50 protein-coding genes (2 of these 50 only partly in view) are annotated in these 57,671 nt (G+C 29.0%); 15 read left to right on the top strand and 35 right to left on the bottom strand.

Annotated elements, in window-relative coordinates; translation table 11 throughout:
* The 8 genes in view from rplM to QIA46_RS01695 are tightly spaced (at most 51 nt apart) and all read right to left on the bottom strand, a layout consistent with a single transcriptional unit that may run on beyond the window.
* Positions 1 to 177, bottom strand: the 5' end (the start) of a protein-coding gene (gene rplM, locus QIA46_RS01660) for a 50S ribosomal protein L13 (RefSeq protein ID WP_301341495.1). Its footprint begins 282 nt before the window's first position; 177 of the gene's 459 nt are visible here — the first part of the coding sequence; it begins with the start codon at positions 175 to 177; its stop codon lies off the left edge, out of view.
* Between the two features lie 51 nt (positions 178 to 228).
* The gene (locus QIA46_RS01665) at positions 229 to 1,038 is read right to left on the bottom strand and encodes a hypothetical protein (RefSeq protein WP_317268208.1); all 810 of its coding nucleotides are present in this window, start codon (positions 1,036 to 1,038) and stop codon (positions 229 to 231) included.
* Positions 1,031 to 2,488, bottom strand: coding sequence for an Asp-tRNA(Asn)/Glu-tRNA(Gln) amidotransferase subunit GatB (gene gatB, locus QIA46_RS01670; protein WP_317268209.1), 1,458 nt, complete (start codon positions 2,486 to 2,488; stop codon positions 1,031 to 1,033). The genes QIA46_RS01665 and gatB overlap by 8 nt, the downstream gene beginning before the upstream one ends.
* Positions 2,478 to 3,923 carry an Asp-tRNA(Asn)/Glu-tRNA(Gln) amidotransferase subunit GatA gene (gatA, locus tag QIA46_RS01675; protein ID WP_317268210.1) on the bottom strand — a complete coding sequence of 482 codons (1,446 nt, stop codon included), beginning with the start codon at positions 3,921 to 3,923 and terminating at the stop codon, positions 2,478 to 2,480. The genes gatB and gatA overlap by 11 nt, the downstream gene beginning before the upstream one ends.
* Positions 3,924 to 3,933: 10 nt before the next feature.
* Positions 3,934 to 4,209: an Asp-tRNA(Asn)/Glu-tRNA(Gln) amidotransferase subunit GatC gene (gene gatC / locus QIA46_RS01680; protein WP_317268211.1), complete on the bottom strand. Its 276-nt coding sequence runs from the start codon at positions 4,207 to 4,209 to the stop codon at positions 3,934 to 3,936.
* Positions 4,210 to 4,218: 9 nt separating this feature from the next.
* Positions 4,219 to 6,315 carry an ATP-dependent helicase gene (locus tag QIA46_RS01685; protein WP_317260175.1) on the bottom strand — a complete coding sequence of 699 codons (2,097 nt, stop codon included), beginning with the start codon at positions 6,313 to 6,315 and terminating at the stop codon, positions 4,219 to 4,221.
* Between the two features lie 2 nt (positions 6,316 to 6,317).
* Positions 6,318 to 7,517 carry a BB_0345 family helix-turn-helix protein gene (locus QIA46_RS01690; RefSeq protein WP_317268212.1) on the bottom strand — a complete coding sequence of 400 codons (1,200 nt, stop codon included), beginning with the start codon at positions 7,515 to 7,517 and terminating at the stop codon, positions 6,318 to 6,320.
* 11 nt (positions 7,518 to 7,528) lie between these two features.
* Complete coding sequence (locus tag QIA46_RS01695) at positions 7,529 to 8,179, bottom strand: LolA family protein (protein WP_317268213.1); 651 nt, start codon at positions 8,177 to 8,179, stop codon at positions 7,529 to 7,531.
* Positions 8,180 to 8,374: 195 nt separating this feature from the next.
* Between QIA46_RS01695 and QIA46_RS01700 the strand changes: the two genes are divergently transcribed.
* The 3 genes from QIA46_RS01700 to amrB all read left to right on the top strand — a co-directional run bounded on the left by QIA46_RS01700 (position 8,375) and on the right by amrB (position 12,082).
* Positions 8,375 to 9,793 carry an NFACT family protein gene (locus QIA46_RS01700; protein WP_317268214.1) on the top strand — a complete coding sequence of 473 codons (1,419 nt, stop codon included), beginning with the start codon at positions 8,375 to 8,377 and terminating at the stop codon, positions 9,791 to 9,793.
* Positions 9,794 to 9,890: 97 nt separating this feature from the next.
* The gene (pyk, locus tag QIA46_RS01705) at positions 9,891 to 11,324 is read left to right on the top strand and encodes a pyruvate kinase (protein WP_316256125.1); all 1,434 of its coding nucleotides are present in this window, start codon (positions 9,891 to 9,893) and stop codon (positions 11,322 to 11,324) included.
* Between the two features lie 17 nt (positions 11,325 to 11,341).
* The gene (gene amrB / locus QIA46_RS01710) at positions 11,342 to 12,082 is read left to right on the top strand and encodes an AmmeMemoRadiSam system protein B (RefSeq protein ID WP_317268562.1); all 741 of its coding nucleotides are present in this window, start codon (positions 11,342 to 11,344) and stop codon (positions 12,080 to 12,082) included.
* Between the two features lie 18 nt (positions 12,083 to 12,100).
* On the opposite strand, the gene rpmB is transcribed toward amrB, so the two are convergent.
* Together rpmB and QIA46_RS01720 are read right to left on the bottom strand one after the other, a co-directional pair.
* Positions 12,101 to 12,379 carry a 50S ribosomal protein L28 gene (rpmB, locus tag QIA46_RS01715; protein WP_317268215.1) on the bottom strand — a complete coding sequence of 93 codons (279 nt, stop codon included), beginning with the start codon at positions 12,377 to 12,379 and terminating at the stop codon, positions 12,101 to 12,103.
* Between the two features lie 16 nt (positions 12,380 to 12,395).
* On the bottom strand, positions 12,396 to 13,961 hold the full coding sequence (locus tag QIA46_RS01720; protein WP_317268216.1) for a hypothetical protein: 1,566 nt from the start codon (positions 13,959 to 13,961) through the stop codon (positions 12,396 to 12,398).
* Between the two features lie 109 nt (positions 13,962 to 14,070).
* Between QIA46_RS01720 and QIA46_RS01725 the strand changes: the two genes are divergently transcribed.
* A complete protein-coding gene (locus QIA46_RS01725) occupies positions 14,071 to 15,204 on the top strand; it encodes a hypothetical protein (protein WP_317268217.1) in 1,134 nt (377 codons plus the stop codon).
* Here QIA46_RS01725 and QIA46_RS01730 read toward each other — a convergent pair.
* The 6 genes from QIA46_RS01730 to QIA46_RS01755 are packed head-to-tail and all read right to left on the bottom strand — an operon-like array spanning position 15,201 to position 21,275.
* Complete coding sequence (locus tag QIA46_RS01730; protein ID WP_317268218.1) at positions 15,201 to 17,000, bottom strand: hypothetical protein; 1,800 nt, start codon at positions 16,998 to 17,000, stop codon at positions 15,201 to 15,203. The genes QIA46_RS01725 and QIA46_RS01730 overlap by 4 nt on opposite strands.
* 12 nt (positions 17,001 to 17,012) lie before the next feature.
* Entirely contained in the window at positions 17,013 to 17,966 is a 954-nt protein-coding gene (locus tag QIA46_RS01735) for a hypothetical protein (protein WP_317268219.1), read from the bottom strand.
* A gap of 35 nt (positions 17,967 to 18,001) precedes the next feature.
* Complete coding sequence (locus tag QIA46_RS01740; RefSeq protein WP_301341509.1) at positions 18,002 to 18,490, bottom strand: CarD family transcriptional regulator; 489 nt, start codon at positions 18,488 to 18,490, stop codon at positions 18,002 to 18,004.
* Between the two features lie 39 nt (positions 18,491 to 18,529).
* A complete protein-coding gene (locus tag QIA46_RS01745; RefSeq protein ID WP_317260183.1) occupies positions 18,530 to 19,123 on the bottom strand; it encodes a hypothetical protein in 594 nt (197 codons plus the stop codon).
* Positions 19,116 to 19,847, bottom strand: coding sequence for a 16S rRNA (uracil(1498)-N(3))-methyltransferase (locus QIA46_RS01750; RefSeq protein ID WP_317268220.1), 732 nt, complete (start codon positions 19,845 to 19,847; stop codon positions 19,116 to 19,118). Before QIA46_RS01750 ends, QIA46_RS01745 begins: the two co-directional genes overlap by 8 nt.
* 3 nt (positions 19,848 to 19,850) lie before the next feature.
* Positions 19,851 to 21,275 carry a S41 family peptidase gene (locus QIA46_RS01755; protein ID WP_317268221.1) on the bottom strand — a complete coding sequence of 475 codons (1,425 nt, stop codon included), beginning with the start codon at positions 21,273 to 21,275 and terminating at the stop codon, positions 19,851 to 19,853.
* Positions 21,276 to 21,339: 64 nt separating this feature from the next.
* Between QIA46_RS01755 and QIA46_RS01760 the strand changes: the two genes are divergently transcribed.
* The 5 genes from QIA46_RS01760 to mgsA all read left to right on the top strand — a co-directional run bounded on the left by QIA46_RS01760 (position 21,340) and on the right by mgsA (position 26,407).
* Positions 21,340 to 21,765 (top strand): hypothetical protein, encoded by a 426-nt coding sequence (locus QIA46_RS01760; protein WP_317268222.1) that lies wholly within the window; start codon positions 21,340 to 21,342, stop codon positions 21,763 to 21,765.
* Between the two features lie 3 nt (positions 21,766 to 21,768).
* A complete protein-coding gene (locus QIA46_RS01765; RefSeq protein WP_317260186.1) occupies positions 21,769 to 22,911 on the top strand; it encodes a MinD/ParA family protein in 1,143 nt (380 codons plus the stop codon).
* A complete protein-coding gene (gene lgt / locus QIA46_RS01770) occupies positions 22,911 to 23,897 on the top strand; it encodes a prolipoprotein diacylglyceryl transferase (protein ID WP_317268223.1) in 987 nt (328 codons plus the stop codon). The genes QIA46_RS01765 and lgt overlap by 1 nt, the downstream gene beginning before the upstream one ends.
* Positions 23,898 to 23,917: 20 nt before the next feature.
* Entirely contained in the window at positions 23,918 to 25,930 is a 2,013-nt protein-coding gene (gene pdeA / locus QIA46_RS01775; RefSeq protein ID WP_317268224.1) for a cyclic di-GMP phosphodiesterase PdeA, read from the top strand.
* Between the two features lie 93 nt (positions 25,931 to 26,023).
* Positions 26,024 to 26,407 (top strand): methylglyoxal synthase, encoded by a 384-nt coding sequence (gene mgsA, locus QIA46_RS01780; RefSeq protein ID WP_317268563.1) that lies wholly within the window; start codon positions 26,024 to 26,026, stop codon positions 26,405 to 26,407.
* Positions 26,408 to 26,455: 48 nt separating this feature from the next.
* Here mgsA and p22 read toward each other — a convergent pair whose 3' ends face one another.
* A complete protein-coding gene (p22, locus tag QIA46_RS01785) occupies positions 26,456 to 27,040 on the bottom strand; it encodes a lipoprotein P22 (RefSeq protein WP_317268225.1) in 585 nt (194 codons plus the stop codon).
* A gap of 125 nt (positions 27,041 to 27,165) precedes the next feature.
* On the opposite strand from p22, the gene QIA46_RS01790 reads away from it, so the two are divergent.
* Positions 27,166 to 28,542, top strand: coding sequence for an aminopeptidase (locus QIA46_RS01790; RefSeq protein ID WP_317268226.1), 1,377 nt, complete (start codon positions 27,166 to 27,168; stop codon positions 28,540 to 28,542).
* 7 nt (positions 28,543 to 28,549) lie between these two features.
* On the top strand, positions 28,550 to 28,828 hold the full coding sequence (locus tag QIA46_RS01795; RefSeq protein WP_317268227.1) for a PTS sugar transporter subunit IIB: 279 nt from the start codon (positions 28,550 to 28,552) through the stop codon (positions 28,826 to 28,828).
* Positions 28,829 to 28,861: 33 nt separating this feature from the next.
* On the opposite strand, the gene QIA46_RS01800 is transcribed toward QIA46_RS01795, so the two are convergent.
* From QIA46_RS01800 to QIA46_RS01825, 6 genes are read right to left on the bottom strand one after another with little or no spacing between them, the layout of a single operon-like run.
* Positions 28,862 to 29,920, bottom strand: a complete 1,059-nt coding sequence (locus QIA46_RS01800; RefSeq protein ID WP_317268228.1) for an NAD(P)H-dependent glycerol-3-phosphate dehydrogenase — start codon at positions 29,918 to 29,920, stop codon at positions 28,862 to 28,864.
* Positions 29,921 to 29,937: 17 nt separating this feature from the next.
* Complete coding sequence (locus QIA46_RS01805) at positions 29,938 to 32,229, bottom strand: AAA family ATPase (RefSeq protein WP_317268229.1); 2,292 nt, start codon at positions 32,227 to 32,229, stop codon at positions 29,938 to 29,940.
* Between the two features lie 10 nt (positions 32,230 to 32,239).
* Positions 32,240 to 33,457 carry a tyrosine--tRNA ligase gene (tyrS, locus tag QIA46_RS01810; RefSeq protein WP_317268230.1) on the bottom strand — a complete coding sequence of 406 codons (1,218 nt, stop codon included), beginning with the start codon at positions 33,455 to 33,457 and terminating at the stop codon, positions 32,240 to 32,242.
* Positions 33,454 to 34,791 (bottom strand): glycine--tRNA ligase, encoded by a 1,338-nt coding sequence (locus tag QIA46_RS01815; RefSeq protein ID WP_317268231.1) that lies wholly within the window; start codon positions 34,789 to 34,791, stop codon positions 33,454 to 33,456. Before QIA46_RS01815 ends, tyrS begins: the two co-directional genes overlap by 4 nt.
* Positions 34,792 to 34,808: 17 nt before the next feature.
* Positions 34,809 to 36,281 carry a glutamate--tRNA ligase gene (gene gltX / locus QIA46_RS01820; protein WP_317268232.1) on the bottom strand — a complete coding sequence of 491 codons (1,473 nt, stop codon included), beginning with the start codon at positions 36,279 to 36,281 and terminating at the stop codon, positions 34,809 to 34,811.
* Positions 36,282 to 36,293: 12 nt separating this feature from the next.
* Complete coding sequence (locus QIA46_RS01825; protein WP_317268233.1) at positions 36,294 to 37,061, bottom strand: hypothetical protein; 768 nt, start codon at positions 37,059 to 37,061, stop codon at positions 36,294 to 36,296.
* Positions 37,062 to 37,185: 124 nt separating this feature from the next.
* Here QIA46_RS01825 and pdeB point away from each other — a divergent pair, with 124 nt between their 5' ends.
* Genes pdeB through QIA46_RS01845 form a run of 4 tightly spaced genes read left to right on the top strand, consistent with a single transcriptional unit; the run spans position 37,186 to position 40,705 of the window.
* Positions 37,186 to 38,325: a cyclic di-GMP phosphodiesterase PdeB gene (gene pdeB / locus QIA46_RS01830; RefSeq protein ID WP_316256144.1), complete on the top strand. Its 1,140-nt coding sequence runs from the start codon at positions 37,186 to 37,188 to the stop codon at positions 38,323 to 38,325.
* A gap of 21 nt (positions 38,326 to 38,346) precedes the next feature.
* Positions 38,347 to 39,060 carry a 5'-methylthioadenosine/adenosylhomocysteine nucleosidase gene (locus QIA46_RS01835; protein ID WP_317268234.1) on the top strand — a complete coding sequence of 238 codons (714 nt, stop codon included), beginning with the start codon at positions 38,347 to 38,349 and terminating at the stop codon, positions 39,058 to 39,060.
* Positions 39,057 to 40,235 (top strand): methionine adenosyltransferase, encoded by a 1,179-nt coding sequence (gene metK, locus QIA46_RS01840; RefSeq protein ID WP_317268235.1) that lies wholly within the window; start codon positions 39,057 to 39,059, stop codon positions 40,233 to 40,235. Before QIA46_RS01835 ends, metK begins: the two co-directional genes overlap by 4 nt.
* On the top strand, positions 40,232 to 40,705 hold the full coding sequence (locus QIA46_RS01845; RefSeq protein WP_301341529.1) for an S-ribosylhomocysteine lyase: 474 nt from the start codon (positions 40,232 to 40,234) through the stop codon (positions 40,703 to 40,705). Before metK ends, QIA46_RS01845 begins: the two co-directional genes overlap by 4 nt.
* Positions 40,706 to 40,716: 11 nt before the next feature.
* Here QIA46_RS01845 and QIA46_RS01850 read toward each other — a convergent pair whose 3' ends face one another.
* From QIA46_RS01850 to rpoB, 12 genes are all read right to left on the bottom strand, one after another.
* Positions 40,717 to 41,379 carry a hypothetical protein gene (locus QIA46_RS01850; protein ID WP_317268236.1) on the bottom strand — a complete coding sequence of 221 codons (663 nt, stop codon included), beginning with the start codon at positions 41,377 to 41,379 and terminating at the stop codon, positions 40,717 to 40,719.
* Between the two features lie 26 nt (positions 41,380 to 41,405).
* Positions 41,406 to 41,825, bottom strand: coding sequence for an HIT family protein (locus QIA46_RS01855; protein WP_231011277.1), 420 nt, complete (start codon positions 41,823 to 41,825; stop codon positions 41,406 to 41,408).
* A 50-nt stretch (positions 41,826 to 41,875) separates the two neighbouring features.
* A complete protein-coding gene (gene mgtE, locus QIA46_RS01860; protein ID WP_301341531.1) occupies positions 41,876 to 43,240 on the bottom strand; it encodes a magnesium transporter in 1,365 nt (454 codons plus the stop codon).
* Positions 43,241 to 43,293: 53 nt separating this feature from the next.
* A complete protein-coding gene (locus tag QIA46_RS01865; protein WP_317260203.1) occupies positions 43,294 to 44,718 on the bottom strand; it encodes an MGH1-like glycoside hydrolase domain-containing protein in 1,425 nt (474 codons plus the stop codon).
* Positions 44,719 to 44,826: 108 nt separating this feature from the next.
* Positions 44,827 to 45,852, bottom strand: coding sequence for a nucleoside ABC transporter substrate-binding protein BmpB (gene bmpB, locus QIA46_RS01870; protein WP_317268237.1), 1,026 nt, complete (start codon positions 45,850 to 45,852; stop codon positions 44,827 to 44,829).
* An 86-nt stretch (positions 45,853 to 45,938) separates the two neighbouring features.
* Positions 45,939 to 46,961, bottom strand: coding sequence for a nucleoside ABC transporter substrate-binding protein BmpA (gene bmpA, locus QIA46_RS01875; RefSeq protein ID WP_317268238.1), 1,023 nt, complete (start codon positions 46,959 to 46,961; stop codon positions 45,939 to 45,941).
* 41 nt (positions 46,962 to 47,002) lie between these two features.
* On the bottom strand, positions 47,003 to 48,064 hold the full coding sequence (gene bmpC / locus QIA46_RS01880) for a nucleoside ABC transporter substrate-binding protein BmpC (RefSeq protein ID WP_317268239.1): 1,062 nt from the start codon (positions 48,062 to 48,064) through the stop codon (positions 47,003 to 47,005).
* A gap of 286 nt (positions 48,065 to 48,350) precedes the next feature.
* Positions 48,351 to 49,376 (bottom strand): nucleoside ABC transporter substrate-binding protein BmpD, encoded by a 1,026-nt coding sequence (bmpD, locus tag QIA46_RS01885; RefSeq protein ID WP_317268240.1) that lies wholly within the window; start codon positions 49,374 to 49,376, stop codon positions 48,351 to 48,353.
* Between the two features lie 97 nt (positions 49,377 to 49,473).
* On the bottom strand, positions 49,474 to 49,947 hold the full coding sequence (gene rpsG, locus QIA46_RS01890; protein ID WP_317268241.1) for a 30S ribosomal protein S7: 474 nt from the start codon (positions 49,945 to 49,947) through the stop codon (positions 49,474 to 49,476).
* A gap of 24 nt (positions 49,948 to 49,971) precedes the next feature.
* Positions 49,972 to 50,346 carry a 30S ribosomal protein S12 gene (rpsL, locus tag QIA46_RS01895; protein WP_002656492.1) on the bottom strand — a complete coding sequence of 125 codons (375 nt, stop codon included), beginning with the start codon at positions 50,344 to 50,346 and terminating at the stop codon, positions 49,972 to 49,974.
* Between the two features lie 67 nt (positions 50,347 to 50,413).
* Entirely contained in the window at positions 50,414 to 54,547 is a 4,134-nt protein-coding gene (gene rpoC / locus QIA46_RS01900) for a DNA-directed RNA polymerase subunit beta' (protein WP_317268242.1), read from the bottom strand.
* A gap of 15 nt (positions 54,548 to 54,562) precedes the next feature.
* Positions 54,563 to 57,671, bottom strand: the 3' portion of a protein-coding gene (gene rpoB, locus QIA46_RS01905) for a DNA-directed RNA polymerase subunit beta (protein ID WP_317268243.1). Its footprint extends 359 nt past the window's final position; 3,109 of the gene's 3,468 nt are visible here — the last part of the coding sequence; the start codon falls outside the window, past its right edge; the stop codon is at positions 54,563 to 54,565.

Here is a 57,671-nt window from a genome sequence, read left to right on the forward strand (position 1 = left end):
ATTGTCACCTAAGTCTTGATGGGGAGTATAATAAGCTTTATGTTTACCTCTTAAAATTTTAACAACATCCACAGCAACTTTACCTAAAATTCTATCTGCTGCATCAATTAAATACCATTTTTTTTCAACAGTCTTTGGCTTAATCCAAATCGTAACATTATTGGTTATTTTATTCATAATAGCGCATTACCCTTACTATAATTTTATGCATAAATCTCATTCATTGTATTATTTGCAAGGCTCACTGTCAAGCCCATCAATAAACTTATTTTTAAGAGCAAAACAAATTTTTTTAAAATTATCCAGATCTCCTTTAGAAAATTTCAAAGGAATAATAGATGGAATGCTAAAATTTGGACTAATTAAATACCCAAATTTGAGAAATTCATTAAAAATTTCAGTATGATAACAAGCATCATAAAGCGGAAACATATACCTATCAGTTACTCTAAACAAAGATGTAGCAAAAGAATTAAAATCAACATCGATATTTTTCCTATAAAATAAAAGCTTGCTTAATGTATGTCTAGCTAAAGATAAAGTCACAGCATCAAAATTATCTTTAAATTCTATTTTTCTAGAAAGGTTATCCATAACAACAATGCTAACAGACATAAAATCAGGCAAAGGAATATTGAAAATCATAGGATACTTAATATTCCTAAATCCTACTCTAAACTCATATATTCCATCTTCTTTTTCCCAAGGCATAAAAAATTTATTTTTACCAGTTAAAGATAATAAAAATTCTTTTGCATCTTCTTCTAGCCTAAAAATATAAACAGACCCAGCCTCTTTAAAAAAGGTAAATACCAAATTGACAAATTGATTTTTAAAAACAGAAGGATAAGGAGATATCAAGCCTCTTGACATAGTTTGTTTAAAAAGTCGATTTAAGCCTTGAACTCTATAACCTAAAAAATTTTTCCCACCATTTAAATATAAATCCAAATATCTCTTACCATGAATATCATAAAGATAAAAAAATCTTGCCCTTTTAATCACTGGCAAATTGTCTATTAAAGGTAAATCATACATTTGACAAACTTTCTAAAAGAATTTCATTTGCAAGTATAGGATTAATCTTTCCTGAAGATTTTTTCATTATTTGCCCCATCATAAATTTGATAGCATGATCTTTACCCTTTTTGTAAAGTTCAATTGATTTAGGATTTTCATCTAAAACTTCAAGCACAATCTGTTTAATAACAAATTTATCATTTACTTGCTCTAATTGATTTTCACTTATAACAACAGAAGCAGAAACTCCCCTAGTAATCATCTCTGAAAACACCCTTTTTGCCATTTTGCCACTTATTTTGCCAGCAATAATAAATTCAACAAGCTCTGTAATATAGTTTGGAAGTAAATTAAATTCAAGAACACTAATTCCTTTATCATTAAGAACACTTAAAACTTCAGACAATATCCAATTGGCTACTTTTTTAGGATCATTTGCATTAATAACAGCCTCTTCAAAGTATTTAAGCAGGTGCTTATCTGCTGTTAAAGTGATAACATCAAAATCACTTAGCCCATATTGGTCTTTAAGCCTGACTCTTGCAGCAAATGGAAGTTCAATTAACTTTAAATTTTTAATATTATCAATATAAGTATCATCAATCTCTATTAAAGGTAGATCGGGTTCTTGGAAATAGCGATAATCAGATACTGTCTCTTTATTTCTTTGAATAACTGTTGCCCCACTCTTATCATCAAATCCTCTAGTGTGCTTACCACAACTATCAAGGGTTTTCCTAAATTGAACCCACTCCTGTTGCTGCCTTAATTCTTCATATTCAATGGCAGCTTTAATGGACTTAAAAGAATTTAAATTCTTTATTTCAGCTATAGGAGTTTTATATTCAAAATCATCCTCTTTAACAATTAAATTAACATTTACATCACATCTAAAAGAGCCATTCTCCATATTACATTCGGACAAATCAAGATACCTAAAAATTTCTCTTAAAGAACTTAGAAAAGCAACTGCCTCGTCCCCACTGCTAATATCTGGAGCAGAAACAATCTCAAGCAAAGGAGCACCCGAACGATTAAAATCAACATAACTTTGATTCTCACTATCCAACAAATGCAGACTCTTGCCAGAATCTTCTTCCATATGAATTCTAATAATATTAATCTTTTTAGGTCCAGAAGAAGTTTCAATTAATAAGCTTCCCCCCTCACAAATTGGCTTATCATTTTGCGAGATTTGATATCCTTTTGGCAAATCTGGATAATAATAATGCTTTCTATCAAATTTAACAATATTTCTAATTTTTGAATTTGTGGCATGCCCTGCTAAAATTGCACTATTAATAAGCTCTACATTCACACTTGGCAATGAACCAGGAAGCCCAAGGCAAATTGGACAAACACGAGAATTGGGAACTCCTCCAAACTCATTCTTACATCCACAAAAAGCCTTGGTTTTCAAACCTAACTGAATATGAATTTCTAATCCAATAACTAATTTATATTTCATTCAATCCTAATTCCCTAATCACATTTTTTGAAAAACTTAAAAGTTCAAAATCTTTCTTGCTGCGCCCAATAATTTGCATTCCGATCGACAATCCTTCCTCATCCTTAGAATACGGAAGCGAAATAGCTGGAGCTCCAATAAGATTTGCAATCACAGTACAAATGTCTGAATAATACATTTTAACAGGATCATCAAAATCCAAGCCGACCTTAAAAGGTTTAACAAAGCTTGTTGGAGTAATAATAAAATCACAACTTTCAAAAAGCTTGTTAAATTTAGGAATAATCAAATTTTGAAGAATTTCACAAGCCTTTGAATAATATTTAACATCATACCCTTCTGATAATAAATAATTTCCAAGAACAATCCGCCTTTTAACTTCTTCTGATAAAAAATTGCTCCTATGTTTAAAATAAAAATCATTAAGACTCAAGCTTTCAGAGATTCTATTTCCGTAACAAAGCGCAGTATAACGAGCAAGATTGGAGGACGCCTCAACAGGAGAAATTGTATAATAAATCGATAAAATAAAATTAATCTCTTCTATTGAAACTTCTTTTATATTAACACCTTTTGATAAAAGGTCTAATTTAAATTTGGCAAAACTACTTGCAACATTTTTATCCATTAGATCCTCGCCAAGTTCTTTGATTATAACTAAATTTTTACCTTGCAACGACTCAATTTTTAAAGGATAAAAATCATCAAAGATATCTACGCTAGTAGAATCCATTTTATCAAATCCACAAGTATGCTTTAAAATTAAAGCAATATCTTCAATAGAATGAGAAAAAAATCCTATTTGGTCAAAAGAAGAAGCATAAGATGCAAGCCCATAACGAGAAAGACCTCCATAAGAAGGCTTGAAGCCCAGAATTCCTGAAAAAGATGCAGGAAGCCTGACAGAACCTCCAGTATCACTACCAAGCGAAAAAGGCGCTTGAAAAGCTGCAACTACAGCTGCAGAACCCCCGGAACTACCACCTATGACATATTCTCTATTTAAAGGGTTTAAGGTTGCACCATAACAAGAAAATTCACCGGTAGAACCCATGGCAAATTCATCCATATTGGTTCTACCAATTAAAATTGCTCCTTTCTTCTTAAGCCTTTTAATTACAGTCGCATCATAAGGAGAAATATAGCCTTTTAAAATCTCAGAAGCGCAAGTTAAAGATTTATCTTGAATTGAAATATTATCTTTAACCGCAATAAGCATGCCAATTAAAGGCAAATCTTCTAATTCACAATTTTTTAAACAATCGTCATACTTTTTTGCAATCTCTAAAGAATCATCAAAAAATTCAATATATCCATTGATATCTTTATTTAATTCATAATTATTTTTATAAGCAAGCAAAATATCATAAATTTTACATTTTCTAGTTAAAACTAATTCTTGAATTTTGGTTAAAGTTAAATTGCTTAAGTCCAATACCTTATCCTTATTCTAATATTTTAGGAGATGAAAAATATCCATCTAAAAACGAATTACTAAGCTTTTTAATTGATTCAATAGAAAGAGAAAATCTTACTTTATCCTCTCGCAACGTAGAAATCTTTTTCTTATCTGTATCAAAATTAATTTTGACCTCAAAATTTGAAATTTCATTAACTAATTTAATAACTTTCTCAAATTTTGAAATAAATTTATCTTCACTCTCCCTACTAAGTGTCACTAAGCTTAATTTCAAACTATTTTCTAAATGTATATCTTTCAAAATAAACCCCTAAACTTTGATAATTTTTTTAATATACTCAGGACTCAAAATAGCTTTCTTACCATTTCTCAAACTAATCTTAACAAACTGCAAGTTGCTTTGGTACCAGCTATCAACAACTATTCCCTTTTCTCCATTATAAATTATATAGTCTCCAATATTAAATCTAATATCTCTTTTGTTGTCAATAAAAAAATTATTAAAATTCTCTTTTAAATACTCAGGAATAAAAGTAATGTCATAAGAGTTTTTATCAATATCTTGGAAAAAAACGGAGGGCAAAGTGCCTTTATAAGAACCCCTAAAAGCTCGCCTTAAATTTAAGGTAACAATAAGATCTGATTTAGCTCTTGTGATTGCAACATAAAAAAGCCTTCTCTCCTCTTCAAGCCTATCTTCTGTTAATTCTTCAATTTCAGCAGGCAAAAGACCTTTCTCAAGCCCAGAAATCACAACTCTGTCAAATTCAAGCCCCTTAACACCATGAATTGAAGACAAAAGTATATTGGACTTAAAATCTCCAGAAATCAAAGGAGAAAGTGAAGAATTTTCTAAAAAAATAGCAAGACCTTCAAATGTGCCTGAATATTCAATTCCACTATTAACAAGTTCATCAATATTTCTTAATTTTTCGTCCTTATCAAATTTTTTATAATAATCTAAAAGGCCAAACTTAATTACAACATCCTCAATAAAAGCAGATAAATTAATATAATTATCTTCAAAAAGTTTTTTGCCCAGTTCATCATAAACATTTAAAAACAATAAAAGAGACTCTTTGGCTCTATTTTTAAGCAAACTTAAAGTCTTTTTACTTGCAGAAAACAAATTAAAATTAACATCTTCATCATTTAAAGCACTAATTATTTTGTCTAGAGTAGTTTTTCCAATTCCTCTAGAAGGTTTGTTTATCATTCTCAAAAAAGATATTTTATCCCTCTTATTTATAAAAAGCCTAAGCAAACAAATAATATCTTTTATTTCTTCTCTATCATAAAATTTAATTGATCCTAAAACCTTGTATGGGATATTTTTCTTTAAAAAAGATGTTTCAAAATGAAAAGATTGAGAATTAAATCTATAAAGTATTGCTGTCTGAATATCATTGGAAATAAGCAAATTAGAAAAATATTCAGCTTCATCTGAGGTGCTTTGAAAAACTAAAAATTTCATTCTTTTATAAGAACTATTTTGAGTTGTTATTTCTTTCTCGTACCTATTTTTATTTTTTGAAATAACCTGATTTGCAATGCTCACTATATTTGAATTTGAGCGATAATTTTGCACTAAATAAAATTTAATAACATTGCAAAAAGTTTTTTCAAATTCAAGAATATTTTCAATTCTAGCCCCCCTAAAAGAATATATAGACTGATCTTCATCTCCTACGACCATAAAATACATACCATCCAAATAAAGTTCTTTCAAAAATAAAAATTGTGAATAATTTGTATCTTGATATTCATCTACAAAAATAACTTTAAATCTGGATTGAATAGATTCTTTTAGGGATTTAGACTGCCTCAACATTAAAATAGGCTTAATAATAAGGTCTGAGAAATCAAAAGCATTATTTTTGGCTTTCTCTTCCTCATAAATTTTAATATATTCATGTTCGTTCTTTGTAAATTTAGTAAATTTTTCTAAGAAAAAATTTTCTTTATCTTTTAAAATCAAAGCTGCAATATGTTTTGCCATTTCAAGATTTGGAGCAAGATCAATTTGTTTAATAAATTTAACAACATCATTGGTATCCCAAATTGTAAAATTTGAATCGTAATTTTTGTCAAAATCCTTATAGTAAGCTCTCAAAAGCCAAGACCCAAAAGAATGAAAAGTTTGAATATGAAGTTTTTTGTCAAATTTTAAAAGATCATTTATCCTATCATTCATTTCGTTTGCAGCTTTATTGGTAAAAGTTAAAGCCAAAATTTCATTAGGATCTATATTCATATGTTTGATTAAATACACAATTTTTGCAGTTATAACTCTTGTTTTACCACTTCCGGGTCCTGCCAAAACAAGCATTGGATTTTTACTTTTACTAAAAACAATTTTTTCCTGAGAAGTATTTAAGCTAGAAAAAAATTTTTTTATTTTATCCATTATTAATAAACTTCAGAAACCTTAAGATCAAACCCTGAGGGTGTCTTTACCCAAAAAAATTGAACAGCAAAAATTTCTTTTCCCTGCTCTTTTAAAAAAGAAGTAATATCTCTGTCATTAAGAATAATATTAACATCAGAAAGTCTTGAAAAGAATAGTATCAAAGATTTCTCAAAAGCTAAATTAATAGGAATACCTTTGGATGCAAAAAGAGATTTGCCATAAAGATTGTTTTCATCGGCATATCTAAAAAACGTATCATTTAAAAAATCGATTTTTAAATCAACATTTGAAAGTTTTTGAGAAGAATACAGAGTAAGATAATCGCTACTTGGTAATTTTTCAGTTCCCTTAACATCAAACTGCCAATTTAAAATATTAAACCTACTGTCAATATTAGTTTCAGAAACATATTTAACATTTAAAGCAAAAGACTCTAAACTTATATGAGCTATTTTCAGTTTATCATAATAATAATTTTCATAAATAATTTTGACTCTAATATTATCATCAAGATTTATCTCTTTAAATTCTCCTAAATTTAAAATGTTTTTACTTTTTTTAGATTCATCAACAATAACTAAATCATCGCTAATAAACGATGCTCTATATTTCACAATATCATCACCATATGTTAAAGATAAAAAATCTCCCTCTTTAAGAGAAACATTCCAAAAATTCTTTTTATCAAAAGACACTTCATGAATATTTGAAATTATCTTTTCATCCTGACTAAGCTTGAAAAATTTTTTAAAATAAACTTTCACTTCTCTAAAATAAAAAAACACAAATAATAATAAAAGAACACCAACAATGCCCAAAAAGATTTTCAAAATACTTAAAGATTCTAAACTGAAAAAAAATAATTTTTTGTCTGAAACTTTATTATCACCTAAAAATCCTAAATTTGAAATTTTATCTTCAGATCTAATCCCAATGTAACTATTATTAAGCCTACTTTTATAATCCTTAAAAAGTGTTGATATCAATCTAGAATCAATATCTAAATATTCGCTATAAGTTCTTAAAAACCCTACAGCCAAAACTTCGTTTGGGAAAATTTCAATATTAGAATCTTCAAGAGCTTTAAGATACTTAACAGAAATTTTAATATCATCAGCTACCATTTCAAGAGTCAAATTTTTGCCATTTCTAACTTTTCTCAAATAACTCCCAAATTTAATAAAATCATTTTCTTCCATAGATTTAAACCTTAATTTTTTTTAATATCATATAAAAAATTATCTACCTTATTTGAAGACTTTGGGGGATCATATTTAAATTTGCTATCAAGAATTCCAACATTAAACTTCACGGCGGTTAAATCAATAACTATTTCACGCCCACCACTAGTAGGAAAAGCAGTAATTCTTCTAATTATTCCATCTGGAGCAAAAGCAATAATAAAAGAATTAATAGTAGCAGCCCCCTTGTAAAGCTTTCTAGAAAAGGTTAATTTAATATATTTTCCAGGCTCAGATGAGTCAAGATCTTCTAGATTTGGAGAATTAGTATAAGATACGCTATACTCACTATTTAAAACTTTCATAAGACCTCCCCCACTACTCCCCTTTACTAATTGCTGATTAAAAGAAGTTCCAAGAGATGGAACATAAACAGTCAAAAATTCACCATCGCTTACAAAAACTTGATTATTTGAATCTAGATTAATAATAAACTTGTCTGGAAACTTATAAAGCAAAACACCGGTTTGCTTTAATCCCTTTAAAGTAAAATTAATTGTTGCTTGCATATCCTCTATATTTTGATATTTAGCATAAATTCCTTCAAAATATTGATTTGCAGATATTTGAGCAAACACAGCAACGGGATACAAAACTAATAAAAGTATTGTTTTTATCATTCTATGAACTCTTATTATTAATAAGCTTAAGCTATTAACAAAACTACATTTAAACTATTTATTGCCAATAAACTTTATTTCCATAATACTACATATCATGGAAATAAACTATTATTAATAGTAATAGTTTAATACATAAAATAAAAATTTAAAGCTTAGGTATAAACACCTTGAAAGAATTAGGATTTGATAAAAATGTCTTTGAATTACGCTGAAATAAATACTTTGATTAAAGAAATTCCTTTCACAAACTCTTTAATAACAAAAATAATACAACCGGATTACAAAAACTTAATTTTAGAGCTTTACAATAAGATTGACAATAAAAAATTTAAAATACTAATCTCTTTAAATCCAAGCACTACAAGATTCCATATAACAAAAAAAAATTTCAAAAAGATTTCTTTAAAATTAAGATTTTCTGACTTCTTAAAATCAAAAATTCACAATGGAAAAATTATAAAAGCTTTCCAGATGAAAAATGAAAGAATCATTTCTCTTGAAATTTTTAAAAAGGAAATAACTATCTTATTTATTAAATTGTGGCCATCCTCGCCAAATATAATAGCTACAAACTCAAACTTTAAAATACTAGATGTATATTACAGAAGACCAAAAATAAAAGAAACAACGGGTGAAATCTTTTTAAAAGCTAAAGAAATACATGAAAGCAATAAAATGACTGATAAAAAAATCATGGGCCTGAAAGAAGAATACAATAATGCAAGCTACACATCTTATTCTGAATTTCTTGAAAATTACTACGAATCGCTTAATGATCAAATTAAAAAAACCAATACAAAAGAATTGCTTATTGAAAAATATAAAAAAGAATTAATTGTTTTAGAAAAAAAAATAAACTCTTTAAAACAACAAATCAAACTGATTGAAAACATTGAAAACGAAAAAGAAAAAGGCGAGTTGATTTTATTAAATATTAATAAAATACAAAAAGGGATTAAAGAAATAAGCCTCTTAAATTATAAAGAAGAAAAAATAAAAATATCTCTAAACCAATCATTATCACCAAAAGAAAATGCTATGCAATACTTTAAAGCATATAAAAAAGGCAAAAATTCTTTTCAAACCATACAAAATCAATTAAAAGATAATCTAGATAAATTTAATCTAATTCAATCAAAAATAACAATGTTAAAAGTCGAAAATTTCATCCCAGAAGAAGAATACAATCAAGAAAAAACTGCAATCAAAGAAAAAGAAAAAGCGCCAAAAATAGGCTCGCATTTTACCCATTGCGGATTTGAGATTCTTGTTGGAAGAAACGCAAAAGAAAACGATGAACTCTTAAGACATTGCGTTAAAGGAAATGACTATTGGCTTCACACAAGAGATTGTCCTGGAGCTTATGTTTTTATTAAAAATCAAAAAAATAAAACTCCTAGCCTTGATGTCCTTTTGGCTGCTGGCAATTTATGCGTATTTTACACAAAATTAGCAAAAAAATCGAGAAAGGCAGATCTTTACTACACCCGGGTTAAAAATTTAAGAAGGGTTAAAGGCAAAAAACTGGGCCTTGTAATTCCAAAAGCAGAAAAAAATTTACATATTAAGCTAGATGAAAATCTAATAAAAAAATTAAAAAATCAAATCTAAAGACTACTTATGTCAAAGTAAAGTTTTGAATTTTTTACAAAATATTGTTATTCAAAGACAAAAAGCATAAAATTTATAAAAGTGGAGGAAGAACTTTATGATTTCAAAGTTAACAAAAATTGTAGCAACAATATCTGATCTTAGATGCGAACCAGAACATATAAAAGATTTATACGATGCGGGAGTAAATGTTATAAGACTAAACACTGCTCATCAATCACACGAAGATACAATAAAAGTAATAGACAATGTTAGAAAAATTTCAAATAAAATAGCTCTAATGATTGATACAAAAGGACCAGAAGTTAGAACAGCAAATATTGAAAATCCTATTATTGTAAAAACTGGAGACAAGGTAATCATTTCAACTTCTCCTATTAATGAGCCTAATAACTTTCAAACCAATTATGATGGATTTGTCAAAGAAGTGCCCCAAGGATCTAAGGTGCTAATTGATGACGGTGAGCTTGAAATGACTGTTGTTGATAAATTGCCTGACCAATTAATTTGTGAAATTAAAAACGACGGCCAGATCAAAAATAAAAAATCAATCAATACTCCCGGAATTTCTCTTAAACTACAATCAGTAACCGAAAAAGACAAAGGATTTATTGAGCTTGCGGCAAAATATAATGTGGATTTTATTGCCCATTCGTTTGTAAGACATTCCAAAGACATTCAAGATGTTCAAGAAATTTTAAATGCTTCTGGGAATCCTGATGTAAAAATTATATCCAAAATCGAAAATCAAGAAGGAATTGATAACATTGAAGAAATTGCAAAAGCCTCTTACGGGATAATGGTTGCAAGGGGAGACATGGGGGTTGAAATTCCCGCAGAAGATGTGCCCATTGCTCAACTTAAAATAACACAAACATGCATAAAATATGGAATACCCGTGATTACAGCAACCCAAATGCTTCATACAATGATTGAAAATCCAAGACCTACTAGAGCAGAAGTATCTGACATAGCTAACGCTATTTTAAACGGCACAGACGCAATTATGCTGTCCGGAGAAACTGCCTACGGGAAATATCCAATTGAAGCTGTAAAAATGATGACAAGTATTGCTAAAAAAGTTGAAAAACACAGAAAAATGACCCTATATAAGGATGAACTTTTTTGCGATAAAAACATCACAAGAAACTATATTATCAAATGTGCAATTGATGCCACAAAGCTTATGGACGTAAAAGCAATTATTGTAGATTCTCTAAAGGGCAAAACTGCAAGAATAATGGCAACTTACAGAGCAAGTGCTCCATTATTTATTACAACAAATAGCGAAAGACTGGCAAGAGAATTAGCATTATCTTACGGAGTTTATTCTAATCTTGTAGACAATAATTTTAAAAGAACTACCGAATTTGTAGTAACTTCTCTTAAAATGCTAAAAGAACAAAGTATTGTTAATGACAAAGATACTGTAATAATTATTTCTGGCAATCCAAATAGAAATATTGAAAAAGGAACAGAATTTATGGAAATAAACACAGTAGAAGATGCTATCAAAGGACGAAATATATAAAACAAGTTAGAAACTCTCTGGTTGAAAATATATTTTATTCAAATAAGACAAACGGCTTATCATTTAATTTGGAAGAAAAAAAAACTCACAAAGCCATCCTAACAGGTTATGGAAATTATGAGTTTTTTTTAAAAAATGAATGTTTGTTTAAAAAAATAATATCAAATCAAACTAATAATGTATTTATAATCTCTGAAGCAAAAAGCAATTCTTTAATTAATATATCCAATCACCGTGTGTGGAGAATTTTTAATAAAAATATTAAAGTAAACTTAAAGATATTAAAATTATTAAAAAATTTAAATTTTATTAACATAGATGATAAATTAATCGAAAATGACCATAAAATTGAAATTACATTGAATTTTATTAGCAACATCAAGGAAAATATAAAAATAATTCCAATAATTTTTGGAAAAACTTGCAATAAGCACTTACTAAAATTTTGTGAGTTTTTAAAACCTTTTATAGGCAAAGAAGAAAATTCATTTATTTTGCTATCTTGCTTTATTTCAAGATCTACAAATATAAAAAAAGCCTTAAAGCTTGAAGAAAATTTAAAGCGCATACTTCTTGAAGAAGAATTGACTAACCTTAATCTAATACTAGAAAACTATAAATCAAAAAAAATATTTCCAGAAAACATAAATGCAATCATGACTATTTCAAGCCTTTTTAAAAATTTCGAATTTACAGACTCAAAAATAACATTTAACTCACCAGAATACTTGATATCAAGCAGTATTCTAATAAGATAAAATTGTCAAAATTAAAATTTATAAAAAGTTTTCTATTCTTTTGCAGTTTTTCTTTAAAAAAGCATCAAGTCCAATCTTTGAAATACTTCTTAATGCATTAGCAGAAACTTTGATATTAACACTTCTTCCAAGATTTGGAATAAAAAATTTTTTATTTATTAAATTAACCTTAAAGGTTCTTTTGGTTTTTACTCCAATATGTTGTCCAGCTCCACCTTTTTTCTTGGCAAGCCCCTTCCTTGGAACATTGTTTCCAAACATAGTTTTTTTACCCGTTATTTCACACTTCTTAGCCATTTTTACACTCCTTCATTTATGATTTTTTCTCCAAATATAAATCCATTAACTTTAAAAATAAAGCCAAACTACCCAAAATATTTTTCATTATACCTCCAAAGTTTAAATTGTTTCCATAGCTTTTAGCAAGATCCATATCAAGCTCTTTCCAATTATAAATCAACTCTCTTTCCAAAGAAACTTTTGAATAGTCTGAAAGACAATCTTGCAGGCGCTGCTCAATAGAATATATTTTGGAATAATACTCGTTTGATATAACAAAAGCCTTTTTATTAACATCTGCTATTATATTTAACAATAATTTCTCTGAAGATTTATCCCCCAAAGAGGCTCTATGCAACAATGCATTTATTCTATTCCCATAACCACCATGCTCTCCTAAATTAGAATCAAAATCAATAAGACTTGCATAAATATTAATCAAAGCATGCATATCATTAGACATTTCTCTTGAAAGCTCTATAAGCTTCCATTGTCCTTTAATAATAAGTAAATTAATAATATCGTTAAGCTCTTTTTTAACAAAATAAATGGTATATGTCTTCAAATAAACTAAAAGTTCACAATAAATATAACCTGTAGTACTCATAATTTTAGATACAATCTTTTCATTCATTTTTTCAGTGTAATTGTCCAAATTTAAAAAAGATATTCCCGGAAAAAGCTGTTCGGCTAATATTTTAGATTTGCTATTTTTTTGCAAAACCTTAACCTTCTCAATTTCATTGGCAACATGCTTAGTAAGATCATTAAAAAACATTCTTGCCATTGGATTAGGTTTTTGTCCAACAGAAACAGGAAAATAATCCGGGTCCCCACTAACATATCTTATTAGATATAAAATTTCTTTACTCTTATTTATATCCAAAATAGAAGAAATAATCTTAATCCAGGCATTTGATTTAATAGGAAAATCCTCTTTGTTCCCATAAATTTCTAAAATAATGTCATAAAGATTTTTCCAAATAGAAATATTCTTAATGCAAGAAATACATTCTAGCAAATCTTTAAGATCATCTATAATAACTCCACAACCTATAGAGCTAAATCTAGGTCTATACACAAAATCATCTTCTGGAAGCAAGTTGTCAAAATTTTTAAGAACCAAATGATATTGATATAAGACTAAATCAAAAAAATTATTCAAAGCCTCATAAGTTTCATCTATCAACTTAATTTGTTCTTGAGTTATGTTTTTAAACAAATAAGATAAATTATTATGTAAATTTTTGGGAAGATCTGACGCAAAATTTATGTTATCGCTTGCAGAAAAAGAATAAATATAATCTAAGGACTTCTTCTGATTTTCATTTAAATATTTTTCAACAACAAAATGAACAATTTTATTAGAATTTTTATATCTTTGCGCAAATGGCCTTAAGGGAGAAAAAATTTTATAAAAGTTATAAAGAAATCTAGAAAATTGAGGTAAAGCCTGAATTTTTGAAGCATTAAAAAAATTACTTACTCTGCTTAAATTAACTTTAACTTCTTTTAACCTTTTTTGCTTTATTTGCTCAGAAGTAAGCTCTTTATTAATACTAAACATGGAAAGTATAAAATCAAATAAACCCAAATTCATCATCCCCCTAAAAACTCTTCAGCTGCCTTACTCTATTTTTCAATTAAACATGAAAATTAATATAACTATAAAAATTATACATAATTTATTGTAAAATAAAAGAAAAAATTTGAATAATTTTATGAGAATAAAAAATCTAATATTCGCAGCAATTTTATTAATTAGCCCTAGCTGTTCAACAAATAAGAATATAGTTGTACTAACTGACAACAAAACAATACCATTTTACATAAATCAATTTAATATAGAAAATAAACTAAATTTTATAATTAAATTTAGAAATAACATTGATCTGCAAACAATAGAAAAAGAAAATGCACAAATAGTTATTTCTAAAAACATTGGCAACACAAATATTGTCAACCATTTTAAATCTATAAAAATCAATTATAATCCAGATTATCCTATCTTAAAACATATTTTCAAGCAATTTAACCAAAAAATTATTCCATTAAGCTTTGATATTCCTATTTTAATCTATAAAAATACACATCAAATTAAAAAATACATAAACACTAAATATTTAAAAGAAGAATACGAAAATTTCATTAAAGACGGAAAATTTTTTATATCTCCTTATGTTTCTGACAATTTATTTTATGTGATTTCTCAAATAAATAATGTGAGATTTTCTTTTGAAAAGAATCAATTAAATTATAATGAGAATCAAATTTTAAAAATGCTAGAATACTTCTCATCATTTTTAAATACAAAACAAATGGATTTGCAAAAAAATTTCTTTAATAAATACGGCTATCTAAAGCTAAACAAAATATTGCTTAATAAAAAATCCCTTTTAATAGCCGGATTGAGCGATATAACCTTCTACAATAGTCTAAGCGAACAAGAGAAATCACAAATAAAATTTTCATATTTAATTAACAATAACAATGAAATTGTTATCTCAAACCCAAATTTTATTGGCATTTCAGAAACATCTATTTTAACTAACAAATTTATAAACTGGATCTTGAATAAAAAAACACAAATAAGCCTAATTGAACTTAACAATCATTCCCAATCAAATATATGTTTTGGATTTGCCAATGGTTTTACTCTTTATAAAGAATTAAATTTAAAAATAAAACATTTAATTGATGGAATATCTCCTTTTATTATTGACGAAACTCAAATCAATAGTCATTCTTATGTATTAAGCAAAAAAACAATTGAAAAAGAAAACTTACTAATAAATGACTGGTTTTTTTCTAAATTTAATAATCTAAAAAAAAATAAAAATTAAATATGTTTTTCCTTGTAATTGACAACAATTATTTTAAAAATAATAAAAAGCAATAGCACAAAAAGAATAGCTAACGATGCGTACACACTATTAAAAACATATATAAGAAGCGAGATAAAAACAATTAGAAAATAATTTACAAAAAGACAAATAATTCCTGAGAAAATAGCTATCATTAATGAAACTAGAAAAATCATAATTTTGGAATTGAAATTAAATTCTATTTTAGAAAACAAAGAGATAAAAACTGCTCCCATTAAAACTAGCAAAATAGGAGAAATAAGTAAAAGTAAACTTAAGGAAAAAATATTAATTAATTTCAAATTTAATATAGCAACCCTATTAAAAGCGCTTGACAAATTTTGAATTTTTAAAAAAAATCCTAGCTCAGAAAAATTTGAAAATAAAGCCAAATTTTCTACATTTTCATTAATTCTGACAACCTCTAAAACATTCGTATCAAAACTATTAGTAGGCACAAGGACTTTGGTGAGAGTAATTTCGCTCTGCTCATTGTCTTTATCTAAAACATTTTGATACACAAAATTACCCTTCAAAGTAGCAAATGGAATTTTAATATGCAATATAACATTTCCTGTCTTATTAAATCTAATAAGTTCAAAATTTTTTATTATTTTAGAATGATTATTAAAGGCAACAACTTTTTGCATATAAATATAATCATAAAACCCTCTCTTAGAATTTGGTTGCAATAAAAATACATCGTTTATTCCGTAATATTCAAAATATTTTTCAATCTCATCAAAAAAAAGATATCTTTTCCTAAGCTTTTCAAGAGATTTATTTTTATAATTCAAAATTTCATTATCATTGGGCAATAGCTTATGAAGATTTAAAAACCCATAATAAGCTAATTTAAATTTTTCAGTATTAAGATATAAAAAATTTTTTTGTTTTTCTTCAGAAATCAACTGCATTTTTTCTTTTTCAAAATTCCTGTTTTCATTAATAAACTTTAAAGTCAAATTTAAAAGCGCAACAAAATTATCATCTTTTGTTGCAACATAAGCAATATAAGCAAAGTAATTGGCCGTATAATAATCATTTTGAGAAATAAATTCATTGACAATATTGAAAAAATCTTGCTTTTTAAGGCTTTGCAAAGGATATTTAGAAAAAGTTTTTTTAACTTTTTCTAAATCAATGTCATAACTTGGAATTTTACTATATTCAGATTTCACCAAATAATAATTCGTTAAAAGTTCTTCATTATTTACATAAATAATTCGCATTTTATCATATATTCTAATCAAATTTTCAAGATGTTTTCTTTTTTGCTTCATTGAATCTGTCAAATCAGAAGATAAAAAAAATCTATTTGCAGACAAACTTATATCTATGTTTTTAATTTTAAGAGATATTTTATTTGCTTCACTTTCAAGAAGATTATATCTGTCGTAACTAAACTTATACTCATTCCTCTGAGCAATTATATGAGGCAAAATTAAATTAAATATAAAAGCAAAAAAGAGCCCTATAATAAAAAACAGTATTAAAAATGTAGAAAGTCTAGAAAATAAATATCCATTATACGATTTTAAATAAATTTTTATTTCTTGCTGAGCAAAAAAAGCAAAGTAAATGCAAACAATAAAAATAAAAAATCCATAAAAATACTTATAAAAAAGCAAAATAGAATCAAAAAAAGTTGCTATTAATCTATGCTTTTCTAAAAAATTTTCTCCAAAAAAATATGAATAACTAAAGAGCAACCCTAGGAAAAAACACAGAAAAATAATAAAATTACTCAAAAATGCATATATTTCTCTTTTCATAAGCCTTAAGAATTAACTACCCTTATATAAATTATTATCTAAATCTTTGCTGATTTTAATATATTCTGAAACAAAGCCAAATAAATAAGTAGAAAAGAAAGTTAAAACACAAAAAACAAAAGGAATAAAATCCGAGATTATGCTCTTTCCTATTATTACATTGTAAATCTTAGGAAACTCAATCGAATAGACATTATAAATTTTTAAAAAAAGTATAATAAAAATGGGATAAAGAAACATTGCAAAACTATTTGAAAAAATAAGATTAAAAACATAAGAAAATGCAAATAACAATAAAGAAATTCCCAATATATTGAAAATTAAATTTAAATAATTGAGTGAGAGTAGGAAATTATTCAAAATTTTTAAATCCCCAAAAAGAAAATCAACAAAATTATTATAAATCTTTTGCTCTAAAAAATTATTCTCAACAAAATTAATCTTACTAGAATCAGAAAGATTTGATTGGTAAGAAAAGCCTTTATTATCTCCTTTATCATTCTCTGAAACAATTAAAACTCCATTAAAACCATAAAATCTGGGCTTATTACTAGAAAATATTATTTTATCATTTAAAAAATGAACAACCTCATCTTTAAGGATAAAAGTATCATTTCTATTACTATTAATATAGTAAGAATGAAAACTATGACTAACCAAAAATCCTAAATAAGAAAACAATAAAATAAGAACAAAGATAATAAAATAAAAATAGGAAGTCTCTCTAGCTGATTTTAAAACTATCCCATAAAAGGAACAAGATATTCTCATAAAAGTAACAACAAGGGACAAAGGGAAAGAATAAATATAAGCATTGTAATAAAGGCTATAGCTAAAAATAGAAAAATTAAAATATAAAAACTTATATTTTAAATAAAATGTACATATAAACATTAAAGAAAAAAGGCAAAATATTAAGATAAATCTACAAATCACTAAAAAGATCAATCTTAACGAATCAAACACAGCAAATCCTCCCCCCCCTCGAAAATTGAAAAATTTTAAGCCTTTTTACTATCGACTAAAATATTTTTAATCTTCTTCTTAGCCTCTTCAAAGCTAATTTGCAAAGCTAAGCTAATCTCGTGTTCCAATATTAACTCAAAATCATTTAAAATCCTTTTTTCGTAAAAGGGTAATTCCTTTTGAGTAGATTTTTTATATAAAAATTTATATAACTTTGCTGTATCTAAAATATCGCTTTTTTTATAAAATTCATGACCACCATCTTTTATTTTTTTTGAATCTATTTGACCTTCAAACTCTTTAATAACATCAAAAACTTCTTCTACCTTTTCCCTGCTAACCAAAGCTCTAATTCCAAAATCGTCAACTTTAGCAACAGGAACCATAAAAATCATATCATTAAATGGAAAATATATTTCATAGTAATCAATAATCTCACCATTAAACTCTTTAGTCCTAATATCCTTAATCGTACCTACTCCGTGCATTGGATAAACTACTGATTGATTTAGCAAAAATGCCATACTTACCTCATAAAATATAGATAATTATAATTTGAAAGCTCATAAAAAAACGCTTAAATTGGTTCTGATATTAAATTTATTTTCATAAAATAAATCTTCAAGATATCTATCATTACAAAAGCTTATTATCATACTAGGAGTAAGTTTATTAATATTTGCAAAAAACATCTCTTTATTTCTCTTTACAGCTTTTAAATCATAATATCCAATAAAACTAATTTCTTTATGAGATTCTTTCAGTCTTAAAAACTTTTTCTTTGAAATCACTTTATCCTTGTCAATAATATAACATGTTTTATGGACATTTTCTAGTATTTCCATTAAAATGAGAAGAACTGTATTTGAATCATAACAGTCAATATTAACTCTTTTAAAAATCCTACAAAAAAATCTTACAATCTTCGAATTTAAAAAAACAAGAGAAGAATTTTTAATGTGATTTCTAAACTTTTTAAAAATTAGAGCCTTTAGAAAAGCTTTAAGCCCAATAAAAATTACTATTGAATGATAGGGGTGCCCCGAAAGATAGGCAAATCTGCTTATAAGCTTACTGCGACTATCAAAAACATCTATAGGCACACCTAAAAAATAAAATCTGTCTGGTTTTGAATATATGTCTTTTAAATTAGCCATTATAATCCCCTAACAATGCCTTAAAATAAGCAAGTGAATAAACAATGGCCGTATCTGCTCGTAAAATTGGAGTGTTAAACCTTACAAAATTAAAACCTTTCTCCTTAAAAAAGGCAATTTCTGACTTCGAAAAGCATCCTTCAGGACCTATTATAATTCCAATTTTGCCAAAATTGTCAAAACTTTCATTCTTGCTTAAAATCATTCCGCTTGGATGAGCAACATAATATCTAGTAGTGCGAAAAGAATAAGGCAAATGAAAAAAATTATTATAAAAATTAATTTTAGGAACAATTTTATTACCACTTTGCTTTAAGGCTTCATCTATTATTTTTGAAAATCTTAAAATTTTGGCAGATACATTGCCTATATCTATTTTAGATACAGAACGATCTGCATTAATAATATTAATTTCTGAAACTCCAATCTCAACAATCTGTCTTAACACCAAGTCTATTTTTTTACCCTTTAAACTAGAAATAAAAATACCTATCTCAAAATTATTTTTTTCAATTTTATCTATTTTATTGGTAGTAAATTTAATAAAATTACTACCAATCTTTACTATTTCTGAAGCCCTTAATTCCTTATCTTTTAAAAGAATGTTAAGCTTATCGCCCTTTTTAAGTCGTCTTACATTAACAAGATGATGATATATTCTTGCATCTTTAACAATAATAAAATCGCCTGCTAAACAACTTTCATCCAAAACAATTTGCTTCACAATTTAATTACCCAATTTAGACAAATACTCACAAGCTGTTTTTAAAACTTTGTCATAATGTAAATTATAAATTGGCAATTCTTTATTATTGTCTTGATAGTAATTAAAAAACACATACTTGCCTAAAAATTCTTTATCAATTTTATATTTTGGATTTTCTTTGACAAGATTTTCAACAAAAACATCAATCTCTTGTTCTGTAATGGATTTTTTACCCTTTAAAAAACCTTCTATTAGCTTTTTATCAAAAATTTCTTTATATATTAATGCTTCTTCCTCAGAAAAATCTGGGGATTTTATTTCCAAATCAGGCGCAATTCCAACCTTATGAATACTCTTTCCAGATGGAGTATAATACTTTGAGCTTGTAATTTTAAATCCACCAGTATAAAAAGGAACTACATGCTGAATAAGCCCCTTGCCATAAGACTTCTCCCCTATAATATAGGCTCTCTTATTATCTTTTAAGGCTCCTACAAAAACCTCTGATGCTGAGGCTGATGATCTGTCTATTAAAGCAACAATTTTTATATTTGCGGGCAAAACTTGTTTTGAACTTGCCTTATAATCAATAGGCTTGCTAGAATTTCTTGATTTTGTGGAAACAATAATCCCTTTAGATAAAATATCATCCGCCATTTTTATAGCTGCCTGGAAATATCCCCCAGTATTAAGCCTTAAATCTAAAATCAAAGATTTAATATTTTTATTCTTAAGAATATCTAAAGCTTTTCTAAAATCTACAGAGGTGTGCGGATTAAAGCTTACTATTCTTATATAACCAATATCTGAATTAATAACATCATACTTGATTGTTTGTATTTCTATCTTTTCTCTTGTAAGTTCAAAATCCAATGTTAAATTTTTTCCCCTAAGAATAGATACTTTCACTTTTGTGCCCTCTTTGCCTTTTAAAAGATCAACAACTTTATCTACTTCCATAGAATAAACACTCTTGCCATCAACAGCGGTAATACAATCTCCAGATTTAATTCCAGCCTTATAAGCCGGGCCTCCTTCAAAAGGTGTGACAATAGAAACACAAGCACTATTAGGATCAAGATTTTTTGCCTCGTTCTTATCTTGAGAATGCATTTTTTTTATTATAGAAATTCCAATGCCAACATAATCTCCTACTGTTGTTTTCGAAATTTCTTCTAAATCCTTTTTTGTCAAATATTGAGAATAAGGATCATCTAAAGCTTGAAATATTCCTTTTAAAGCACCTTCAAAAATTGCTTCATCGCTTACAGGATCTACATAATTTTCTTTTACAAATTCAAAAGCTTGAATCATCATCTGCTCATAATTTGATCTTGATAACTTATTATTAGATTCATCAAAAGCAAAAATAGATTCAACAATTACTAAAGAGCTTATACCTAAAGTCAATAAAAAATATACACATATTAAAAATTTATTTTTCATTTATTCATTCCTAATGCAAAAATTAAAACTTGATTTTATTTCCATAATATAATATTTTAAAACTATGTTAAACTCACATCCTAAAAAAAGACAAAGCCTTTACAGAGCAGGACTTGTTGTTTTACAAATTCTTGAAAGCCTTTTAATTTTAGCATTATTATACCAAGCCATTAATAAATTAATTTTCATTAATAATTACTCCATAAAATTTATGTTAACATTTATCTTATATTCACCTGAATTTTTCATGGCCAATTTAACAATTTATTACTTTATCTACGAAAAATTTAAAATTCTTCACAGCGCCATAGTAATAACTAAAGTATTCCAAATAATATTAACATTATTATTATTTATCCTAGGATTTACTTTTAAAGTATATGTCTACCAAACCTCTCTGGCCATACTTTTAGGAATTACGGTAGTTTACCTAGCATTTAATGCAACAATATTAGTGCTAATTAAAGCAAAAATAAAAAACCCGGAGTAAAGCTTGATTATTATTCCTGTAGCCAGTGGTAAGGGGGGAGTTGGCAAATCCCTTTTCTCAACAAACATAGCAATTTGCCTGGCAAACGAAGGAAAAAGTGTATTACTTGTTGATCTTGACCTTGGAGCATCAAATTTGCATTCAATGTTAAACATTACCCCCAAAAAAAGTATAGGAACATTTTTAAAAACAAAGATTAATTTCTCAGACATCATTATTCAATCTGGAATTAAAAATCTAAACTTCATTGCGGGAGATTCTGACATTCCAGAACTTGCTAATATAGCTGCTTCTCAAAAAAAAACCATAATAAAAAATTTAAAATCTTTAAAATATGACTACTTAGTGATTGATCTTGGAGCAGGAACAGCTTTTAATATCATAGATTTTTTTTTAATGTCAAAAAGAGGAGTAATAGTAACAACACCAACAGTAACAGCCACAATGAATGCATATTTATTTCTTAAAAATATAATATTTAGACTGTTATCAAGCGTTTTTAAAAGAGGAACAAAAGGAAATGAAATTCTCATAACAATAAAACAAAATTCAATCGATCTTCAAAGGGTTTATATACCTAATTTGCTGTTAAAGCTTGAAAACGAAGATCCTGAAAATTATTTTAAATTTAACAAATTGTTTAAGACAATTAGTCCTTTTATGATATTTAATATGCTAAAAGCTCCCAAAGACATTGAAAAAACCGAAAAAATAATAAAATCGGCAAAAAACTATTTAAGCATAAACTTACAAAGTATTGGAGCAATCTATAAAGATGAAATGGTTGATCAAGCTTTAAACAGCAAAATCCCCATCACTATATACAAGCCCACAAGCCCAACCTCTAAAAGCATAAAAAAAATTGCAAAAAAATTAATCGAAATTGAAGATTTAACAAATGATGCTGAGTTTTTAAACGAAGAAGATTTAAATGAAAGTTATGATTTTGTACTAAAAGAAGCTCAAGAAGAATACATTGAAAAAATTGAATACCTTGAATCGTTAATAAAAAACAAAACAATAGAAAGTAGCGAAATTATTGATATAATCAAATCTCAGAAAAGAGAAATCGAAACCTTAAGAAAACAAAATATGTTATTTAAAAAAAAGCTTTTTGAAAAGCTTGAAAAGGCTAAGGAGGTCTAATGCCAAATTACATAAACTACCCAAGTTGGTTACATCCTGAAGTGATTCAAGGCATACCAATTACATGGTATAGCCTATCTTATATTTTAATCATACTAATCTCTTACAAGTTTATTTGGTATCAAATACAATCAGACAACATTGATATCAAAAAAGAAGATTATGAAACATTTATGTTCTCACTTGTACTTGGAGCAATTTTAGGAGGCAGATTGGCATCTACCTTGGTTTACGATAAATCGGGAATTTATTATTCTAATCCTTGGTTAATCCTTTTGCCATTCGACCAACATTGGAATTTTACAGGCTTTAGAGGTATGGCCATCCATGGTGGTTTTTTAGGGGCAATAATTGCTCCTCTAATCATAATAAATACAAAGCTTAAAAATACAAATGTTCAAAAATATTTTCTAAAACTAACAGACTATGGATCAATAGCTTTTTCTTCTGGATACATACTTGGAAGACTTGCTAATTTTGCAAATGCAGAACTTTATGGAAGAGTAATGAAAGGGGGGATAATATTTCCCAATGCGGAACCATTTGACACAAATATGCCAGGTGTAAAAGAATTTGCATCATCAGTAGGGCTTGAAATTTCGCCTCATGATCTGCTAATCAACCTCCCAAGAATACCCTCTCAACTTATTGAAGGATTTTTCGAAGGGCCTGTAACTTTTCTGTTGATGTGGTTTTTATTTAGAAAAATCAAAAAATATGATGGATTTATTTTTGGTGTATATGTAATGCTTTATGCTTTTTTCAGATTCTTTATTGAATATTTAAGAGAGCCAGACAAAGAACTTGGATTTATAATAAACTATAAGCCAATTAAAAGTTTGTCTGAATTTTCTTTTTTAAACATATCAATGGGACAAATTCTCTCGCTAACACTAATGCTCTCAGGCTTAATCTGGATAATAGTAACTAAAAAAATTGCAGATAAAAAAATAAAAAATACTACCAATTTGGCATTCAAAAATTAAGAAAAGAGCAAGCCAATAAAATGAACGAGGTTAATAATTATCAAAATATAAATTCAGTTATAATCTCTAAAAAAGAAATTGAAGTTAGAGATCTCATAAAGCTTAAATCCATTTTTAACTTAATTCAAATCGTAAAATCTGAAAAAGCTTTATACAGCGAATATGTAAAACAAAATAATATTAAATTCGCTATTATTTATAATGATGAAAAACCAATAGATTTTTCAATAAACATTGCAAATGAATTAAAAAATACAAACAAAATCCATTCTATTATAATTAGCAATGAAAAATTTGATGACGAATATTTAAAACTTAATCATATTGAAATAATAAAAGATATAAGCGAATTAGAATATAAACAAAGCTTAATACATCAAAAAAAGCTATTTTGTGACAATAAAAACACAACTCTGGATTTCTTTTTAAATTTATCAGAGCTCATAAAAGAAATAGTAATCATCACAAACACCAAAAATGAAATTATTTATATCAATGAAAAAGGTAGTAAAAATCTTGATCTTCCAATGAAAACCTCTGGAAATATAATAAAAGTAACAGACATAGATGTCAGAGATTGGGAAAAATTAGAAAGAATAGATTTAAGTTACCGCACAAATTCTATTCCTGAATTTAAAAATATATTAATAACCGATTGTCTTTTAACTTTAAAAAACAACAAAAAACTACATGTAGATATATTTATTAGCACAATCGCTCAAAACAATATCGATAAATTAATAACAATTAAAGAAATATCAAACCCTAATGAAATAGAAAACTATAAATACCTAGAAATTATTGACTCGCAAGACGAGATTCAAAATGCCAAAGAAATTGAAAAATTACTAGTAAATCATATGGATATTTACAAAAAAAAAAGAATATATTTGCTTAATTTAGACGTATCCCTAACAGCAGAATATGAATACAAAGAAGATCAAGAAAAGCTTAATATAAAAATAATTAAAATAATGTATTCAAAAATAATGTCATTATACTCTGAATATATTTTTAAACTAAAACACAACAATTTCATAGTAATCATATGCACAAGTGGTGGTGAAAAGCAAATAATCTCAATTGCCCAAAAAATCAAAAAAACAATTGCATTGGCATTTAAAAAAGAAGATATTATTGTATTTAAATTCAATATTGGAATAATAGAGGTAAATTTAAAAGAAAACTTAGAATTAAAAATCCCCAAATTAATGATGGCTACAAAAATATCGTCGGAATACAAAGACTCTAATCCCACTATATACAAAGAAGAACTGCCAGAAGCGATGATTTTAAAAAATCAAAACAAAATCTTTCAATATATACTCAAAGCAATAAAAAATGATTTTTTTACTCTTTATTATCAAAAAATAAATCCACTTAAAAAAAACTTAAAACCTAAAATAGAAATCTTGACAAGACTTTTTGACCACATGGGCAAGCCAATTCCAAACAATCAAATTTTTAACCTAATAGACAAATATAATTTAACTGTTGAGGTTGATACATTGGTGGTTAAAAAGGCTTTAAGAGAATACAAAAGCTTTGTATCAAAAAATGGAATTCACATTTTCTCAATTAACATATCTCCTTATTCACTAAAATCTCAAAACTTTCGAATCTTTTTAAGAGATACTTTATTGAAAAGCCAAATCCCGCTTCAAAATATATGTTTGGAAATAACAGAAACTGGAATTCTTGAAAACTTTGAAATAATAAACAAATATTTTCAAGAATTAAAAAGTTTTGGAATCAAATTAGCGCTTGATGACTTTGGAAGCGGGCATACATCACTCTCATATATTAAAACACTACCAATAGACTTGCTTAAAATAGACGGATCTTTCATAAAAGCAATAAACTCCAGTGAAATAGATTTTGTAATAATAGAATCTATTAAAAAAATAGCAGATACAAAAAATATAAAAATTATTGCCGAATTTGTGTATAATGAGGAAATATTAAAAAAAATAAATGAACTAGAAATAGACTATGGGCAAGGATTTTTATGGCACAAACCAGAACCAATATAAATTCTAAAAAATTGAAATCTAAAATTATACTTATGACTAAATTTTATTAAATTTCAATAAAAATTATTTTACATTGGAAAAGGAATAAAAGTGATAGAAAAAAAAATAGCATTAATTGCGCATGATAAAAAAAAAGAAGATTTGGTAAATTTTGCCAAACAAAACCATCTCTTTTTATCCAAATTCAAGCTTATTGCAACAGGAACAACGGGATCTAAAATCCAACAAGCTACCGATCTTAAGATTGTTAAATATAAATCGGGACCTATGGGGGGAGATCAGCAAATTGGAGCTGAAGTAGCTGAAGGAAATATCTTGGCTATATTTTTCTTTAGAGATCCCCTAACAAGCCAGCCTCACGAACCAGATGTGTCAGCTCTTATTAGGCTTTGCGATGTACATAAAATACCGCTTGCAACTAACGTAAAAACAGCAGAAATTTTAATAAAAGGACTTGAGAGCTTGATTTTAAAATAGGCTTTAATCTAAATTCTAAATTAAAGCCTAAAAAATCAAAAATATAAATTAATTCGTTAACATAGGTGAGATTTTTTCAACACCTTCGATAATATAATTAACAGATTCAAGGAAAGTCTTGGCATCTGAATTATTCTCATCAATTGTAATTTCCAATTTTGAATCTTTAATATTAAGATCTTTAAAAGTGCCAATAAGATCACTTCGAGCACCATGTACATTACTATTTATAATCTTTTTAAAGTCAGAGGTAATCCCAACAAAAATAAACGCTTCTTTTCCAGAGATATTAATTGGAGCTTCTCCTGCATAAATATTGTCATAAAAATAAACTATTAACTTTGCACCCTCTTTTGAAGTTATTGTTTGAAAGTGTCCATCTTTTTCAGAAAAATAAAAAACCTTTATATTTTCTCCCAAACTTTTTCGATCTTTTTTTGAATGAACCACTCCCATAGCATGAAAAACATGCCCAATAGTATGTTCATCTATTTTAGAATCATCAAGCTTAGAAGATTTATCTGTTTCTTGTTCCTCAACATATTCATTTGAACTGTCTTTTGAAGCACAAGCAATTATTAAAAAAAATAAAAACAATAGCAAATAGTTTTTTAAAAAACCATTTTTATACATAAAAATTCTCCCTTATAATTTATTAATCATATTAAAATTAAAAGTAAGTTTACAATAAATAATTTATTTTGTACACACTTTAAAAACAATTAAAATGTTAGAATGAAACAGGAGGTCTTATTAATATGAAAAAACAAAATCCATGGATACGTTTAAATGAAGAAGAAAAAAATCAAATTTTCAATTTTTCCGAAAGTTACAAAAAATTTATAAGTAAATTTAAAACAGAAAGAGAAGTCATAGCCTATGCCCTAGATAAAGCAAAAAAATTGGGATTTGTAAACGCTGAGGAGAAAAAAAATTTAATGCCAGGCGACAAAATTTTTTATACCTGTAGAGAAAAATCTGTTGCTTTTGCTATCATTGGCAAAAATCCTATTGAAAATGGAATGAATTTCATTGTTTCTCACACAGATTCACCAAGACTTGATGCAAAACCTTCACCAATCTCTGAAGAAAACGAACTTACATTTCTTAAAACCAACTATTATGGGGGAATAAAAAAATACCAATGGTTATCTACACCCCTTTCAATAAGAGGTGTGGTATTTTTAAAAAATGGAGAAAAGGTTGAAATCAATATTGGTGACAATGAAAACGATCCTGTATTTATAATTCCTGACATTTTGCCTCATCTTGATAGAAAAATACAAAGAAATAAAAAATCAGATGAAATTGTTGAGGGTGAAAATCTAAAAATTTTAATTGGGAGCCTGCCAATCGAAACAAAAGAAAAAGATAAAGTCAAAATGGCAACTTTGCAACTAATAAAAGAAAAATATAAAATAGAAGAAGAAGATTTCGTATCATCAGAAATTGAAATAGTGCCTGCAGGAACAGCAAAAGACGTTGGATTTGACAAGGCTTTAATTGGCGCTTACGGACAAGACGACAAAATATGCGTTTACACTTCTCTAGAATCTATATTTGATCTTGAAGGGGCTCCAAACAAAACAGCCATTTGCTTTCTTGTAGATAAAGAAGAAATTGGCTCAACAGGTTCAACCGGTCTAGACTCAAGATATCTTGAATATTTTGTTTCTGATATGATCTTTAAAATTAAAAAATCAGAATACAGCAATCTTCACGTACAAAAAGCTTTGTGGAATTCAAAAAGCATTTCTGCTGATGTTTGCGCAGCAATAAACCCACTATTCAGCTCAGTTCATGACGAACAAAATGCTCCCCAACTTGGCTATGGAATACCCATAATGAAATACACAGGACATGGTGGAAAAAGTATGGCCAGTGATGCTGATGCTGAGCTTGTTTCTTATATTAGGCAATTATTAAATAAAAACAATATAGACTGGCAAGTAGCAACTCTTGGAAAAGTAGAAGAAGGCGGCGGCGGAACTGTTGCTAAATTCTTAGCTAGCTATGGAATAAGAACAATAGACATGGGACCTGCTGTCATAAGTATGCATTCTCCAATGGAAATAACTTCTAAATTTGATTTATACAATGCTTACTTAGCATATAAAGCCTTCTATAAGGAATAAAATTGCTATGGTAAATTTAGAAAAAACAAATAAAATCAAAGTAGCAGAGCATATTGTAGAATGCTTTGGAGGAATTAAAAATATTAAAAATATACAAAAAGATCTAACAAGAATAAAAATTTTAGTAGACAGCAATTCTTTAGTCAAAAGAGACGATTTAACAAAAAATGACAACATAATAGGAACTATCAAATCTAATGAACTTACAGAAATTGTAATGAATTTTGAAATAATAGAAGATGTTTACAATAAAATTTTATATATGATGAATGATCAAAAACAATAAAGCCTCTGCAGAGGCTTTATTTTATTGTTCAACTTACTGTCTAACATCTCTCATATACTCAATAACAGATTTAGGCTCCAGCTCTTTATTCAAAATTTTATATATAACGCTTAACAAACTATTGGAATTAAGATCACGATTTAATTGTTTAAAAAAGGAAAAAATTGATTTCGCAGCCAAAACCCCCTCCGGCAAATATCCAATTTTTTCAATATTGCTTATCAAATCATCTATGCTAAGAAAGTTTTCTAAAATATTTTTGCTCACAATTTCATTACCAAATCGTCTATTTCTCCCAAACATGCTTCTACAAGTAACATCTAAATCACCAGAACCAGACAAAAATAAAAACGTTTCAATATTTCTTCCCCCAAGCTCAATTGCAATGTCCTTTATATTATTCAAGGATATTGAAAATAATAATGATTCTGTATTACTACCTATTAAATTAGGATAATTCAATTTATAAGCATCCAAAATTCCAAATGCAATTGCAAACACATTTTTTAAAGCTGCTGCTATTTGCACTCCAAAAACATCGTTACTATAAAATAAAGAAATTGGGGTTTTACTAAATAAATTAATAAACAAATATGCATTTTCCCTACTATTGCTAGCCGCAACAAGACCTGTTATCACGCCAAGTCCAACTTCCTCAGCATGACTTGGACCAACAATATAAGTAATTTCGTCTTTATATCCTCTCATAACTCTCTCGGCAGCTTCAATAACAGTCTGAGTTTTACCATTAAAAGTAATAAACCCTTTTGTAAGTATTGCTAGCTTTGGCTTTATCTCTAAAGAATGTAAAAATTGATCCAATTTTTTTAAAATATCAACAGTAAAAAGAGAAGGCGTTGCAATGAAAATATAATCAGACATTGTTGCAACTTCAAACAAATTTGAACTTGCAACTAAATTTTTTGGCAATTTAATTCCCTTTAAATATTTGGCATTAATATTATCATTATTAATGCTATTCTTAACATCTTCTTCAAAAGCCCATAAAAAAATATTAAAATCAAATTTATCTGACAAAGACTTTGCAATAGCCGTTCCCCAAGCGCCTGCCCCTATTACTGATATTTTCATAAATACTCCCTATAACCTTATAAAAACTCATATTTTATTGTTTCATCTAAATAGATTTTTATTTTACCAGAATTTTCAATTTTCTTAAAAAGAATTTCATCTATTAAAAGCTTTCCTAACTCCTTGAATATAAATTTTCTAACACCTTCCAAGCTGTAACCCTTTCCATAGATCTTTTCTCGAATATAATCAACAACGCTTTTTTCAAAAAAAACATCAAATTTTCTATCTCTTAATATCCTTGCAAAACAATCAAGTTCATTAAAAATGATTTTTTCAAAATCTAACTCCTCAATAGATTTAAATACAAACACATGATCTATTAACTCTAAAAACTTATTAGAAAATCTCTTCTCTAATATAAAGTTAAAATCATTTTCCCCCATCATTTTATTTTTAAAGCCAATACTATTAAGCTCCTTGCTCTCAACATTGACGCTTATTACTATTAAACTTTCTGATAAACTTACCTTTTTCCCAAGACCATCAAAAAGTTTGCCTGTTTTAAATCCCTCCAAAAAAAAATCATAAACCCTTTTATCACATTTATCAAAATCTGATAAGAAAATAATAGAATTAGAAGATTTGTTTAAAAATTTGAAAAACCTAGTAGATTCATAATACCCTTCATTACTTAAAACAGGCCCAATCAATCTATCAAGAGAATTAAAATCACTATACTCACCCATGTTAAGACTAAACTTTGGAATTTTAAACTCTTGTGACAAAATATCCGGCAATTTGCACTTTCCTGATCCAGAAGCACCAATAAAGGCAAATATACCAATAGTACTTCTGTTGACAAGCAAATTGCACTTTAATAATTTAATATTTAATATTAAATCAAATACCAAGTTATCATGTATAATAAGTTCTTTTTTTATTCTATTTTCTAAATTAATTAATAATTCGCTATCATACTCTTCAAAATTAAAAATATTAGAACCAACAATAGATTTAATCAGATCACAAACATCTTCTTTTGTTATAATCCTTTTTATGCTTTCAAGCTTAAATTTAGAACCCAATTCATCTAAAATATCAAAAGCTTTGTCTGGAAGAAATCTATCTTTAATATATTTTTGAGACATGAGAATGCAAGCCCGTATTGCCTCATCTGTATATTCCACATTATGATATTTCTCATAATCTTTTTTAATCTCCTGTAAAATATTATAAGCATCTTCAAAATTAGGCTCTTTAATCTCTATGCTCTGAAACCTTCTCATTAAAGCCTTATCTTTTAAAAAAAATTTTCTATATTCATATTCTGTAGTAGCCCCAATAAATTTAATTTTTCCTAAAGTGAGAATGGGCTTCAACAAATTGGAAATATCCATACTACCAAATGAAGTAGCTCCTGCCCCTACTATCATATGGATTTCGTCAATAAAAAGTATAACTTTTTTTCTTGAATTTAAAAAATCTAAAACCCTATTCACCCTACTCTCAAGATCCCCCCTATATTTAGTGCCTGAAATAAGCCTGCCAATATCAAGTGAATAGATTTCATATCCTATTAAATCCTTTGGAACATTCTCTGTTTTTATTTTATATGCAAGACCTTGGATTAATACTGTTTTTCCAACACCAGGTTCTCCAAATAAAATAGGATTACTTTTGTGCTTTCTAAGTATCACCTGGATTAATCGAGATAATTCTCGATTTCTACCAATTAAAGGATTGTATTTTAAATCCAAAGTATCAATAACGTTTGTTAAAAAATTACCAATAGAATCTTTACTTTCTAAGAAAATATTATTTTGATCCAACTTATCACGCTTATCATCAAAAATATGAAAGCCTCCTTTCCTTTTTGGTGCATTACTATGAATATATTCTGCAATTAATTCACTGTAGCCTGAGGCAGATTTAGTATTTAAAGCCAAATAATCATGAACTTCAATAAGTTTGTCAAAAATAGTTAAATTAAACCCTGAGCTAAGCAGTGCATCTAAAATGCTATTCTTTCTTTTTTTGACAAGCACCCACAATAAATCTTTTTCTTGTATTTTATAAGGTTTTTTATAAAAAAAAAGAACACTAATTATATCTTCATACAAATAATCCATACTAGAAACATAGTCTGGGATATAATTGACTCTTAAGGGAAGTTTACTAAAAAATTCTTCTAGTTGTTTATTAAGTTTATAAAAGTCAATTGCACATAAACTAAGTAGTTCTCTAACTTTATCGTTTTTAATAAGCCCATAAAAAATGTGCTCTTCTGTAAACACAAGATGCTTAGATTCCATGAAAAATAAAAAAGTGTTAAAAAATAAACAATTTAAAGCTCTTCTATCATACATCCAAAATCAACTATAAAACAATTCGTAAAAATTTTTTTTTACCTACTCTTAATTCAACTTCATTGTTATTAAAGTCCTTTTTAGCAAGAAGATGGTTCTGATTTTCTACCCTTTTGCCATTAATATAAACACCCCCAGAATCAATCAATCTTCTGCCTTCTGATTTGCTGGGCACAATTTTTGAATCTAGCATTAAATCAACCAATAATACTTCTTCTTCCAAATTAGAAAAGCTAAATTTAAAAAATGGAATATTGCTTCTATCTCCACTTCCCCTAAATGCAGCAAAAGCTGCCTCTTGAACTTTCAAAGCTTCCGCTTCTCCGTGAACAATTTTAGTTATTTCAAAAGCTAAAATCTCTTTAGCTTTATTTAAAGAAGTTCCCTTAAAATTTGAAATTAATTCAATCTCATCTTCTTGTAAAAAAGTAAAAAGATACAAAAAAGTTTTTACATCAGAATCTGAAGTATTTCTAAAATACTGATAAAAATCATAAATACTGTAAAGATTGGAATCAAGATAAACAGCACCTTTTTCTGATTTGCCCATCTTTTTCCCATCATTTCTTGTAATTAATGGAAACGTAAGCCCAAAAGCTTCTGATCCATTTTTTTTTCTAATTAAGTCAACCCCTGAGATAATATTCCCCCATTGATCATCCCCACCAATTTGAAGTATACAATTTTTAATTTTATTAAGCATATAATAATCATAAGACTGTAAAAGTTGATAATTAAACTCAATAAATGAAAGTCCAAAATCAAGCCTTCTTTTATAAGTTTCAAAGCTTAACATACGATTAACAGAAAAATGCATGCCAATATCTCTTAAAAATTCAATATAATTGAGATTATCTAGCCAATTTGAATTATGAATAAAGCATTCTGAAGTAAACTTAGTTATTCTTTGAAGTTGATTTTTTATCAACAAGGCATTATTGCTAATCTCTTCTGAAGATAAAATCTTTCTCATCTTACTTTTTCCAGAAGGATCGCCTATTTTTGCTGTAGAATCTCCAATTAAAACAATTGGTATATGCCCGTGTTGTCTAAGATGCATCATTGCTAAAAAGGGAATCAAATGACCAATATGAAGAGAACTAGCCGTTGCATCAACTCCTGCATAAAAAACTATTTTTTCTCTATTCATTAAATCACTTAAAACTTTTAAAGATGTGCATTGCTTTAAAAATCCGCGTTTATGTAAAAGACTTAAAGCAAGATTCATTTATTAAAATCCTCTTTATAATTTAAAATCTCAGTCTTAATGTATGAATATAAATCATTAATAAAAATTCTCTTCTGGGTCATACTATTTCTTTCTCTAACAGTAACTGTTTCATCCTCAAGGGTATCATAATCTATTGTTACACAATAAGGAGTCCCTATTTCGTCTTGACGTCTGTACCTTTTACCTATTGTTCCACAATCATCGTAAAATATATGAAAATCATCGCAAAGCTCCATATAAATTCTTCTAGCAACCGCAACAAGCTCAACTTTTTTAACAAGAGGAAATATAGCAATCTTGTAAGGAGCCAACTTGGGATGTAAGCGCAAAACAATACGCTTGTCCCCATCTGAGAGCTCTTCCTCAGAATAAGCATCACAAAGGGTCATTAAAACAGACCTTGTAAGACCCGCAGAAGTTTCAATAACATAAGGCACATATTTCTCTTTTGTTAACAAATCATGATACTCAAATATTTTGGGTTTGTTAGAAAATTTAGCGTGCTGAGTTAAATCATAATTACCCCTATTGTGAATACCTTCCACTTCCTGAAATCCAAAAGGAAATTCATACTCAATATCAAATGCGGCTTTTGCATAATGAGCAAGCTGAGTTGAATCATGGGCCTTAAATTTTAATCTATCAGGCCTAATTTTAAGAGTTTCTATAAAAAAATTCATTCTATTTTGCTGCCAATAACAAAACCACTCATCTATTTGCTTGGGATGAACAAAAAACTGCATTTCCATTTGCTCAAACTCACAAGTTCTAAATATAAAATTTTTAGTAACTATCTCATTTCTAAACGCTTTACCTACCTGAGCAATTCCAAAAGGGATCTTAAGCCTTGAAGAATCCAAAACATTCCTAAAATTAACAAAAATTCCTTGCGCCGTCTCAGGTCTTAAATAAACTTCATTAGAGCCATCCTCCACTGCTCCAATATGAGTCTTAAACATTAAATTAAAACTTCTTGGAGATGTAAAATTATTCCCAACTTTGCAATTCGGACAATTTTTTGACAAATCAATAAAATCGGCTCTAAATCTACTTTTACAATCTTTGCAATCAACCATAGAATCCGAAAAACCATCAACATGCCCAGATGCTCTCCAAATTTCGGGGCGCATAAAAATAGCACTATCTAAACCTACAATGTTTTCATGCAAATACACCATGCTCTTCCACCACTCTCTCTTTATATTTTTTTTAAGTTCAACTCCCAAAGGACCATAATCCCAAGCTCCCGAAAGGCCTCCGTAAACCTCTGAAGACTGAAATACAAACCCTTTTCTTTTCGCAAGAGAAATAATATCTTCCATTCTAACCATAAAAATATCCTTAATAGTTATTCATTTATTCTTAAAAATTCCTGTGCTAATTTTATTCTTTCAAAAACTTTAGCCCTGCCTATCAACTTTAGAGAATCAAAAAGCGGCGGAGAGACTTTGCTACCAAGCGCTGCAATTCTAATAGGCAGAAGAATTTCTCCCAATTTAAAACCATTACTCTCGGCAAAATCATAAAAAATTTTATCATTTTCTTCTGACGATCTTTTTTCAAATTCTTCTAAAATAGGCTTTATTAATTCTAAAATAGAACAAACCTCTTTGGCTGTTTTTTTTCTGCCTAAAAACTCATCTAAATTCCAAGATTTAATGTCTTCATAAAAAAATTTAGTCATATTTAAAGCATCGCTTAATTTTTTAATTCTACTCTTTATAAGAGGAATTAATAACTTTAATTTTTGATTATCTTCCAAACTACTGGGCTTAGGAACATACCCCTTTTTTTGGAAAAAAGGGAGCAAAAGATTAAACAAATCTTCATCTTTTTTTTCTCTAATATAGTAGCTATTGAAAAAATCCAACTTATGATAATCAAAAATCGCAGGAGATTTATTGATCTTCTCAATTGAAAAAAATTGCTCAAGATCATTTTTTGAAAAAAATTCTCTCTTATCATCATAAGACCAGCCAAGCAAAGTAACATAATTAATAATAGCTTCTGGAAGATACCCATCTTCAATAAACTGTCTTAAAGCTGTTGATCCGTGTCTTTTGCTTAATTTTTGACCATCATTTCCCATAACCATTGGAAGATGACAATAAATAGGCGGCTTCCATTTAAAAGCCTTATAAAGAAGCACGTGCAACGGACCTGAGGAAACCCATTCTTGAGCCCTTAATACATGAGTAATTTTCATTAAATAATCATCAACTACATTAGCAAGATGATAAGTCGGCAATCCATCTGACTTGAGAATTACAGGGTCGGGATTAATGTCTTTATTTGCCCATGTAATTCTTCCAAGCAAAATATCATCAAAACTCGTATCTCCTTCTAAAGGGATTTTAAATCTAACAACAGGTTTGATTTTTTTAATTAGCGCATTCTCAATTTCATCACTACTTAAATTTCTACAATGCCTATCATATCCGGGGGGCATCTTATTAATATTTTGAATTTTCTTAATCCTTTCAAGCCTTTCAGGACCGCAATAGCAATAATATGCATGCCCAGATTCAATTAAATATTTAGCATATTGCTTATATATTTCACTTCTTTGAGACTGAACATAAGGAGCATAATCACCTCCTACAACAGGACCTTCATCAAAAGAAATACCAAGCCATTTAAGACTTGAATAAAGATCATTTTCAGCTTCTGGAGAATACCTGCTCTGATCTGTATCCTCAATCCTAAGTAAAAATTTACCTCCACAAGACTTTGCAAAAAAATAATTAAACAAAGCTGTTCTAATCCCACCAATATGTTGCAAACCCGTTGGAGAGGGTGCATAACGAACCCTTATACTCAAAACACAACTCCTTTAATAAAAAACATCTTTTTTAGAAAAATCATAAATATAATAAAAAACAACAAAAAATAAATTTGAACCAAGTAGTTTTGTATGTTTAGAATCTATCCTGTTTTTAAATTTATAATATCGATTTCTAATTTCAATTTTTTTGCTTTCAAGCAAATCAAAAGATGCTTTTGATTTGCGCAATAAATAATAGAAATAAATAGTAAAAATATCATTTTTCAAAAAAAACTTATCTAAAAAATTTACCAACTCTTTTAACTTTGAGTATTCTTCAAATGACAACATACTAAGAGCTTCACAATATTTCACCCACTTATTTCTACTGTTCTTGTAATTTAAAATCAAACTAGAAGCCTTTTCTTTTTCTCTAAAGCTAATAAGAACAGAATAAAGCTCCATTATTGTTTTATGCTTTAATCTAGTGTCTTTTAAATAAAAATAAAGCTCATCAAGACTTTTTTTATCTTGTTTTATTAAAATAAATCTAAGAAGAATAGATATTTCAAAAACACTTTTAAGCTTTTTACGAACCATTTTAAGCTTTAAAAAAGTAAATGTATCTTCCATCCCATTTAAAATAAAATACAATCTTGAAAAAAAATATTGGGAATATATAACATTAAAAACAATCACCAATAAAAAATAAATCAAAATAAATTGGTAATTAAACAAAATGAAGCTTAATTTTATTTGAAATCTTAAAATTGCCAGAAAATAAATAAATAATCCAAGAAAAATAATATTAAAACCTAAGCGTATTTTTTCTACCATAAAAATCTCTTCAAAAAAGCTTAATTCAAAAATTGAGATATAATAAATACATTATACTAATAGATGGACAATTAATAAATAATATGCTATACATGGTTAATAGGGCTTAATTTCAAGGGAATAAATGCAAAATTTTGAAAGCATTATCAAAAATATAAAAAATTCATCATATTTAATAGACAAAGAATTCTTAGTTTGGCCTGAGAATGCATTTATTGGAGACAAAAACATTGAACTTATTGAAAAATGGAATTTAAAGTCATACCTTAAAGAGAGAAAAAATTTTTTCAGTGATGATTCTGTTAAAAAAGAATATGAAGAAATACACAAAAAATTCAACGAAGAGGCTATTTCTAGTTATCATGTAATAATAAGCAATTTAGAAGAAATCTATGAAAATTGCAAAAGAAATAAAAAAATATATTACCAAGACATTATGCCTACTGTAAAAAAAGTAATAGAGTTTTACAAAAAACAGAAAAAAATTTTTATCAAATATTTTAGAATTCCCAAGCTTTCTGCAAACTATCACATTATTCATTCAGTAAATACAGCTATCTTAACAGTGGCTCTTGGCAATGAAATGGGACTAAATAACTATAAAACAGTAGAACTTTGTAGTATTGCCCTTTTACACAAAATAGGATTTTTATTCATTCCAACAAAAATTAGCGAAAAAAAAGAAGCATTAACTGACGAAGAACTAGAAATAATAAAAAAATATCCCATAATAAGCTATAAAATAGCTTCAACGAGCAATTTGTCTCGATCAATATGTTTGACACTTCTAACACATAAAGAAAATCTGGACGGAACTGGTTATCCTAAAGGATTAACAAGTGAAAACATCAGCATAGAATCAAATATAATAGGTGCCGCTAGCGCCTATTCTGCCATCATTTTAGATAAGGCATACAAAAAATCTTTTAATTCTGGAGCATCTATTATTGAATTAATTCAAGATGCTGACAAAAAATTTGACAAAAGGGTTTTGAAGCTAATAATCAATGCAATATCTTCTTGTCCTTTAGACTTTATTGTAGAGCTTAATGACAATTCTATAGCCAAAATAGTAGATATAGATGATTCTAACCCAAATCTCCCATACATAAACCACATAATAAAAAATGGAAAAGTTGTAGACAAAAATGAGCAACACAGTGTTCAATCTATACCAAACACAAACACAGGAATAAAAAAAATACTCAATCAAAATGAAATAGAGCTAATTAAAAATAAATATTCTTTAATAGATATTATATAAAACATTTAAAGGAGAAAAAATATGATTTTGATAATATCAGCTATGCAAGAAGAATCAGAAGAAATAAATAAAATACTTGATAACAAAGAAGAAATTGTACTAAATGACTACTTAGAAAATAAAAAAATTTATAAAGGAAAAATTTTAGGAAAAGATGTAATCTCTTTAACTACAGGAATTGGCAAAGTTAACGCAGCAATTTGGAGCAGTCAAATTATCTCTAAATATAAAATCACTCATATAATAAACTCTGGAAGTTCTGGAGGAATAAAAGAAAATTCTAACCTTAAAATATCAGATATCATAGTATCCTCAGAAACAGCATACTATGACTTCGACTTAACCAAGTTTGGACACAAAATAGGACAAGTCCCCAATTTGCCACAAAAATTTAAAGCAGATGAAGAATTACTGAAAAAAGCGGTCAATATTATCGACAGCAAACTTCTAAACATTGATACCCACATTGGCTTAATACTAACAGGAGATCAATTTGTTGACAATGAAAAAAATCTTGAAACAATTAAAAAAAATTTCAAAGATGCTTTAGCTGTAGATATGGAAGGAGCTGCAATAGCTCAAGTAGCGTACATATTTAAAATACCATTCATAATCATTCGTTCAATTTCTGATTTACCAAAAAATAAAGACAACCATATAGACTTTAATAAATTTTTAAAAACATCATCAATAAATTCAAGCAAAATGATAAAGGAACTTATTAGGCTAATATGAATAAAATAATAGCAGCTAACCAAACTTTAACTTCTGAGGCTGTATCTGAAGGACATCCAGACAAAATTGCAGATCAAATCTCTGATGCCATCCTTGATGAAATACTAAAAGAAGATAAAAATGCAAAAGTAGCTTGCGAGGTCATAATTGCACAAAATTTAGTAGTAATAGCAGGAGAAATAAATAGTCCTGTAAAAAAAAATATAGATATAAAAGAAATTGCTAAGAACATCATCAAAGATATAGGCTATACAAATATTGATTATGGGCTTGATTACAAAACAATAACAGTAATAGACGCTGTTGGCAATCAATCGTGCGACATTGTAAACGCAATTGAAAAAAAGGAATCCAATACCCTTGGAGCAGGTGATCAGGGAATAATATTTGGATATGCCTGCGATGAAACAAAAAATTTTTTACCAGCTCCTTATGAACTTGCCAATTTAATTCTAAAAAAAGCTAGCGGTCTTAGAAAATCAGGAGCAATAAAATGGTTAAGACCCGACTCAAAATCTCAAGTTACTATCGAATACGATAAAAACAGAAACCCCATAAAAATAAAAAATATAATAGTCTCTCATCAACACGATCCAAACATCTCCCAAGAACTAATACGACAAACAATAATTGAAGAAATTATCAAACCCACCATTCAAGACAAATCAATGCTTGATGAAAATACTGCATATTGCATTAATCCTTCCGGAAATTTTGTAATTGGAGGACCTACCGGAGACACTGGTCTTACAGGGAGAAAAATTATTGCCGATAGCTATGGAGGATTTGCAAGACACGGAGGAGGAGCATACAGCGGAAAAGATGCCACAAAAGTAGACAGATCAGCTGCCTATATGGCAAGATATATCGCAAAAAATATGGTGGCAGCCGGAATTTCTAAAGAATTTGAACTACAGCTCGCATATGCAATTGGAATTGAAAATCCAATATCTATTCAAATAACCGCGGGGATAACTGATCCTAAATATGCAAACAAAATATTAAATTTTATTGTTAATAACTTCGATTTAACTCCCAGCGGAATAATTGAAAAATTAAAATTAAAACAACCCATATATCTTAAAACCTGCACTTATGGCCATTTTGGGAAAAATGAATTTGAGTGGGAAAAATTAGATTTTGTAAAAAAAATACAAACAGTGCTAAAAAAATGAAAAAAATAACAAGTTTTACAATAGATCACACAAAACTAAACCCTGGAATATATGTCTCAAGAAAAGACACTTTTGAAAATGTAATATTTACTACAATAGATATTAGAATCAAAGCTCCCAACATCGAACCAATAATTGAAAACGCAGCAATACACACAATAGAACACATAGGAGCCACTTTGCTTAGAAATAATAAAGTTTGGGCCGAAAAAATAGTATATTTTGGTCCTATGGGATGCAGAACTGGTTTTTACTTAATAATTTTTGGAGACTATGAAAGTAAAGATCTTATTGATCTAGTATCGTGGCTTTTTTCCGAAATCGTAAATTTTTCAGAGCCTATTCCGGGCGCAAGCGATAAGGAATGTGGAAATTATAAGGAACACAACCTTGATATGGCTAAATATGAATCTTCTAAATACTTGCAAATATTAAACAACATCAAAGAAGAAAATTTAAAATATCCTTAAGCTCATTAAATTTATAAAATAGAAAGTATTTCGCTTTCATTCCTTGTTGCTACATCATACTGAAAAATAAAGCCTAATGTTATTTTATGCATTTGATTTAAAAGTAAAGGTTTGTTGTAAAAAATTGGAGAGACTGTATATTCCAAAAAAATAAAATCTATATTAATTCTAGCTCCAATGTCTACTCCCAAAACAAAATTATCCAGCAATGTCCAATCACTTGAATCTATAAAACAAATTTTTGCACCAATGTATGAAAATTGTAAACCTGTAAAAAAGATTAAACTAAACATCGGGGTATAGGATAAAAAGAAATAATTACCATATATTCTCATTGAGAATGTAACATCTTTTATTATGAAATAATTTATAGAATGCCTCAAATGTGCTTGATCATTCAACATAAATATAATCTCATCGGTGTAAGGAGTATGGCTTGGTAAAAATTTAATATCTAAATTAAATTCTCCACCAAATGCTAAATTTTGAGAAACATTAACCCCAACTCCACTGAAAAATTGATACTTAAGTCTTTCATAGAAGAATAAATCTTGAGTAAAATTATCAACACCAACCCCAATTCCACTGTATACATTAAGATATCCCGGAATTCCTGAATAAATTCTTAATGTATTAAGCATAAAAACAAAAAAGAATAAAAAGTTTCTTTTCATAAAGAATCCTTTTTGGCAAAATAAAATTAAATATTCATACTTATTTGCATAGACAACTCTTTAAATTTTTCAACTTCAAGATTAAGTTTATTACCTCTCTTAAGGCCAAAACCATCATTTTTAAACCTTGGAATTACATGAAAATGAGTATGAAAAACTTCTTGCCCCGCACCAGCCCCCAAAGCAGAATAAATATTTATTCCACCATAAATGCTTGAATTTATTTTCTTTAAAGCATTTGAAATTTTTTTACATACTTTTAAAATTCTCTCGCTAAATTTATCATCCATGTTCAATAAATTCTCACTGTGTTCTTTGGGAATAACAAGAGTATGCCCAACAGTTAAAGGATTAATGTCTAAAAATGCTAAAACCAAATCGTCCTCATAAACTTTATAACTAGGAAGCTCTTTGTTTACTATTTTACAAAAAATACAATTATACATTAAAAATGTCCTATTATAAAAAAATACCAATCAACATATTTAAATGAAATTTAAGCAGCATAACTAACCAAAACCCATTTTGCTATATTAAAATAAGCTATTAAAGTAATAGCATCTGCAATCGTAGTGATTAAAGGGCCTGCCATAAGTGCTGGATCCAACTTCAAAATTTTAGCAACAATGGGCAAAAGACCTCCCAATATCTTTGCTACTGTCAAACTTACCATTAAGCAAGATGAAACTACAAAAGCTATTTTCAACTTATCAGAATGGTGTGGAGCCACAAAAAATACAATTCTTAAAAAATTAACACCAGCAAGAATTGCTCCCACTAGAATACTAACACATATTTCCTTTAAAAACACTTTAAAAAAATCTTTTACCTTAACAGTACCAAGAGCAAGCTCACGAATTATTAAAGCAGATGCCTGAGAGCCGGCATTGCCTGAAGTATCCATTAAAAGGGGAATAAAACTAGCCAAAACCACTAAAGACAACATTAAATTTTGATAATTTGAAATGATTGTAGCTGTAAAAGTAGAAGATACCATAAGAACTAAAAGCCAAATTATCCTATTTTTTGTCATAACTAAAATAGAAGTATCAAGATAAGACGTATCTAAAGGTTTAACAGCCGCAATCATTTGAAAATCTTCAGTATTTACAGACTGAATAACCTCTAAAATGTCATCGATAATAATAACCCCTATCATTCTTCCCTCATTATCAACAACAGGAACACTGGTAATATCATGTTTTTGGAAAAGAAGTGCAACATCCTCTTTCTCATCATTGACCCCCACAATATAAAACCCACTACTTCTCATTATTGATGAGAGAATAACATCATCTTTAGCCAATATTAAATCTTCAATTTTTATAACTCCTTTTAAATGCTTTTCATCATCTGTAATATAATAAGTGTAAATATCTTCTTTGGTTTTAGCTACCCTTCTAATATAATCAAGGGCTCTGCCAACTGTGAAATCTTCTTTAAGCTCAACATATTCAATTGTTACAATCGAACCTGCAGAATCATCACTGTAAGACAAAAATTTATTAATAATTTCTCTATTCTCTTCTGTAGAACTTGCTAAAAATCTCTGAACAACATTTGCGGGAACTTCTTCTAAAAGGTCAATAACATCATCGAGATTCAACTCATCAATCATTTCACTTATTTCTTTATTGGTAAAAGAATTTGCTAATTTATTTTTTGTAGATTGGTCAAAATTAGAAAAAGTTTCAACTGCTATTTTTTTGGGCAAAAATCTGTAAAGCAAAATCAATTCAGTTCCATTAAGTTTTTTAAGCGCCTCAGCAATATCAAAGGAGTCATGCTTTAAAAATTTTTCTTTAATTTTAGAATAACTCTTCTCTTTAAGAAAAATTCTCAATTCATCAATATCTATCATTAAAAGGCCCCCAAAAATTTAAATTTTACAAGACATTTAATGAATCTAATTCATCAAAGCTTATCCAACAACATAGAACATCTTCCTGAAGGAATAGGAAGGGTTTTTTCTTTTTTATTTAATATATTTATTGTAAAATAATAAAGTTTCTCAGATTCCATTTTTATTTCCCAACCTCTTTTCCCTTTATTACAAATTATTGTAGTTTGATTCTTTTTAAGAGATAAGCTTTCTATCCCCATAATCTCAAGAGTGGGTATGTTCCAATATACAGTTTTATCAGGCAAACTAATTGTAAGCCCAATAATATTTTCTATCATCAAACTAATACTAAAAAGAGCAAGATAACAAATAAGACCTTTCTCAGTATAAGTTTTTTTATTAGAATCAAAATATGCGGGCCCTTCTTGCATGGGCTTATAAGCTTCCCAAATGTGCCCTTTAATTTTATTAAACGGCATTAAAGTGTCTAATATATAATACAAATGTCTTATAGTAAATTCTCTTGCAATATTTGCACGACCACAATATTCAAGACCTTTGATTACAAAAAAATTCATATAAGTATAAACTGACCCATAATATCCATTACCATCCTCACTAAAACCTGGTTCACTAACAGAAAGTGTTGGAAAAGGATTTGGAGTTCCAAAATGTTTAGTGCTTTTTAAATAAAAAATCATTCTTTCTATTCTGTCCTCACTGGGAATCTCGGAAAGCATTGGTAAAAATCCCACTATTGTCTTAATTTCAAGAATATTTTCATTAACATCAAGATCATAATAAAATCCATCTTTTTCGCTCCACATTAAAGAATTAATTTTGACCTTAAGGGAAAAAAATCGCTTTTTGTATTCAAGTGATAAATTTTTATCATTTAAAATGTCTGCTAATTTAGAAATACAATATGCATTATGAACTTGTAATGAATTAAAATCTACAGGGTAATATGCATCTACTCTTGGAGAGTTTTTATAAAAAATTTTATTTACATCAATTGAATAAAGACCATTTTCCTTTAAAAATTTGCTCTCTATCCATTTATAATACTTATCAAGAATTGGCAAAACTTCAGAAATTCTCTTTTTATTTCCTGTTTTATGATATAAGTTATATTCAGCCCACGCAAAAATAGGAAATCCAATGTTCTCTTCATTCTCATCAAGATCAATAATAGCATTGTTATTGTCATATCTAGCTCTGATTGCACCTGATTCTTCCTGCAATTGATAAAATTTATCAATTGCAGATGTAGATGAATATTCCCCATTACTATAGACAAGAAAAAAGCTTGACATACAAGCTTGCATTTGATCTATATAATCGCAATTTTCCGAATAATAATTTTTATCTTTTTTACCCTTATCTGTAACTTTTTGCAAAATAACCTTATCTTGAATCCAAGATAAACTTTTATTGTAAATATCAATAAAGTCTTGATCATAATAGTAAATTTTGGGAAACATTTTTTTATTCAATGCTAAATCCTCTAAAACAATAGAAATGTAGTTATATTTATTATAACACAATAAATATAACATAATTAAAAAATTAAAAACTGGAAAATTAAAATCTATCTAAAAAGTCTATAATTTTAATATTTGTTTTATAAAAATTTCATATCCTTCCTGATTACAAGGAACAATAATTTCTTTGTCGATTATTTTTCTTTCAAGAACTCTTATGTACTCAAATTCATTCGCATTAGATAAACCAACAACACCATCTCTTAATCCCATTTGAATAACTTTTCCACCTTCCCAAACATTATTATCTTTAATATATTCACTAGTAATCAAATATAATGCATCCCCAACGTTTTTTATAACAGAAGTAATAAAATTTTTAGGAGCAAGATGTGATTGGTCTTGATCGGCTCCAATAACATAGTAACCATCGCCAAGTTTTTTTGCCGCCTCTATAACGCCAAGTCCCGCTAAACCAGCTGCAAAATGAATTACGTCTATTCCTTTAGAATACATTTTATTAGCTATGACCCTACCAATATCAACATCGGAAAAAGAATTGGAATATTCACTCATAATCTCTATATTTTTATTAGCATACTTTGCGCCAGCTTCATAACCATAGCGAAATGCATCTACTATGCTGCCCTTTACTCCTCCTATAAAACCTATTTTACCAGAAAAGCTTTTTTTAGCTGCAATATAGCCAGCCAAAAAAGCACCCTGCTCTACTCTGAATACAACAGCAATCAAATTTTTAGGGATATGAACATCATCGACATAAATAGGATCTATTATTCCATAGCTAATTTCTGGATTCTCTGATGAAACCAATAAAGATGCATCTGTAAGCCTATACCCTACAAGCCAAATCAGGTCTGAACCATTCCTCTTTAAATTATCAAGATCTGAAACATAACTAGAATAAACTCCAGAAACAGCACTAGAAAAAACTTTTTCAATACTTTCTGGAAAATCTTTTTTCAAGCGCAATAAAGCCGTATTAGCGCTAGAATTAAAAGATTTATCATCAAGAACGCCATCTACCAACATGGATATCTTAATTTTTCTTGAACCAGATTCTATTTCATTCTTACTAAAGCAAGAAGTCAATAAAATGCCTAATATAAAAATCGCAATCCTCATATAGAAAATTTCTCCATTTAAATCATTCGAACAAAACCAATGTGTTTTTTATACCTAAAAATAAAACATATAAATCGATTCTTTATTCAAATAAATTCTTTAAGAAATTTATCATAACTTTCTTTATCATGTGGAACAATAATTTCTTTGTTGATTATTTTGCTAGAAAGACTATCAATTTCTTTTTCAAGTTCAAAGGGAATCATCTTAGGATTTCTTACAAACCCCACAACCCCTTCTTTAAGGCCATAATTTATTAATTTACCACCTTCAAAAGTATTGGTTTTTAGATAGTTAGATGTAAAAATATTTAAAGATCTACCAACATCTTTGGTTGTAGATGTTATAACATTATTGGGAGCAAGATATGATTGATCCTCATCAACTCCAATAATGTAATGCCCAGAACCAAGTTCTTTTGCAACCTCAATAGCCCCAATGCCTCCAAGGCCTGCAGCATGATGAATAATGTCTATTTCATCGGAATACATTTTAGTTGCAATACTTCTGCCAGCTTCAATGTCAACAAAACTACCAATATACTGAGTAGATATCTTTATATCTTTATTAGCATACTTAGCACCAGCCTCATAACCATACCTAAAAGCGTTTACTATCTCTCCCTCTATTCCCCCTAAAAATCCAATTTTACCTGTTTTAGAAACTTTTGCAGCAATATACCCTGTTAAAAATGCACCTTCTTGAGCTCTAAAGGTCATACCCACTAAATTTGCAGGAATAGGATCATTAGTAGAATAAACAGGATCAATAATTGCATATTTCATATCGGAATTTTGAAGAGAAACAGCCTTTGCCACATCGCTAAATCTATACCCAATAAGCCAAATTAAATCTGAACCTGCGTCCTTAAGCCCTTCAAGATCAGATAAATAAGAATTAGCTGAAGATTCTTTTAAAACAAGCTCGATCTTAAATTCCTCCTTAACTTTTTTTGCACCATTTAAAGCACTCTCATTAAAAGATTTATCATCAAAAGTTCCATCAATTATTAAAGATACCTTAGAATTTTCACTTTCAAGACCACCCTTACCACTACAAGATAAAAAAATAATACCTTCAAACAAAATCAACAACAATAATTTATTCATAAACTATTCCCCCTTTACAAATAAAGCTATACCTAAGTAGTTTATAACTTTGATTTAAATAAATCAAATGCATATTCACTATCAGGAACAATAATTTCTCCACTTATTATTTTATTTTCTAGATCAATAACTTCATCAACTAATCTATTATTTAAAACATCAGGATCTTTAACAACCTCTATTACTCCTTCCTTTAAACCCCGATCAATAACAATGCCGCCTTTAAAAACTCCATTATTAATATACTCTGATGAAATAGAATAAATAACCTTGCCAATATCCTTAAGTATTGAAGTAATAACATTTTGAGGTGCAATATATGATTGATCTTGATTTAAGCCAATAACATAATACTTAGGTCCAAGCTCCTTAGCAGCATCATAAACTCCAAGACCAGCTACGCCAGCTATTGGGAAAATAACGCCCACCTTATCCTCTTTATACATAAATAGAGCCATTGCCTTGCCTTTCTCTTTATCAAAAAGAGAGGGCGCTTTTTTTGAAACTAATCTTAATTTAGGATTAGCATAAAAAATTCCCGCCTTAAAACCAAACTTAAAATCATTTAAATACTCGCTAACGGGGCCTGTTAAAAATCCAATCTTTTCTTTTCTACTCATCTTAGCAGCAATATACCCAGCCAAAAATGCAGCTTCTTCATTTCTAAACTTAATGGCCAAAGAATTCTTAGGAACTTGAATATCGCCATAATCAAAAGCATCTATAATACCATAATAAATATCTGGACGTTCGTAAGAAAGCTTAACAGACAAGTCGGAAAATTCGCATCCAACCATCCAAAAAAGATTTAAAGGATTTTTTTGAACTTCATAAGCATCCTCTGTCATTGCCTCACTAGCAGTAAGAAGTCTTTTACCCTCAATAGGATAAGGCCTTAAAGATTTAGTTATAAGTTTTATTCCAAAATTATCTCTAAGTTTTACAACGCCGCTATGAACACTTTGATTATAGCCCTTATCATAAAAGCTGCCATTAGCTAAAACACCTACAACAACTTTGTCAGATTTAACAGACTTTTTATTAGATTTAAAACAAGAAAATACTAATAAAGATAAAGCAATAAAAATAAACCTTTTAAACAAAATCAATCCTCTCCTTACAAAATTAAAATATTAACTTTATTTTACTAACAAGTAGTATTTTTTATTTATAAAATAAAAAATTCAATAAGATACTTAAAAAGATACTTCTAGCATTAATAAAAACACGGTAGTAGGAAAAATAATTTTTCCTACATCACCACAATATCCAAATTTAAACCCTTTTGCAAGATTAATTTAAATTAAAACTTACAACAATTAAAAAACTCTCTAAAATATAGTTAAAGAATTAAAAAGATTTTCCACAAACCAACTCATAAAAACCGAGTTAATTTTCCATTTGCAAAACAAACTTATCATAAGATGCCTTGTCATAAGGCACTTTTATTATACCATTCATTATACTTTGACCGATTTTCAATGATTTGTCATAAATCTCAGAATAATTTGATTTTAAGTTTTCATTTAAAACCAAATCAAGTGCATCTTCTTTAAGCCCAAAAAATATGGTCTTACCCCCATTCAAAAATCCAGTTTTTAAATATTCTTTTGTTAAACTATACATCAATGAATCAACTTTCTTTACAGCAGAAACAATAACATTATTAGGAGCAAGATATGATTGATCCTGATCGACTCCAATAATATAATGATCGGGCCCCAATTCTTTTGCAGCCTCAATTACTCCTATACCAGAAAGTCCTGCAGCTGCAAATATAATATCAACCCCATCCCGATACATATTAGACGCTGTTGAGCGGCCAAGTCCAAAGTCTCCAAATGTACCAACATATTGAGAGATCACTTTAATATTAGAATTTGCATATTTAGCACCAGCTTCATATCCATACATAAAAGATTCCAAAACTTTTCCTCTCACTCCTCCAATAAATCCGATCTTACCCGTTTTAGAAGCCTTTGAAGCAAAATATCCTGCTAAAAAAGCCACCTCTTCGGATCTAAAATTAATATTAAGAAGATTTTGGGGTATTTGAATTTCATCGTAAACCCCCTCTATGATTGCATAACTAACAGAAACATTCTCGTTAGCTCTTTGCAAAAGAATGTCTGACAATCTAAATCCAACTCCCCAAATCAAATTTGAATTACCATCTTCTAAGTTTGCAATATCTCCTAAATAAGAACTACCTGTAGATGCTTTTTCAATTATATTTATATTTAAATCGGCCTTTAATTTTCTTATCGCCTTAGAAGAACTTTCATTAAATCCTTTATCATCAAAAGCACCATCAACTATAAGCGAAACTGTTTTTACCCCAGATTTTCCATCATCAGAGCTAGAACAAGCAATAACAAGCAAAAAAATAATAAAATAATAAACTTTTTTTAACACAAAAATACCCTCCTTATTTTTAACAAAAAAATACAAAAAATGGTTTTAATAATACACCGCATATAAACAAAAAAAGACACCTTCAAAAGGTGTCTTTTTACCATCTATAATGAGTAAAAGCTTTATTTGCCTCAGCCATTCTATGAGTATCTTCTTTCTTCTTAAAAGCAGCTCCAGTAGAATTATATGCATTTAAAAGTTCATTTGACAACTTTTCCTTCATAGACCTACCACTAGACTTTCTAGCAGCAAAAATAATCCACTTCATAGCCAAAGCTTCTCTTCTCTCTTCTCTAACTTCAACAGGAACTTGATACGTAGCACCACCCACACGTCTACTTCTTACTTCTACCAACGGCTTAATATTATCTAAAGCTTTATAAAAAACAGCCATCTTATCGCTTTCTTCAAGCTTATCAGCAAGTAAGTCTATTGAACTGTAAAGTATATTCTCGCTTATTGATTTTTTCCCATCATACATCATTCTGTTTGCAAACTTTGCAACAATTCTAGAATTGTACCTAGCATCAACAAAAATTTTCTTTTTGATTTTTTTATTTTTTCTTGACATATTTAATACTCATCCACCTTTCAGTTAAGCTTTAGGCTTTTTTGTTCCATACTTAGATCTACCCTTTTTCCTATTATTAACACCAAGGGTATCTTTAGCTCCCCTAACAATATGGTACCTTACACCAGGCAAATCTTTAACTCGACCACCTCTAATTAGAACTACAGAGTGTTCTTGTAAATTATGACCAATTCCTGGAATATATGCTGTTACTTCAAATCCATTTGAAAGTCTAACACGTGCTACTTTTCTTAAAGCCGAATTAGGCTTTTTGGGAGTTACGGTCATTACACGTGTACAAATTCCTCTTCTTTGAGGACAATTTTGAAGCGCAGGAGATGCGGTCTTCTCCGTTTGACTTTTTCTAGGTTTTCTAATTAACTGATTAATTGTAGGCATTTATCAACGCTCTCCTTTTCTTGAAACTATTAATAAAATGGTAGCAAATATATAACTTATTTTCAAGTTAAGCTTCATAATCGATATTTTCACTGACTTTAATTTTTTTATAAAGCCCCATACCAGTACCAGTAGGAATTAAATGTCCAATTACAACATTTTCTTTCAATCCCCTAAGATCATCTATTTTCCCAGCAATTGAAGCATCTGTTAATACTTTTGTTGTTTCCTGGAAAGACGCTGCGGAAATAAAAGAATCTATATTAAGAGAAGTCTTGGTTACTCCTATAAGAATTGGACTTGCTATTGCCGGTTCACCACCTTGTTCGATTACTTTTTTATTTTGCTCATAAAAAGTGTGCTTATCTACCTTTTGCCCATAAACAAAATTAGTATCACCAACTGCTACAATCTTCACTTTTTTCATCATTTGCTTGATTATCACACCAATATGTTTGTCATTAATACTTACACCCTGTTTTCGATAAACATCCTGAATTTCTGCCAACAGAAACTCTTGCAAACTAATCCCACCTAAAATTTCAAGCACATCATGAGGATTAATTCTACCATCACAAAGCATATCTCCTGCTTTAACAACATCTCCATCTCTAACCAAAAGATGTTTGCCCGCTGGAATATAATGTTTATGTTCAACCCCATACTCATCTAAAATATTAATAAGTCTTTTACCTTTTTGAATTGATTTAAATTGCACAATTCCACTTACTTTGGCCATTTCAGTCAAATTCTTAGGAATTCTTGTTTCAAAAAGATCATTAACACGAGGCAATCCTCCTGTAATATCTTGGGTTTTTTCAGAACCCTTAGAAAGTTTTGCAATAGTATCTCCTATATTAATACTCTGACCATCTTCAACTTGAAGATAGGCATCCCCTGGTAATACATAAGATGCAACCTCCATACCACTACTATCAATAATAAAAATTCTAGGATCAAGAGATTCAAAAACATTATCTGTAATTCTTTTTTCAACATTGCCTGTTTCAGTATTTATTTCTTCTTTAAGAGTGGTTCCTAAAATAATATCCTTAAATTTAATTTTACCCTTAACCTCTGCAATAATAGGCTCTGCAAATGGGTCAAATGTGCCAATAACTTTGCCTGATTCAACATAATCACCAACCTCTATTTCAAGCTTTGTACCCGCTTTCAAGGCAACTTCTTGCTCTTCTGATACTATAAAAAAATTATCATCTCTTAATTTAACATAACCAATATAAGAAGAGAGAATCTCTGTACCCTTTTTATCAACAAACAAAGGAATTCCTTTTATTACTCTTTGAGAATCTAAAACTTTAATCTCTTTTATGTTCTTAATTTTTTCCTCATAAAAAACATTGATTATTTTTAAAGTTCCTTTTCTCGTGAAAAGAATTCCATTGTCAACTCTAACATTAAAACCTTCTATTCCATTAAGTATAAAGGCATTCTTTAAAGATATTTTATCATCCTCACTACCAGCCTGAGCAACTCCACCAATATGAAAAGTTCTCATGGTTAATTGAGTGCCGGGTTGACCTATGGACTGAGCAGCAATTATTCCTACAGCCTCACCAATATTAACGGGTTTGTTCTTAGAAAAGTCTCTACCATAACATTTTTGACAAACACCATGTTCAGCTTCACACGTTAAAACAGACCTAATAACAAGTTTTTCAATACCAATTTTTTCTAATAACTCTATTTTAGCTTCTGAGATTTCTTCATTTGCATCTAAAACAATCTCACCGGTAATTGGATTTTTTATTCTTTCAATAGAATAACTCCCAACAGCTTTTTCTTTCAAAGATTCTAATATTTCTTCACCATTTTTTACAGTCTCAACTTTTATTCCGTTTATAGTTCCACAATCTTCTATTCTAACAACAACGTCTTGAGCAATGTCCACTAATCTTCGAGTTAAATATCCAGCATCAGCGGTCTTAAGAGCAGTATCTGCTAGACCTTTTCTTGCTCCATTTGTAGATATAAAAAACTCTATCACAGAAAGACCTTCTTTAAAGTTAGAAATAATTGGAAGCTCAATAATATCTCCAGAAGTTTTTGCCATTAATCCTCTCATACCAGCAAGCTGTCTTATTTGATTCCTACTACCCCTAGCACCAGAATCTGCCATCATATATATAACATTAAATCCATCTCTGTCTCTCTTTAAAATTTCCATCATCTTATTAGTAAGTTCTTCATTGGTCTTTAACCAAACAGAAACTACATTGTTATATCGCTCTTCACCAGTAATAACACCTTTAGCATAATCATTTTGAATTTTAGCAATCTCTTTGTTGGCCCTTTCTACATAAGTTCTTTTTTCATCAGGAACAATAATATCGCTCATACTAATTGTGCACCCAAACTTAGTAGCATACCTAAAACCAAGCTCCTTGATAATGTCAAGCATTTCAATTACAGTAGAAGAACCATGAACTACATAAACTTTTGATATTAAAATTTGTAGCTCCAAATCACTAAGAGTTTTATTTACAAATTCAATTCCATTGGGCAAAGCCTCATTAAATATAACCCTACCAGCTGTAGTTTTTTTGTACTCACCATCAATTTTTACATAAATAGAAGCATTGTAATCTAGACTTCTATTATTTATGGCAAGAATAACATTACTAAAGTTTAAAAACTTTTTACCTTCTCCAACAACATTCTTTTTTTCCATAGTTAAATAATATAGGCCCAAAACGATATCTTGGGATGGAAAAACAATAGGATGCCCATTAGCAGGATTTAAAAGATTATTTGTTGAAAGCATTAAAGCCCAACTTTCAGCTTGTGCTGCTGGAGTAAGAGGTACATGTACCGCCATTTGATCACCATCAAAATCCGCATTATATGCATGACAAACAAGAGGATGCAATTTTATTGCCTTGCCCTCAACTAACACAGGCTCAAAAGCTTGAATTCCAAGTCTATGAAGAGTTGGTGCCCTATTTAAAAGAATAGGATGCTCTTTAATAACAAGATCTAAAATTTGCCATACCTCATCAACCTCTTGCTCTATTAAATTCTTTGCTCTTTTGATATTAAAAACAGATTCACTCTCAATCAGTTTTCTTATCACAAAAGGCTTAAAAAGCTCAAGGGCCATTTTTGCAGGCAATCCACATTGATGTAGCTTCAGCTCAGGCCCAACCACAATAACAGAACGACCAGAATAATCTACTCTTTTACCAAGAAGATTTTGTCTAAACCTTCCCTGCTTACCTTTTAACGCATCGGAAAGTGATTTAAGGGGCCTACTAGATGAACCTTTGACAACCTTTCTTTTATGAGAATTGTCAAAAAGAGAATCTACTGATTCTTGAAGCATTCTTTTTTCATTTCTCACAATAATCTCTGGCGCATTAAGAAGAAGCAACTTCCTTAAACGATTATTTCTATTTATAACTCTTCTGTAAAGATCATTAAGATCAGATGTTGCAAAACGCCCCCCATCAAGCTGAACCATTGGCCTAATCTCTGGGGGAATAACAGGAAGAACTTCCATAATCATCCATTCTGGCTTATTGCCAGAAATTTTAAAATTTTCAATAATTTCAAGACGTCTTAAGAGTTTCTTATCGGTTTTATCATCTTTATCTATCATTTGAATCCTAAGCTTAGATGAAAGCTCATCAAGATCAAGATTTTCAAGAAGAGTTTTAATAGCCTCGGCTCCCATTGAAGCATTAAAAGACATACCATATCGCTCTCTAGCCTCTATGTACTCATCTTCATTTAAAAGCTGCATTTTTTTAAGATCAGTATCACCCGGTTCAATTACTACATATTTTTCATAATAAAGAATAGAATTCAAACTAGATGCTGTAATATCAAGTAAAAGCCCAATCCTAGAAGGTATATATTTGTAATACCAAATATGAGCAACTGGGGCTGCTAGCTCAATATGCCCCATTCTTTCACGTCTAACCTTAAAATGGGTAACCTCTACATTACAACGATCACAAATAATGCCTTTATATCTAACTGATTTAAATTTGCCACAATAACATTCCCATTCCTTTGTAGTACCAAAAATCCTTTCACAAAAAAGCCCATCCTTTTCGGGTCTTAAAGTTCTATAATTAATAGTTTCGGATTTTTTAACTTCCCCATAAGACCAATTTCTAATTTGGTCAGGAGATGCTATTTTAATCTTTATTCTTTCAAAATCTTTTATCTCTTTCATAAAAACTCCAAAAACCTAGCTTTTATTAATCAATTCTTCTTCTTTTTCTGTCAAAGGAACCTGATTCCCAGCATCATCATAAATTGACAAATCAAGCCCAAGCCCTCTAAGCTCTTGCATTAGCACATTAAAAGACTCAGGAATTCCAGATACATTGGTGGGAACACCTTTTACTATATTTTCATATATCTTGACTCTGCCTGACATATCATCAGATTTAACTGTTAAAAGTTCTTGAAGGGTGTGTGCTGCACCATAAGCTTCAAGAGCCCAAACCTCCATTTCTCCAAGCCTTTGCCCACCGAATTGAGCTTTTCCTCCAAGGGGTTGCTGAGAAACAAGAGAATATGGGCCTGTTGATCTTGCGTGCATTTTATCATCAACAAGATGGTGCAGTTTAAGCATGTAAATCACCCCGACCATTACTTCATTTTCGAACGGTTCTCCTGTATAACCATCATATAAAATTTCTTTAGAAGTTGGATTAAATCCCGCTTTTTTTAATTTTTTCTGAATTTGTTCATTTGTAGCAGATTCAAAAACAGGAACATTATAAGATTCACCAAGATATTTACCAGCAAGGCCCAATTGAGATTCCATCAACTGTCCGATATTCATTCTAGACGGAACTCCCAAAGGATTTAAGCATATATCAAGAGGGGTTCCGTCTGCAAGATAAGGCATATCTTCAACAGGAAGAATCTTTGCAACAACGCCCTTATTGCCATGTCGTCCAGCCATTTTATCGCCCTCTTTAAGTTTCCTTTTTTTGGCAACATAAACTTTAAGTATTTCTTCAACTCCAGGAGAAAGATTGCCAACATCCTCTTTAGTAATCCTTTGAACATCAATAACTGTGCCTTCAGTACCATGAGGAACTTTTAATGAATTATTTTTAACATCTTTTGCTTTTTCTCCAAAAATAGAAGTTAAAAGCCTGAATTCAGGAGTAATGTCTCCTTCTGACTTTGGAGTAACTTTGCCAACCAAAATATCACCGGGTTTTACATAAGTTCCTATCCGTATAATCCCATTTTCATCCAATTTGTTTAGTATTTTTTCGCTAACATTAGGTATATCTCCTGTAACTTTTTCAGGACCAAGCTTAGTTTCTCTTACCTCTATGCTAAATTCTTTGATATGAATAGATGTATAAAGATCTTCCTTTACAATTCTATCAGAAATCAATATAGCATCCTCATAATTAAATCCATTCCAAGGAATAACTCCTAACAACAAATTATTGCCAAGAGCAAGCTCCCCAAATCTAGTAGCAGGGCCGTCAGCTATTATTTCGCCCCTTTCAACCTTTTGACCCTCTTTAACTAAAACGGATTGATTAAAGCAAGTATCTTGATTTGTCCTTTCATACTTAACAATATGATATTCATCCAAATCTTTAGAATTCTCTGCTTCAAAAGGTTTAACAACTATCTTACTACTTGTTGCCAGAATAACTTCCCCACTTCTTTTAGCCTTAACGACTACCCCTGAATCCTTTGCAACAACACTTTCCATGCCCGTACCAACAATAGGGGGGTTGGGAAAAAGCAGGGGCACTGCTTGTCTTTGCATATTAGACCCCATAAGCGCCCGATTGGCATCATTGTGCTCAAGAAAAGGAATTAACGCTGAAGACACTGAAATTAACTGCCTAGGAGAAACATCCATATAGTCTATGTTCGTGGGGCTTGTTGTAGTATAATCACCAGAAATTCTAACAGAAACTAAATCTTCAAGATACTTTCCATTAGAATTAAAAGCGGCATTAGCCTGAGCAATGCACTTTTTCTCTTCGTCAATAGCAGATAAATATTCCAATTGATCAGTCACTTCTCCATTAACAACTTTCCTGTAAGGGGTTTCTAAAAAACCATAATCATTAACCCTGGAATAGGTAGCCAAAGAAACAATAAGCCCAATATTTGGTCCTTCAGGAGTTTCAATAGGACACATTCTACCATAATGAGTATAATGCACATCTCTTACTTCAAATCCTGCCCTATCCCTTGAAAGTCCCCCCGGCCCAAGCGCATTGAGACGTCTTTTATGAGTAAGTTCGGCCAAAGGATTGACCTGGTCCATGAACTGTGAAAGCTGACTGGTTGCAAAAAATTCTTTAACAGCAGATACAACAGGTTTAACGCTAATTAATTCTTGAGGCTTTAAATTAAAAACTTCCTTGTTAGACATTCTATCTTTAGCAATTTTTTCAACCCTTGACATAGCGCCTTTATATATATTAGTAAGAAGCTCCCCAACAGAACGAACTCTTCTATTTCCCAAATGATCAATATCATCAAGAACATCATGACCTTCATATATTCTTAAAAGATGCGATATAGTGTTAACAATATCATCCATAGTTAAAACTGACGTATTTAAATCATCAAATCCAAATTTTTTAGAAAGTTTATAGCGCCCTACACGTCCAAGATCATATCTTCTTTCAGAAAAAAATATAGTCTTTAAATCGTTTTCAGCATTATCAATTGATATTGGCTCACCGGGAAAAAGAGAACCATAAACAGCCAGCATAACTGATTCTTTTGGAAGCTCTTTAGAACCATCCTTTAAAGCAAAAAACGCATCCTCTTTTTCAAGACAATTTAAAATAACATTCGAACTTACAAAGCATTTTCCAGGAATATCATCATAACCATCAAAATCAACAAGCTCTATTTCATTTACTCCATTTTGTAAAAAATCTTCAACATCTTGCAGAGTAATTTTATCTCCTGCTCGATAATACATATTCTCTCTTATATTAATACTCTTGGCTAAATATTGCCCTGGAAGATCTCTTTTTGTATCGTCTTTAACTTTAATTTTTTTAATGTTATAAAAAGTTTCTATTATTTTTTCTCTCGTATCAAACCCCAAAGCTCTTAAAAAAAGAGTTATGAGTATTCTTTTTTTTCTATCTATTTTTACATAAAGATAATCTTTTTTAGAATCAACCTCAAATTCTAGCCAAGAACCACGATAAGGAATTATTCTAGCAGAATACAAGTCTTTTTCTTTATAAAAAACAACTCCTGGGGATCTGTGAATCTGAGAAACAACAACCCTCTCAGCCCCATTAATAATAAAAGTGCCCCTTTCTGTCATTAAAGGAATAGTT

The organism is Borreliella carolinensis (assembly GCF_032595855.2).
Lineage (GTDB): Bacteria > Spirochaetota > Spirochaetia > Borreliales > Borreliaceae > Borreliella > Borreliella carolinensis.

Bases quoted from the DNA above. Each gene is read 5' to 3' on its own strand.
- QIA46_RS01665 (WP_317268208.1), bottom strand. From the start codon at position 1,038: ATGTATGATTTACCTTTAATAGACAATTTGCCAGTGATTAAAAGGGCA.
- gatB (WP_317268209.1), bottom strand. From the start codon at position 2,488: ATGAAATATAAATTAGTTATTGGATTAGAAATTCATATTCAGTTAGGT.
- QIA46_RS01685 (WP_317260175.1), bottom strand. From the start codon at position 6,315: ATGGATAAAATAAAAAAATTTTTTTCTAGCTTAAATACTTCTCAGGAA.
- QIA46_RS01690 (WP_317268212.1), bottom strand. From the start codon at position 7,517: ATGGAAGAAAATGATTTTATTAAATTTGGGAGTTATTTGAGAAAAGTT.
- QIA46_RS01695 (WP_317268213.1), bottom strand. From the start codon at position 8,179: ATGATAAAAACAATACTTTTATTAGTTTTGTATCCCGTTGCTGTGTTT.
- QIA46_RS01700 (WP_317268214.1), top strand. From the start codon at position 8,375: ATGTCTTTGAATTACGCTGAAATAAATACTTTGATTAAAGAAATTCCT.
- pyk (WP_316256125.1), top strand. From the start codon at position 9,891: ATGATTTCAAAGTTAACAAAAATTGTAGCAACAATATCTGATCTTAGA.
- rpmB (WP_317268215.1), bottom strand. From the start codon at position 12,379: ATGGCTAAGAAGTGTGAAATAACGGGTAAAAAAACTATGTTTGGAAAC.
- QIA46_RS01720 (WP_317268216.1), bottom strand. From the start codon at position 13,961: ATGAATTTGGGTTTATTTGATTTTATACTTTCCATGTTTAGTATTAAT.
- QIA46_RS01730 (WP_317268218.1), bottom strand. From the start codon at position 17,000: ATGAAAAGAGAAATATATGCATTTTTGAGTAATTTTATTATTTTTCTG.
- QIA46_RS01740 (WP_301341509.1), bottom strand. From the start codon at position 18,490: ATGGCATTTTTGCTAAATCAATCAGTAGTTTATCCAATGCACGGAGTA.
- QIA46_RS01745 (WP_317260183.1), bottom strand. From the start codon at position 19,123: ATGGCTAATTTAAAAGACATATATTCAAAACCAGACAGATTTTATTTT.
- QIA46_RS01755 (WP_317268221.1), bottom strand. From the start codon at position 21,275: ATGAAAAATAAATTTTTAATATGTGTATATTTTTTATTGACTTTAGGT.
- QIA46_RS01760 (WP_317268222.1), top strand. From the start codon at position 21,340: ATGTTAAACTCACATCCTAAAAAAAGACAAAGCCTTTACAGAGCAGGA.
- lgt (WP_317268223.1), top strand. From the start codon at position 22,911: ATGCCAAATTACATAAACTACCCAAGTTGGTTACATCCTGAAGTGATT.
- pdeA (WP_317268224.1), top strand. From the start codon at position 23,918: ATGAACGAGGTTAATAATTATCAAAATATAAATTCAGTTATAATCTCT.
- p22 (WP_317268225.1), bottom strand. From the start codon at position 27,040: ATGTATAAAAATGGTTTTTTAAAAAACTATTTGCTATTGTTTTTATTT.
- QIA46_RS01790 (WP_317268226.1), top strand. From the start codon at position 27,166: ATGAAAAAACAAAATCCATGGATACGTTTAAATGAAGAAGAAAAAAAT.
- QIA46_RS01795 (WP_317268227.1), top strand. From the start codon at position 28,550: ATGGTAAATTTAGAAAAAACAAATAAAATCAAAGTAGCAGAGCATATT.
- QIA46_RS01800 (WP_317268228.1), bottom strand. From the start codon at position 29,920: ATGAAAATATCAGTAATAGGGGCAGGCGCTTGGGGAACGGCTATTGCA.
- QIA46_RS01805 (WP_317268229.1), bottom strand. From the start codon at position 32,229: ATGTATGATAGAAGAGCTTTAAATTGTTTATTTTTTAACACTTTTTTA.
- tyrS (WP_317268230.1), bottom strand. From the start codon at position 33,457: ATGAATCTTGCTTTAAGTCTTTTACATAAACGCGGATTTTTAAAGCAA.
- QIA46_RS01815 (WP_317268231.1), bottom strand. From the start codon at position 34,791: ATGGTTAGAATGGAAGATATTATTTCTCTTGCGAAAAGAAAAGGGTTT.
- QIA46_RS01825 (WP_317268233.1), bottom strand. From the start codon at position 37,061: ATGGTAGAAAAAATACGCTTAGGTTTTAATATTATTTTTCTTGGATTA.
- pdeB (WP_316256144.1), top strand. From the start codon at position 37,186: ATGCAAAATTTTGAAAGCATTATCAAAAATATAAAAAATTCATCATAT.
- QIA46_RS01835 (WP_317268234.1), top strand. From the start codon at position 38,347: ATGATTTTGATAATATCAGCTATGCAAGAAGAATCAGAAGAAATAAAT.
- metK (WP_317268235.1), top strand. From the start codon at position 39,057: ATGAATAAAATAATAGCAGCTAACCAAACTTTAACTTCTGAGGCTGTA.
- QIA46_RS01845 (WP_301341529.1), top strand. From the start codon at position 40,232: ATGAAAAAAATAACAAGTTTTACAATAGATCACACAAAACTAAACCCT.
- QIA46_RS01850 (WP_317268236.1), bottom strand. From the start codon at position 41,379: ATGAAAAGAAACTTTTTATTCTTTTTTGTTTTTATGCTTAATACATTA.
- QIA46_RS01855 (WP_231011277.1), bottom strand. From the start codon at position 41,825: ATGTATAATTGTATTTTTTGTAAAATAGTAAACAAAGAGCTTCCTAGT.
- mgtE (WP_301341531.1), bottom strand. From the start codon at position 43,240: ATGATAGATATTGATGAATTGAGAATTTTTCTTAAAGAGAAGAGTTAT.
- bmpB (WP_317268237.1), bottom strand. From the start codon at position 45,852: ATGAGGATTGCGATTTTTATATTAGGCATTTTATTGACTTCTTGCTTT.
- bmpA (WP_317268238.1), bottom strand. From the start codon at position 46,961: ATGAATAAATTATTGTTGTTGATTTTGTTTGAAGGTATTATTTTTTTA.
- rpsG (WP_317268241.1), bottom strand. From the start codon at position 49,947: ATGTCAAGAAAAAATAAAAAAATCAAAAAGAAAATTTTTGTTGATGCT.
- rpsL (WP_002656492.1), bottom strand. From the start codon at position 50,346: ATGCCTACAATTAATCAGTTAATTAGAAAACCTAGAAAAAGTCAAACG.
- rpoC (WP_317268242.1), bottom strand. From the start codon at position 54,547: ATGAAAGAGATAAAAGATTTTGAAAGAATAAAGATTAAAATAGCATCT.